Origin of the sequence: Nonomuraea spiralis, assembly GCF_014648435.1 — a bacterium.
In the GTDB taxonomy this organism is placed as follows: domain Bacteria; phylum Actinomycetota; class Actinomycetes; order Streptosporangiales; family Streptosporangiaceae; genus Nonomuraea; species Nonomuraea spiralis.
In genome coordinates, this window is sequence record NZ_BMRC01000013.1 from 114,425 (window position 1) to 172,095 (window position 57,671).

The following is a 57,671-nucleotide window of genomic DNA, read 5'->3' on the forward strand; positions in this document are numbered from 1 at the left end:
TCAACTCGACGATCGAGTACGGCGCCGCCGTCGGCTCGGTCGCGTAGCTGAAGGGCGAAGTGGCGTACGGATTCGTGGTCATGCGATGTCCCCCCGGATCCGGTCGTACCCGCAGGCGTGTCAACCCGCGGCAACGTCACGCATTGAACGCGGAAAGGATGAGCCGCCCCCCCCGCCGCCCCCTCCCGCCGCACCCGCCGGCGCGGTGGGCACGGCGGGTGCGACGGAGGCTGCGGGCGCTGCGGGTACGGCTGGCGTTGCGGGCGGGCTCTCAGCGGGAGCGTCGCCGCGCGGTCGCCGACAGCTCGGCCGGGTCGAAGCCGAACACGTCCGAGGGGTCGTTGCCCAGGTACAGGTCGCGGACCAGTTCCCCGGCGGCCGGGGCGTTGCACAGCCCGTGGCCGGAGAACCCGGTGGCGTACAGGAACGCGGGCGGTCCGGGCAGCCGGCCGATGAAGGCCGACCGGTCGGGGCTGGCGTCCCTGGGGCCGCGCACCGCCGTCTCCAGCCCGGACAGGTCCAGACCCGGGTACGTGGTGGCGAGCTGCGTCCTGGCCTTGGCGAACCAGGCGTCCCGGTCGGTGCCGGGGTTGCCCATGCCGATCAGGATCCGGTCGTCGCGCCGGCGGATCAGCAGCCCGCTGGCGGCGTGCAGAGTGACCGGCATGTCGGGAATCTCGGGCAGCGGGCCGGTGGTCAACAGCTCCTGCACCGCCGGCCCGGTCAGCGGCAGGTCCAGGCCCGCCGCCGACGCGATCCAGCCCGACCAGGCCCCGGCCGCGCACACGATCGCCTCCGCCGTGAGCGTGCCGTCCGCCGTCTCGATCCGCCCGGTGGCCGGGTCCACGGCGGTGACCGGGCAGCCGGTGCGCAGCGACGCCCCCGCCCGCGCGGCCCCCTCCGCGTACGCCTCCACGATCGCGGCCGTGTCGCTCACGAACGCCTGCGGCGACCACGCGGCCGCCAGCAGCGACGGCTCCTCGACCAGCGGGTTGAGCCGCCGGGCCTCCTCGGGCCCGATCAGCGACACGTCCACGCCCACGGCCCGCTGCGCGGGCAGCTCGGCCTCGAACCTGTTCACCTGCTCCCGTTCGGTGAACAGCACGAGGTAGCCCACCTGCCGCAGCGGCAGCTCGGCGCCGGGCCAGCGCGGGAACGACTGGTACGCGGACAGGCTGCGCACCGCCATCGCCGAGCTGACCGGATCACCCGAGAAGTAGGCCCGCAGCACGTCCGCGGTGGCCTTGGAGGCGCCGGATGCCAGGTCGTCGCGTTCCAGGACGACGGTCTCGATCCCCGCCTCGGCCAGGTGGGCCGCGATCGACAGGCCGATCACGCCGCCCCCGATGACCACCACCTCGGCCCGGTCGGGCCGGCTCATGCCGGGGCCACCGTCCCGTCCGGTACGGGAGGCAGCAGCGAGCCCGACACCCGGCCCGGCACCGGACGTGCCACCGGGGCCACCGTGCCGTCCGAGCGCAGGTGTTCGTCCACCTGCCACGGGAAGAGCTGGAGGTTCCAGGCGCCCAGGCAGTTGACGTACAGGGCCATGTGGGCCATCAGCGCGACGAAGTCCTCGCGGTCCTGGAGCTGGTCGGCGACCTCCAGCGCGCGCTCGGTGAACTCGTGCAGCTTGTTCAGGCCGCAGTAGCCGAGGAACTCGGCCGGTGTGGCGGCCATGATGCGCGCCATCTGCTGCAGGAACTCCAGCGGGAGCTGCTGCTGCTGGGCCGCCCGGACCAGGCCGGAGTAGCAGCAGTAGCCCAGCGGGCGGGTCTCGCCGTTGACGAACAGCATCGTGGTCAGCGTGGTGCCGAAGCTGCCCGCGCCGGAGGCGATCCTGCCTTCGTGCAGGTCGACCAGCTCCTGCGGCGGGTCGAGCCAGATGCGCTCGATCTCGTCGTGCAGCTCGGCGAGCAGGCGGTCCGCCTCGGCGTCCTGGGCCGTCGGCCGCCGGAGCTGGTGGCCGCCGCCGTCGCCGGCCCTGCGTACTTCGACGATCACCGGCTGGCCGCCGGAGTACACCGACTGCCACACCGCCTGGCCGGCCTCGGCCAGCGCGTCGAGGTCCTCCTCGCGGACGGTGCCGATGGGCGTGGCGGGCATGGGCTCGCTCAGCGGGCCGTACTTGATGCCGAGGTGCTGCAGGCGGGAGCAGAACACCGAGCCGTCCGGCGCGATGCGCCGGTCGATCTTGTGCACGGCCGGCACGTGCAGCAGCTCGGGCAGCGGGGCCAGGTGGTAGAGGTGGTGGCCCGCCACGAGGGCGTGGCCTTGCAGGCTTCGGTACGGCAGGGTCTGCCACAACGCGTCGGCTAGGTCGCTGTTGCGGCCGTCGAGGTCTGCTGTGACCGATACGCCGATGGTGGGCCAGAGTATTTCTATCTGCCGCTCAGTGGCCGATTTGTTCATAACGCGGACAGTAACACAGTCGTTACGAGGCGTAATTAAGGGGGTCGAGCTCGCCCGGAGGGGGGGTTTCCGAGCGAGGGGCCGCCGGGGGCGGTCGTCGCACGCGCCGGCGGAGAAGATTTGGCGCCCCAGTCGCTGCCGACCGGGGCGATGCCAACATTATGGTGTTTTGTCTGGTTTGTATAGGTTTCTTGACGTAAACGTGCGGGCCGCGTGCGCACGCGGCCCGCACGGTGGAGCCGGTGATCAGAAGACGCTCACCCCGTAGGCGCTCAGCGCCTCGGTGACCGGCTGGAAGAACGTCGTGCCGCCGCTGGTGCAGTTGCCGCTGCCGCCGGAGGTCAGGCCGAGCGCGATGCCGCCGGAGAACAGGGCGCCGCCGCTGTCGCCGCCCTCGGCGCAGACGTTCGTCTTGATCATCTGACGTACGGTGCCCTCGGCGTAGTTGACGGTGGCGTTGAGCGCCGTCACCGAGCCGCTGTGCACGCGGGTCGTGCTGCCGCTGCGCTGCACCGACTGGCCGACGTAGGCGTTGCCCGCGCTGGTGATGTCACGGGAGCCGCCATAGAGGTCAACGCCGCCCGGGTGGGCGATGCTGGTGTTGGTGTAGCGGACGATGGCGTAGTCGTTGCCGGGGAAGCTGGAGCCCGAGGTGTTGCCCAGGGTCGTGGTCTTTCCGGAGTTGGAATACCAGGTGGAGGCGATGTTGCCGCAGTGGCCGGCGGTCAGGAAGTAGTAGGTCGAACCGCTGACCACGTTGAAGCCGAGCGAGCACCGGTACTGGCCACCGTAGATCGCGTCGCCGCCCTGGATGAACAGGCTGAACCTGCCGGGCTCGTTCTCGACGCGTACGGCGGGCGTGGCCGCCGCGCCCTGACCCTGGGCCGCCGCGGCCTGGGTGTTGGCCTGCTGCACCGCGATCTGGACCTTGGTGCGCGCGGTGGTGGCGACGGTGCTGTCCACCCAGACGACGACCTGGTTGGCGGCCGTGTCGACGGCCCAGGCGGTGCCGGGGACGGCGGCCGTACGGTCCAGGAAGGACATGATGGCCTCAAGAGAGGGGCCGCTGCGGGAGACGACGCGCGGTACGGCGCCGGAGGCGGTGATGGCCTCGGCGTCGGCGGCGTCGGTGGTGGTGACGACCATCTTGCCCTGCGCCTGGTCGAAGTAGGAGCCGGCGGTGCGGGCGCCGAGCTGCCCCTCCAACGCGGCCGCGGCGGCGGCCGGGTCGGCGGCGGGCTGGGCCGGCGCGGGCGAAGCCTGGGCGGGTACGCCCGTGAACGCGCCGGTGAGGAGTCCGGCGGTGGCGACGATCAGTGCGCCGCGCCGGATTCGTAAGCCATGGATGCTCACTGGAGCCTCCTGAGGGTGGGGTGACTTGCCCGCAAATATGAACAAAATCCCCAAGGAGGGCAAGAGGCTCTCATACTGATTTTTTGACCGGGAGTAATAGGCGTAGGCAGGATCGTGGCCGTCCCTGATGGGTTGCTGACCTGGACTGATGCTCCTGGGGAAAAAGATCGTAAACAGCTCGATCCGGACTCATGAAAAGTTCGGACCGGCCTTTTCGGTGCTGTCAGGAAACATATTTACGCCCTGTAAGAACCGGACGGCCGGCCCGGCGGGCGGCGCGCCCGTACCGACACCAAGATGCCGATCACCCCGGCCCTGCTCTCCCTCCAGGGCCAGTACGTCTCCTCGTGGAGCGTCATCGCCGCGGTGCCCACGGCGGCGGTTTTCCTGCGTTTCCAGCGGCACTTCGTCGGAGGTCTGGCGCTCGGCGCCGTCAAGTAGACGCACGACCGGCGGCGTGGCCGCGGCCTTCGGGCCGCGGCCACGCCGCTTTTTCGTGTTCACGTCTCTGACCTGCGGTGACATCACCGATCTCGCTCCTCGTGCGGCCCTCGGGGCGGTCGCCGCCGGTCCCGGACAGCGCCCTTGACAGACAGGAACTTTACCTTCAAATTAGGCAAGGCTTACCTAACTAAAACATTCGGGGAGGGCTTGCCGCAATGGACGGGATAGACGGCGGCGTCGCCTTGGTGACCGGCGCGGCCCAAGGCATAGGAGCGGCCGTCTGCGCCGCCCTGGCCGAGGCCGGGGCCAAGGTCGCCGCGGCCGACCTGCGACCGGCGAACGGCGGCGACGGGCTGCCGTACCGCATGGACGTACGCGACGCGGGCGACGTCGAACGGGTCGTCGCCGCGGTCGAACGAGACCTCGGCCCGATCGCGATCCTGGTCAACGTCGCCGGCGTGCTGCTGCCCGGCGAGGTGGACGGGACCGGCGACGACCACTGGCGGCAGAGCTTCGCCGTCAACGCCGACGGCGTCTTCCACGCCTCCCGGGCCGTCGCCCGCCGGATGACGCCACGGCGGCGCGGCGCGATCGTCACCGTCGGCTCCAACGCCGCCGGCGTGCCACGGGCCGGCATGGCCGCCTACGCGGCATCCAAGGCGGCGGCCCGCATGTTCACCCGCTGCCTCGGCCTGGAGGTGGCCCGGCACGGCATCAGGTGCAACGTCGTCTCACCCGGCTCGACCGACACCGCCATGCTGCGCGCGCTGTGGGCCGGCGCCGACCCCGACGAGGCCCTGTCGGCCACCCTGCACGGCGACCCGGCCGCCTTCCGCGTCGGCATCCCGCTCGGCCGGGTGGCCGACCCGGCCGACGTCGCCGACGCCGTGGTGTTCCTCTGCTCGGAGCGGGCCAGGCACATCACCATGCACGACCTCCTCGTGGACGGCGGCGCGACCCTTCGCGCCTGACGAGATTGGACCTACATTGCATCTGCTGACAACCGCGGCGGATCCGCTGGCGGGCTACGACCGCGCGGAGTCGGTGTTGTTCGCCTCCGCCCGCGGCACGCTGCTCACCCGCGGGGTGCGCGGCGTCGCCGCCGGCGACCTGGCCGACCTGGCCGGGCGGGTGGACGGGCCGGCCGCCGGGGCCATCGGCTTCGACGGCACGGCTCACCTGATCCTGCCCGAGTCCGAGACCTGGTCGCCGCCGCTCCCGCCGGGCGCCGCCCCCCTGGTCAGCGGCGGCTGGTGGAGCAGGCGGGTGCCCGAGCCGGCCGCCTACGCCGCCGCGGTGCGCGAGGCGCTGGCCGAGCTGGAACGCGGCGACCTGGCCAAGGTCGTGCTCGCCAGGACCGTGGAGCTGCGTTCCGACGAGCCGATCGACCTGCCGGGGCTGCTGCGGCCGCTGCTCGGCCACGGCTACTCCTTCGCCGCGCCGCTGCCCGGCGGCCGTACGCTCACTGGCGCCAGCCCCGAGCTGCTGGTCTCCCGCCACGGCCGCGCGGTGGTCAGCAACCCGCTGGCCGGCTCGGCGGCCCGCTCCGCCGACCCCGCCGAGGACCGGCGCAGGGCCGCCGCGCTGGCCGCCTCCGCCAAGGACCTGCGCGAGCACCGGCTGGTCGTGGAGGCCGTCGCCGACGCGCTCGCGCCGTACTGCTCGGGCCTTCAGGTGCCCGGCACGCCCGAGCTGACCTCCACCGAGAGCATGTGGCACCTGTCCACCCGCGTCACCGGCACGCTGCGCGACCCCGGCACCCGCGTGCTCACGCTGGCCGCCGCCCTGCACCCGACTCCCGCCGTCTGCGGCACGCCCGAGAGCGGGGCACGCCGGATGATCGAGGAGCTGGAGCCGTTCGACCGCGGCTTCTACGCCGGGCTCGCCGGCTGGACCGACGCCGCCGGCGACGGCGAGTGGGCGGTGGCCATCCGCTGCGCCGAGGTGGCCGAGCACACCCTGCGCCTGTACGCCGGCGCCGGCATCGTCACCGGCTCAGACCCCGAGGCGGAACTGGCCGAGACCTCCGCCAAGTTCCGCACCATGCTGCGCGCTCTGGGGGTCTCCGATGCGCTGGTGTGAGCACCCGCGACGGGCCACGGAGGTGCGGCGTGCACTGGTCTGAGGAGGAGGCCGCGCGCTACCGGGCGGCCGGCTACTGGCGCGGCGAGACGTTCGGCGGCCTGCTGCGCGACCTGGCCGCCGCGTACGGCCCCCGCACCGCCCTGATCTCGCCCGGCGACCGCTGGACCTTCCGCGACCTGGACGAACGCGCCGACCGCCTGGCCGCCGGCCTGCGGGCGAGCGGCGTCGGCCCAGGCGACCGCGTCGTGGTCCAGCTCCCCAACGTGCCCGAGTTCCACCAGGTGTGCTTCGCGCTGTTCAGGATCGGCGCCTGGCCGGTGTTCGCGCTGCCCGCGCACCGCTCGGCCGAGATCTCCTACTTCTGCTCCTTCACCGAGGCCGCCGCCTACATCTGCCCCGACGACGAGCACCGGGCCTTCGCCCCCGGCACGCCCGCGCACGTCCTCGGCGAGCTGCCCGAGGCCGACCCGGCCGACCCGGCCGAGCTGCCCGGCCCGCGCCCCGGCGACGTGGCCTTCCTCCAGCTCTCGGGCGGCAGCACCGGGCTGCCCAAGCTCATCCCGCGCACCCACGACGACTACATCTACAGCTTCCGCGCCAGCGCGGAGATCTGCGCGCTGCGGCCGGACAGCGTCTACCTGTGCGCGCTGCCCGCCGCGCACAACTTCCCGATGAGCTCGCCCGGCGTGTTCGGCGCGCTGAGCGCCGGGGCCGCGTCCGTGCTGGCCCCCGACCCCAGCCCTGGCACCTGCTTCCCGCTCGTCGAGCGCGAGCGCGTCACGATCGCCGCCCTCGTCCCGCCGCTCGCCCTGGTCTGGCTGGAGGCCGCCGCCACCACCGGGCACGACCTGTCCAGCCTGGAGGTGCTCCAGGTCGGCGGCGCCAAGTTCGGCCGGGAGGCGGCCAAGCGGGTGCGGCCCGAGCTGGGCTGCACGCTCCAGCAGGTGTTCGGCATGGCCGAGGGCCTGGTCAACTACACCCGCCTGGACGACGACGAGGAGACGATCGTCGCCACGCAGGGACGTCCCATCTCGCCGGACGACGAGATCCGCGTCCTGGACGACGACGGCCGTGAGAGCGACCAGGGCCACCTGCTGACCCGCGGCCCGTACACCATCCGCGGCTACTGGCGGGCCGAGGAGCACAACCGGACGGCCTTCACCGCCGACGGCTTCTACCGCACCGGCGACATCGTCCGGCGCACCCCGACCGGCCACCTGATCGTCGAGGGACGCGCCAAGGACCAGATCAACCGGGGCGGCGAGAAGATCGCGGGCGAGGAGGTCGAGAACCACCTGCTGGCCCACCCGGCGGTCCACGACGCCAGCGTGGTCGCCGTGCCCGACCCCTACCTGGGCGAACGCGCCTGCGCCTACCTCATCTGCCGCGGCGACCCGCCCAGCCGGGCCGAGCTGCGCGCCTTCCTGCGCGAACGCGGCATCGCCGCCTTCAAGATCCCTGACCGGTTCGAGTTCGTCGACGCCTTCCCGCAGACCGCGGTCGGCAAGGTCAGCAAGCGCCAACTCCGCGAAAGGACATGACATGCCGATCCCCAGGATCGAACCGTACGCCATGCCGTCCGAGCTCCCGGCCAACCGGGTGGAGTGGCGGCCCGACCCGCGCCGGGCCGTGCTGCTCGTGCACGACATGCAGAACTACTTCCTGCGCGCCTTCACCCCCGGCCGCTCGCCGATGGTCGAGCTGATGGCCAACGTGCTGGCGCTGCGCGAACGCTGCGCCGAGCTCGGCGTGCCCGTCGTCTACTCCGCCCAGCCCGGCGCCCAGAGCGCCGAGCAGCGCGGCCTGCTGCTCGACTTCTGGGGCTCCGGCATCGGCGCCGACCCGCGCGAGGCCGCGATCGCCGACGAGCTGACGCCGGGGGAGGGCGAGGTGCTGCTCACCAAGTGGCGCTACAGCGCCTTCCAGCGCACCGGGCTCGCCGAGCTGATGGCCGCCCAGGGCCGTGACCAGCTCGTCGTCTGCGGCGTGTACGCCCACATCGGCGTGCTGATGACCGCCTGCGAGGCGTTCATGCGGGACGTCCAGGCGTTCGTGGTCGCCGACGCCGTCGCCGACTTCTCCCGGCGGCACCACGAGATGGCCCTCACCTACGCCGCCGAGCGGTGCGCCGTCACCACCACGACCACGCGCGTCAGCCGCGACCTGGCGCGGGCGGTGGCCGGTGTCTGACACCGCCGAACGCCTGCGCGCCCAGATCGCCGAACTCCTGTACGTCGAGCCCGCCGAGCTGGGCCTGCACGACGACCTGCTGGACGCCGGGCTCGACTCCATCAGGGTGATGACGCTCATCGAGGCGTGGAAGCGGGAGGGCCGCGAGATCGGCTTCCCCGACCTGGTGGACCGGCCCACCATCGCGGCCTGGGCGGAACTGCTGACATGACCCCCGCCCGTACCCTCACCCCCGCCCCCGACCGCGTCCACGAGGAGCGGCCCGCGTGACCCTCCAGACCATGCCGCTCACGGGCGCCCAGGCCGGGATCTGGCTCGCCCAGCGCCTGGACCCCGCCAACCCCATCTACAACGCCGCGGACCGCATCGACCTGCGCGGCCCGCTCGACGCCGCCGTGTTCGGCCGGGCGCTGGAACGCTGCCTGGCCGAGGCCGAGCCGCTGCGCCTGCGCTTCACCGCCGAACCCGCCCAGTACCTGCCCGACTACGACTCCCTGCGCGGCTGCCTGACCGTGCTCGACCTGCGTGCCGAGCCCGACCCCGAGGCCGCGGCGGACGCCTGGATGCGGGCCGACCTGGCCACCCCCGTGGACGTCGTCACCGGCCCCCTGTCGCGGCACGCGCTGCTGCGCCTGGCCGACGACCACCACGTCTGGTACCTGCGGGCCCACCACATCCTCATCGACGCCTACGCCCTGTCGATGCTGGTCGGCCGGACCGCCGACGTCTACACGGCGCTGGCCGACGGGCTGGCGCCGGGCGCGGGGCCGTTCGGGTCCATGGCGCCGGTGCTGGCCGAGGAGGAGGCGTACCTGGCCTCGGAACGGCGGGAGCGCGACCGGGCGTACTGGCTGGAGCGGCTGGCCGGCGCCCCCGAGCCCCCCGGACTGGCCGGGCCGCCCGCGTTGTCGGCCCGTGAGGTCGTCCGGCGGCGCGCCCCGCTGCCACCCCTTCCCCGATGGGACGACCTGGCCCGCCAGGCCCGCGCCACCTGGGCCGACGTCGCCGCCGCCGGGCTGGCCTGCTACCTGGGACGGCTCACCGGCGACACCGACGTGCTGATCGGCCTGCCGCTGATGAACCGTACGGGGGCCGCCGCGCGGGTGCCGTGCCTGACGGTCAACGTGCTGCCGGTCAGGCTCGACGTACGGCCGGACCACACGGTCGGCGACCTCGTCGGCCAGGCCGCGCGCCGGATCGCCGAGGCCCGCCGCCACGGCCGCTACCGCGTCGAGGACCTGCGCCGCGACCTGGGCCTCGGCGGGACGTCGCGAGCCCTGTTCGGGCCGCTGCTCAACATCAAGCCGTTCCCGGCGGAGACGAAGTTCGGCCGGGCCACCGGCACCGTCACCAACCTGGCCGCCGGCCCGGTGGACGACCTGGCCGCGGCCCTGCTGCCCGACGGCGACCGCCTCACCCTCGAACTCGACGGCAACGCCGCCCTCTACGACCCGGCCACCCTGGCCGCCCACACCCGCCGCCTGGCCCGCTTCCTCACCACCCTGACCACCTCCGCTCCCGACACGCCCCTCGGCCGCCTGCCCCTGCTCACCCCCGAGGACCGTATGTCCCTCCGCCCGGCCACCGCCGGGGCCGTACGGCGGACCCGTACGAGCGGGCGGACCGTGGTGGACGCCTTCCTTGACCAGGTACGGCGCACCCCCGGCGAGACGGCCCTGGTCTGCGACGGCGAACCGGTCACGTTCGGCCGGCTGGGCGAACGGGTGGACCGGCTGGCCCGGCGGCTGGCCGCCAACGGCGCGGGCCCAGAACGGGTCGTGGCCGTCGACCTGCCGCGCTCGGCCGGCCTCGTGGTGGCCCTGCTCGCGGTGTTGCGCAGCGGCGCCGCCTTCCTGCCGATCGACCCCGCCTACCCGGCGGACCGCCGTGCCTTCATGCTGGCCGACGCGGCCCCGTCCGTCGTGCTCACCCCCGGCTGGACCGGGGACGCGCCCGGGACGGAGACGGCGCCGCCGCTCCCGGAGCCGGGCGACGCCGCGTACGTCATCTACACCTCCGGCTCCACCGGCCGCCCCAAGGGCGTGGTCGGCACCCACGGCGGCCTGGCCGCCCTCCTGGACTCCCACCGCGAACGCCTGTTCCCGGACGGGGGCAGGCTGCGCGTCGCGCACACGGCGTCGTTCTCCTTCGACGCCGCCCTCGACCCGCTGCTGTGGATGATCGGCGGCCACGAGCTGCACCTGCTCGGCGACGACCTCTACCGCGACCCCGAGGCCCTGACCGCCTACGTCCGCGAGCACGGCGTCGACTACCTCGACCTGACCCCGTCCCACCTGAAGGAGCTGCCCGGACTGCTGGCCGAGCCGCCCGGTGTCGTCGTGGTCGGCGGCGAGGCCGTGCCCGGCCCGCTGTGGCGGACCCTGCGCGAACGCACCCGCGCCGTCAACCACTACGGCCCCACCGAGGCCACGGTCGACGCCTACACCTGGCTCGGCGACGGCTCGGAAGGGCCGACCGCGGGCTCGTCCGCGCACGTGCTCGACGACGCCCTGCACCCGGCGCCGCCGGGCGCCACGGGGGAGTTGTACCTGGCGGGGGAGGGGCTGGCCCGCGGCTACCTGGGCCGTCCCGGGCTGACCGCCGAACGGTTCGTCGCCGGTCCCGGCGGCTCGCGCCTCTACCGTACGGGCGACCGCGCCCGCTGGGCCGCGCCCGGCCGGCTGGAGCTGCTCGGCCGGGCCGACGACCAGGTGAAGGTACGCGGCGTGCGGATCGAGCCCGCCGAGGTCGAGGCCGTGCTGGAGGAGCACCCGTCGGTGGCCGCCGCCGCGGTCGCCGTGCGTGCCGACCGCCTGATCGCCTACGTCGTCCCCACCCATGGCGGCGAGCCCGGACGGGAGGCCGCGGAGCTCGCGCGGTTCGCCGCCTCCCGGCTGCCCGCCGGGATGACGCCCGCGCGGATCGTCGGCCTGGAGTCGCTGCCCCGCACCCCCAACGGCAAGCTCGACCGCGCCGCGCTCCCCGCGCCCGAGGCCGCCCAGGGCGGGGGAAGACTGCCCGACGGCCCGCGCGAGGAGGCGATGTGCGGCCTGTTCGCCGAGGTCCTGGGCGTCCCGGCGGCCGGTCCCGATGACGGCTTCTTCGACCTCGGCGGCCACTCGCTGCTGGCCGCCCGCCTCACGGTCCGCGTCAGGGAGACCTTCGGCGCCGCCCTCCCGATCAGGGCCGTGTTCGACGCCCCCACCCCCGCCGGGCTGGCCGCCGGACTCGGCGTCACCGCCGTCCCCCGCCCGCCCCTGCGCAGGCGTCCGCGGCCCGATCCCGTGCCGTTGTCGTCCGCGCAGGCCAGGCTCTGGTTCCTGTACCGGATCGAGGGGGCCGACCCGACGTACAACATCCCGCTGGCGGTCCGGCTGACCGGCCCGGTGGACCGCGCCGCGCTGCGGGCCGCGCTCGGCGACCTCGTGGCCCGTCACGAGATCCTGCGCACGGTCTTCCCCGAACGCGACGGCGTCCCCTGCCAGCGGATCCTGGACCGGCACGCCGTCGCGCTGCCCGTCTGGCAGCCCGACGAGCTCCGCCAGGCGATGCGCCGGATCGCCCGGCGCGGCTTCGACCTGGCCACCGAGCCGCCGTTCCGCGCCCATCTGCTGCGCGCCGGCCGGGATGAGCACGTGCTCATGCTCGTCCTGCACCACATCGCGGGCGACGGCTGGTCGGCCGGACCGCTGGTCCGGGACCTGACGACGGCGTACGAGGCCCGCGGGAAGGGCGCAGCCCCGGCGTTCGAGCCGCTGCCCGTCCAGTACGCCGACTACACCCTGTGGCAGCGCGACCTGCCCGCCACCGGCCTGGAGCACTGGCGGGCCGCGCTGGACGGCCTGCCCGACCGGCTGGAACTGCCCTTCGACCGGCCGCGGCCCGCCGTGCTGGGCGGCGAGGGCGGCACGGTCCCCGTGGCGTTCCCGCCCGCGCTCATGGCGGAGATCGGGGCGCTGGCCCGCCGCGCCCGCGCCAGCGTCTTCATGGTGCTGCACGCCGCCCTCGCCGCCCTGCTCACCCGGCTCGGCGCGGGCACCGACATCCCGATCGGCACGCCGGTCGCCGGCCGCGGCGACAGCGCCCTGGACGGCAGCGTCGGCTTCTTCGTCAACACGCTCGTGCTGCGCGCCGATACCTCGGGAGACCCGTCGTTCGCCGAGCTGCTGGACCGGGTCAGGGCCGCCGACCTGGCCGCGTTCGACCACGCCGAGCTGCCCTTCGACCGGCTCGTCGAGGCGCTGAACCCGCCCAGGTCGCGCGAACGGCACCCGCTGTTCCAGGTCATGCTCGTCCACCAGGACGCCCCCGAGCCGCCCGGCGTCGAGGTCGTGCACACCGGGACGGCGAAGTTCGACCTCACCCTGAACGTCGGCCCCGCCGGGACCGGCTTCCTGGAGTACAACCGTGACCTGTTCGACCGGGTCACCGCCGCCGCCCTCGTGCGCCGCCTGACCGGGCTGCTGGAACAGGTCGTCGCCGACCCCGGCAAGCCCGTCGGCGGCCACGAACTGCTCGACGCCGCCGAACGCCGCACCCTGATCGAGGAGTGGAACGGCGACCTGGTCAGCGAGCCCGGCGACACCCTGCCCGGCCTGTTCGAGGCCCAGGCCCGCCGTACCCCGGACGCCGTCGCCGTGGGCACGTGGACGTACGCCGAGCTCAACGCGCGCGCCAACCGGCTGGCGCACAAGCTCATCGCCCACGGCGCCCGCCCCGGCGCCCTCGTCGCCCTGTCGCTGGACCGCTCGCCGGACCTGGTCGCGGCGCTGCTCGCGGTGGTCAAGACGGGCGCGGCCTACCTGCCGCTCGACCCGTCCTACCCGGCCGGCCGGATCGACCACATGATCGCCGACGCCGGGCCGGTGTGCGTCGTGGACGCCGCCTGGCCGGCCGACCTCGGCGACTGGCCGGACCACGACCCGGAGCGCGACCTGCGGCCCGGCGACGCCGCGTACGTCATCTACACCTCCGGCTCGACCGGGCGGCCCAAGGGCGTGGTGGTCACCCACCACAACGTGGTGCGGCTGCTGTCGGCCACCGACGCGTGGTTCGGGTTCGGGCCCGGCGACGTGTGGACGCTGTTCCACTCCTACGCCTTCGACTTCTCGGTGTGGGAGTTGTGGGGCGCGCTGCTGTACGGCGGCCGCCTGGTCGTGGTGCCGTACGAGACCAGCCGGTCCCCGTACGATCTGCTCGACCTGCTGGAACGCGAGCGCGTCACGGTGCTGAACCAGACGCCGTCGGCGTTCTACCAGCTCGCCGCCGCCGACGACGGCCGCGACCTGGCCCTCCGGTACGTGATCTTCGGCGGCGAGGCGCTGGAGCCCGCCCGGACGGCCGCCTGGCGCGCCCGCCGGCCGGACCTGCCGCGCCTGGTCAACATGTACGGCATCACCGAGACGACCGTGCACGTCACCCACCACGTGCTGCCGCCCGACGACCAGCACGGCGAACAGCCCGGCGACCAGTACGGCAGCCCGATCGGGCGCGGCATCCCCGACCTGCGCGTCTACGTCCTGGACGACGCCCTGCGGCCGGTGCCCCCGGGCGTCACCGGCGAGATGTACGTGGCCGGCGACGGGCTGGCGCGCGGCTACCTCGGCCGCCCCGGGCTGACCGCCGAGCGGTTCGTCGCCGACCCGTTCGGGCGGCCCGGGACCCGCATGTACCGCTCCGGCGACCTGGCCCGATGGCGTGCCGACGGGACGCTCGACCACATGGGACGGGCCGACCAGCAGGTCAAGGTGCGCGGCTTCCGCATCGAGCCGGGGGAGATCGAGGCGGCGCTGCTGCGGCACCCGTCCGTCGCCCAGGCCGCCGTGATCGTCCGCGAGGACCGGCCCGGCGACAGACGCCTCACGGCCTACGTCGTCCCCCCGCCCGCCGAACCGTCCCTCCCGCCAGGCCCCGCGCCGGACGTCGCGCCGGTCGGTGAGGGGGACGACGTGCGGGCGTTCGTGGCGCGGACGCTGCCCGGTTACATGGTGCCGGCCGCCGTCGTCCGGATGCCCGCGCTGCCGCTCACCGTCAACGGCAAGCTCGACCGCGCCGCCCTGCCCCCGCCCGAGGCCCCCGAGAGCGGGGGCAGGCTGCCGGACGGCCCGCGCGAGGAGGCGATGTGCGCGCTGTTCGCCGAGGTGCTCGGCCTGCCCCGGGTGGGCGTGGACGACGGCTTCTTCGACCTCGGCGGCCACTCGCTGCTCGCGGTCCGCCTGGTGGCCAGGGTCAAGGAGGTGTTCGGCGCGGAGGTGTCCATCGGGACGCTGTTCGAGGCGCCGACCGCCGCCGCGCTCACCGCCCTGGCCGAGGGCGGCGCGCGTACCGATCCGCTGCGGGTGTTGCTGCCGCTGCGCGAGACCGGCTCCGGCGCGCCGCTGTTCTGCGTGCACCCGGCGGGCGGGCTGAGCTGGTGCTACAGCGGCCTGATCCGGCACGTGCCGGACCGCCCGATCTACGGGCTCCAGGCCCGCCGCGACCGGCTGCCCACCTCGTTGCGCCGGCTGGCCGCCGACTACGTGGCCCAGCTCCGGCTGGTGCGGCCGCGCGGGCCGTACCATCTGCTGGGCTGGTCGACCGGCGGGATCATCGCCCAGGAGATGGCCGTTCAGCTGCGGCTGGCCGGGCAGGAGGTCGCGCTGCTGGCCGTCCTGGACGCCTACCCGGCCGAGGGCATGCGCGACCTGCCGCCCTCCGACGAGGCCGAGGCGCTGGAGGCGCTGCTCACGATGGGCGGCTTCGCCCCCGACGCCGCCCTCACCCTGGAGCGCGTGACGGAGATCCTGCGCCGCGAGTCCAGCCCGCTGGCCGGGCTGCCGGCCGCCACGCTCACCGAGCTGAAGGACCTCTACCTCAACACCAACCACCTGGTACGCGCCCTCGACACCCGCCGGTTCGACGGCGACGTGCTGTTCTTCCGCGCCACCGTCGACACGGTGGACGACACCCTGACCGCCGACACCTGGCGCCCGCACGTCGGCGGCACGATCGAGTCGTACGACGTCGCGTGCAGCCACAAGGACATGACGCGGCCCGGCCCGATCGCCGAGATCGGCGCGGTCGTCGCCGCCCGCCTCGCCTGCCTCGACCCCACCCCCACCCCTGACCCCGCGACCCAGGAGCAGACCCCGTGAACCCCTTCGACGACCCGGACGGCCGCTTCCTCGTCCTGGCCAACGACGAGGACCAGCACTCCCTGTGGCCCTCCTTCGCCGCCGTGCCCGACGGCTGGTCCGTCCGCTTCGGGCCGGACGGCCGGGCCGCCTGCCTGGCCTACGTCGAAGCCTCCTGGACCGACCTGCGCCTCCGCGGCCTGCGAAGGTGAGGGGACGCGTACTCGCCGTCTACGTCACGGCGATGTGCATGAGCGGCCTGGACGCCACGATCGTCAACCCGGCGCTGTTCGCCGTCGCCGCCGACCTGGGCGTGCCGCCCGCCGCGGCCAACGCCGTGGAGTCGGCGTTCCTGGCCAGCCTCGCGGTCGCCATGCCGGTCGCCGGCTGGCTGTGCGACCGGTACGGCGCCCCCCGCGTGTTCCTGGCCGCGCTCGCCGCGTTCACGGCGGCCTCCGGGTTGTGCGCGCTGTCGTGGGACCTGGGCTCGCTGGTGTGCTTCCGGATCCTCCAGGGCGCGGCGGGCGGACTGCTGACGCCCGCCGGGATGGCCATGCTGTTCGCCGCGTACGCCCCCGAGGAGCGTATGCGGCTGTCCCGGTACGTCGTCGTGCCGACCGCGCTCGCGCCCGCGCTCGGCCCGGTGCTCGGCGGCCTGCTGGCCGACACGCTGTCGTGGCGCTGGGCGTTCCTGGTCAACCTGCCGCTCGGCGGCGCGGCCCTGCTCGCCGGGGCCGCCGCGCTGCGGCGCGCCCCCGTGCCGGGCGGCGGCGGCCGGCTGGACGTGCGCGGCCTGCTGCTGGCCGGCGCCGCCTCCGGCCTGCTGATGTACGGGCTGAACGAGGCCGCCTCCGGCGGGTCGCCGCTCGCCTGGGCGGCGCTGCCCGCCGGAATCGCCCTGGTGTGGGCGCTGGCCAGGTCGGCGCGCACCGCCGAGCTGCCGCTGCTGGACCTGGCGCTGCTGGCCGACCGCGGCTTCCTGCGCGGGGCCGCCACCGCCACGCTGTCGGCCGCGGGCCTGCTCGGCATGTTGTTCGCCTTCCCCGTGATGTACCAGGACGTGCTGGAGGCCACGGCCACCGAGGCCGGTCTCGTGGTCTTCCCCGAGGCGCTGGGGCTCATGGCCGCCGGGTTCCTGGTGGACCGCGCCTGCGCCCGCTGGGGCGAGCGGCGGGTGGTGGCGGCGGGGCTGCTCGGCGGCGCGGCGCTGTTCGCGTTCCTCGCCCTGGCCGGGCCGGGGCCGTGGACGTTGCGGGTGGTCATGTTCGCCGTCGGGCTGGTGCTCGGGCAGGCCGTGACGGCGGTGCAGGTGTCGGCGTTCACGACGGTCGGGCCGGAGGTGATGGGCCGGGCCATGACCGTGTTCCAGTCGCTGCGCATGCTCGGCGGCGGGCTCGGAGTGGGCGTGTGCGCGGCGGCGGCGGCCCTTTTCGGGTACCGCGCCGCGCTGCTGGCCGCGGCGGCGTTCCTGCTGGCCGCGTACGGGACCGCGGTGCTGCTGCGGCCCGCCGCGGCCGGCGGGGCGGCCGGCGGGAACGCCGTGCGGGAGGCCGGGACTACCGGCTGAGCGCCAGGTCGGCGGCCGTCCGCGCGAGCAGCACGGCCGCCTCCAGGAGGGCTCGGTCGGCCGCCGGGGCCGCCGCCGCGGCCGCGAACTCGGCGTCGTGCGGCACGGCCCCGCCCGACCCGATGTCCAGCATGGGGTGGATGGCCGGGATGACGTGCGAGACGTTCGCCATGTCGGTCATCGCGAACGGCTCCCGCTCCACCGGCGCCGGACGGCCGAGCGCGGCGGCGTTGGCCGCGTACAGACCGGCCAGGACGGCGTCGTCGCGGAAGTCCAGGTAGTCGGGCTCCGGCCGGGTCAGCCGCAGCTCGCACCCGGTCGCCACCGCCGCGCCGCGGAAGCAGGACTCCACCCGCGCCCGCAGCTCGGCCAGGTCCCGCGCGGCGGCGGCCCTGATCTCGTAGGAGGCCGTGGACCTGGCGGGGATCACGTTGGGCGCCTCGCCCGCCGAGGTGACCACGCCGTGCACGTGCCGGTCGCGCGGGAGTTGCTGGCGCAGCAGGCCGATCGCCACCTGGGCCAGCGTCATGGCGTCGGCCGCGTTGCGCCCCTCGTGCGGGGCGAGCGTGGCGTGCGCGGCGCGCCCGGTGAACCCGGCCTCCAGCGTGCCGAGCGCGAACGAGCGGAACCGGACGGTCTCGAACGACCCCGGATGCACCATCATGGCCGCGTGCGCGCCGTCGAACACGCCGGCCTCCAGCAGCAGCGCCTTGCCGCCGCCGCGTTCCTCGGCCGGGGTGCCGACGACCCGTACGGTCAGGCCCAGCTCGTCGGCGAGCGGCGCCAGCGCCAGGCCCGCGCCGGTCGCCGCGGCGGCGATGACGTTGTGGCCGCAGGCGTGGCCGAGACCGGGCAGCGCGTCGTACTCGGCGCAGAAGGCCACGGTCAGCGGGCCCGTGCCGAGGGAGGCGGAGAAGGCCGTCGGCAGGCCGCCCGCGCCCGCCGTCACCGTGAAGCCGCCCGCCTGAAGGGTCTCGGCGGTCCAGGCGGCCGCCCGGTGCTCCTCGAAGGCGGTCTCGGGATGGGCGTGGATCCGGTGGCTGAGCGCGACCAGTTCGGGGGCGTGGGCGCGCACGTGCCCGGCGATCAGGTCCTTGACGTTCACAGCCGGCCCGCAGCCAGGTCGGTGAGGCCGTCGGCCAGGCCGCCGAGCCAGCAGGCCGGGTCGTGGCCGCCGTTGTACTCGGTGAAGCTCACCTCGTAGCCCTGGGCGGCGAGCGTCTGGGCGAAGCGGCGGTTCTCCTCCAGCAACATCCACTCCAGCCGCCCGGCCTCCAGGTGGAAGCGTACGGGCAACCTCGGGGTGGCGGCGTACCGGCGGGTCAGGCGTTCGGGGTCCTCGTCCGGCCACCAGTACGACCCCGACTGCGACAGGACGTTGCCGAACCGTTCCGGAGCGAGGAAGGCGGCGTAGGAGGCGGTCAGCCCGCCGAGGCTCTGGCCCGCGATCACGGTCAGCCCCGGGTCGCCGGTCGCCCGCCACGTACGCCCGGCCCACGGCAGCAGATCGTCGGCCAGGTAGCGGACGAACGGCTCGTGGCAGGCCAGCTCCCGCAGCCGCGTGGGCCGGTCGACCGAGTCGGGCATCAGCACGACGGACGGCGGGATCCGGCCGTCGTGGACGAGGTTGTCCAGGGTGGCCGCGACGCGCCCGGCCCACACCTCGCCGTCCAACAGCACCACGACCGGATGCGGCCCGGCCGCCGAGCCGGGCGGGGTGTAGACCCACACCCGCCGCCCGCCGGACCGCTCCTCGCTCACCCGCCCGCGCGGCACCCCCGGCCGGTGCTCCCGGTACGGCTGCGGCGGCGCCTGCGGCAGCTCCAGGAGCGAGGAGGGACGCCGGCCGGGCGGGCCGGGCACGGTGAGCGGATTGCCGGGGTCGGGCACGGCCGTGCGCATGACCTGGAGCCAGGAGTCCCGGTCGGTGCCCGGCAGCCGGTCGCAGGGCAGGATCTGGTAGCCGGCGCGCAGGTCGGCGTCGAGCTCGTAGGTGAGCTGCAACAGGTCGCCCCCGGGGCGGGGGGTCATGACGTGCCCGCTGATGTCGCCGGCGTGCCGGTCGCGGTCGGTCACCGTGTTGATCAGCACGACCGCCTGCTCGCCGTGCGTCCTGGGCCGCCAGAGGAACGTCACCTTGCACCGGCCGGGCGTGCCGGACGGTTCGATGATCGGGGTGGGTGCGGGCGTCATGTCATGACCTCCGGTCCGACAGCAGGGTCCACAGCAGGAAGGGGCCGCCCAGGATGCTGGTCACGACGCCCACCGGGATCTCCGCGCCGTCGGCGGCCACGCGCCCGGCGGTGTCGGCGATCACGACGAGCGCCGCGCCGGTGAGCGGCGCGCCGATGAGCGGGAGGCGGGCGGGCCCGGCCAGCCGGGCGGCGATGACGGGCGCGGCCAGGGCCACGAACGCCACCGGCCCGGCCACGCCCGCCGCCAGCCCGGCGAGCACGACGGCCGTGACCAGCAGGAACATCCTGGTCCGGCCGGGATCGACGCCGAGCCCGGCGCTGACGTCCTCGTCGAAGCGCAGGACGGCGAGGCGGCGGGCCAGCGCGAGCGCGGCCGGGACGAGGACGGCCAGCCCCGCCGCCACGGGCAGGGCGACGCCGTAGTCGCGCCCGGCGAGGCTGCCCACGCTCCAGGAGTGCACGGCGGTGGCCGAGCCGAGCCCCTGCCAGGCCAGCAGCGACTGGGTGAGCGCGCCCGCCAGCGTGGTCAGCGCCAGGCCCGTGACGATGAACCGGTAGCCCTGCCTGCCGATGCCGCCCGAGACGGCGAACACGGCCACGGCGGCGGCCAGCGCCCCGACCGGGCCGATCCACCAGTGGGCGAACAGCGTGCCCGAGGCGGACGACATCCCGGCGGCCATGATGGCCATGACCGCGCCCTGGTTGATGCCGAGCATGTCGGGGGTGGCCAGCCGGTTGCGCGCCAGCGCCTGGGTCAGGCAGCCGGACAGCCCGAGCGCCGCCCCGGCCACCAGCCCGGCCACCACGCGCGGCAACCTGATCTCCTGGACGAGCAGCACGTGCCCGCCCTCGCCCGTGCCCGCCAGCGCCCGCAGCGCCTGCTCGGGCGTCATGCCCGACTGCCCGGCCGCGACCGCCGCCACGACGGCCGCCGCGGTGACCGCCAGCAGCAGCGCCGCCGCCGCGGACGACCGTACGGGGACCAGCACCGACCACCGCCGCCCCCGTACGGCCCGCGTGTCCGAGGGCAGCACCCCGGCGCCCCGGCCCCGGCGGGCGGCCGGCCGCGGCGACCGGGCCGGGACGAGGTCGCCCGGCCCGGCGGCGACCGCCCGCGAACGGGCCACGACGATCAGCACCGGCGCCCCCAGCACGGCGACCAGCAGCGAGACCGGCGCCTCGTACGGCCGTACGAGCACCCGGGCCAGCACGTCGGCCCCCAGCAGGACCACCGCCCCGGCCAGCCCGGACAACACGATCCGCGGCCCGACCCGGCCCGCGAGCAGGGTCCTGGAGACGTAACCGGCCAGCAGGCCGAGGAATCCGATCGGCCCCGCCACCGCGACCGCCGCGGCGCTGAGCAGCGTCACGGCCACCGACACCCACAGCCGCGTACGCCCCGGCCGGTGCCCGAGCGCCACGGCGAGGTCGTCGCCGAGCGCCAGCGCCGCCAGCGGCCGGGCCGCGAACGCCGCCATGACCAGCCCCGCCACGACCGCCGGCGCGATCGCCGGCACCCGGTCCATGGGGATCCCGGCCAGCGAGCCGAGGATCCAGTAGCGGTACTGGTCGAACGTCACCGGGTCGGCGACCAGCACGGCCGTGGTGATCCCGGTGAGCGTGGCCGACAGGGCGGCCCCGGCCAGCACCAGCTTCAGGGGCGAGAGCCGGGCCCCGACCGCGAGCACGAGCCCGGTGGCGAGGAGCGCGCCGCCGAGCGCCCACCCCAGGTACGCGCCGCCGGTCTGCGCGCCGGCGGTGACGATCCCGGCCACGACGCCGAGCGCGGCGCCCGCGTTCACGCCGAGCAGCCCGGTCTCGGCCAGCGGGTTGCGGGTGACCGACTGCAGCAGCATGCCCGACACGCCGAGCGCGGCGCCGACGACGAGGGCGGCCAGCGTACGCGGCAGGCGCAGGGTGTCCACCACCATCCGCAGGTGGCCGTCCCCGCCGCCGCCGAGCAGGTAGCCGATCACCTGTCCGGGGGCGACCCGGCCCGCGCCGGTGAGCATGGACGCCGCGCACAGGGCCAGCAGCGCGGCGGCACCCAGTGCGAAGACCCGGGCTTGCGCAAACATAAGGTAAGGCTAACCTAAAAAAGGTAAGGCTTACCTTCTTTCTAGCTCGGGAGCTCGTATGGCCCCTCTCCGCAGGGCCGGCGGCCTGTTCGCCGCCGCCGCCGCCGTTCTGACCGTCGTGGCGTGCGGCGCGTCCTCAACGCCCGCCGTGCCCGCTACGTCCGCCGCGCCGGGCGCGTCCGCCGCCGCGCCGGCCGTCCGGGAGGTCAAGGACGCCACCGGCACCCTGATCAAGGTGCCGGCCGAGCCCAAGCGCGTGGTCACCCTGACCCAGGAGGACCTGGACGCCGTTCTGGCCCTCGGCGTGACCCCGGTCGGCATCACCAACGGGCAGGGCATCGACACGCCGCCCGCGTACCTGGCCGACCGGGTCAAGGGCGTACCGATCGTGGGGAACCTGCTGCAACCGGTCATCGACAAGGTCGTCGAGGCCGCGCCGGACCTGATCCTCGCCGGCGACCTTCAGGACCAGCAGGTCCTCGACCAGCTCCGCAAGATCACCCCGGCCACCGTGGTGACGATGGCGCCCACCGACGACTGGAAGCTGTCGTTCATGGGCGTCGGCAACGCCCTCAACAAGCTGGACGTCGCCAAGAAGGTCATGGCCGACTACGACGCCCGCGTCGCCGAGGCCAAGACCGAGGTCAAGCCGGCCGAGGTGAGCATCGTGCGCTGGAACCCGCAGGGCCCGAGCTGGATGGAGAAGCGGCAGTTCGCCGGCTTCGTCGCCACCGACCTCGGCATGACCCGTCCCGCCGCCCAGGACAAGGACGGCACCGCCCACTCCATGCCGCTCAGCCTGGAGGCGCTGTCGGACATCGACGGCGAATGGCTGTTCGTCTCCACGCTGACCGCCGACGGCGAGAAGACGCTCGCCGAGATCCGGCAGACCCCGGCGTTCAAGGAGCTGAAGGCGGTCAAGGCGGGCCACGTGGTGTCGGTGAACGGCTCCGTCTGGAGCACCCGCGGAGCCCCGCTGGCCGCCGCCGTCGTCATCGACGACCTGGTCAAGGCCCTGACTGCAGGCTGACCGCGCCCGCGGGCCGGCCCGCGTGAGGTACGGGCCGTCACCGCTGTGCCGTCTCCTGGTGTTTCCGGTCGTCCGCATCCGCCCGCGGGGCTCGGCGCCGGACGCGCAGGCTCACCAGCCCGGTCACCGCCAGGCCGATCAGCCCCAGGGTCATGCCGATCCAGGCCGGTGCCGCGTACCCGTGCCCGGCCGACGGTGAGTCCGGCGAGCAGCGAGCCGAGGGCGTTGGCCAGGTTGAAGGCGCCGATGTTGGCCGCCGAGGCCAGGGCGGGCGCCTGTGAGGCGCTGTCCAGAACCCACGTCTGCAGCGGCGGGATCGTCGCGAAGGCGGCCACTCCGAACAGGACGATCGCGGCGATGAAGGCCGGCTGGTCGTCCGCCGCCACGGCGACGATCGCCGACAGGACGGTGAGGGCGCCGACGGAGACGTAGACCGCGGGCAGCGAACCGTAGACGAAGGCGGTCTTCGCCCCGGCGGCGATGAGGCGGCGGCCCAGTGCCTGGCCAATGCCGCCTGACGCCCCGGTGAGCAGGGCCACCCTGCCGGACAGATCGTGATCGCTCATCTCTCGCCCCTTCCGCCGCGCGTCGCGGTCGTACGGATGGCCGGCGGGCGGAATCCCGCCGGCCACGTCGGGATCGTCATGCCCGTGCCAGGGTGAGGCCGATGCTCGCGCCCATCCCCAGGCCGTACGCGAGCTGGATCAGCAGTTCCACGGCCGGCTCCAGGTAACGGGCGTTGGCCAGCGGCCCGGCGTCCACGGCGTCGAAGCCGAGCTGCGCGCCCAGCTCCAGCACGGTCTTCTTGGCGGTCTCGTCGTCGGCGGCCACCGGCAGGAACAGGCCAGGTGTGTCCAGCGTGGCGGCGAACACGGTGTTGAAGGCCTTGACGACTCGGGCGCCGGGCAGTGCGGCGGCCACCTGCTCGCCCGCCGAGGTGGTGTGCCCGATGGTCAGCGACATGAAGTCGGCCGCCAGCGGGTTGGTGACGTCGATCACGACCTTGTCCCGCAGGGCGGTCCTGATCCCGGCGTCGAACTGGGCGACGGCGGAGAACGGCACGGCCAGCACGGTGACGTCGGCCTCGGCGACCTGCGCGGCGACCTGGTCCGGGGCGGTGGAGGAGTTCGCCGTGGTGACCGTGTGCCCGGCCGTGGCGAGACGGCGTGCCAGCGCGGAGCCGACGTTGCCCTTGCCGATGATGCTGATCTTCATGAGTGGCCCTTCCAGGATGTGGGGCGCGTCGATGGCACGACGCGAAATGCGTCGAATTCGACGCATCACGAACGGGATTGATCGTACGGATGCGTCGAATTCGACGCAAGTCCGGTAGGCTCCCGCCATGAGCGAACCGCGGTGGTTGAACGAGACGCAGATGCGCGCCTGGACCGGCTTCCTGGAGACCTCCGGCCTGATCCAGCGCCACGTGGAACGGCAGCTCCGAGAGGACGCCGGGCTCACCATGATCCAGTACGAGATCCTCCACTGGGCCAACGAGGCCGCCCCCCAGCTGCGGTGCATCACCGAGCTCGCCGACCTGATGATCACCTCTCGCAGCGGCCTGAGCTACCAGGTGGCCCAGCTGGAGAAGGCCGGACTGCTACGCCGCGAAACCGACGCCAGCGACGAACGCAGGGCCATGGTCGTCATCACCGAAGACGGCCGGCGACTCCTCGCGAAGACCGCGCCCGGACATGTGGAGGCGGTCCGCGACGGCCTGATCGATCTGTTGACCGGCGAGCAGGTCGCCCAGCTCGCCGACATCATGGACGATGTGCGCACCCGGCTGCGTCCCCGCGTGGTGCCGACCGCCTCCCGCAGGAAGGCCACCTGACCGGCCCGCCTGGCCGCCGTGGGGAGCGAGCTCTCTCGACCGTCATGGTCGCTCCACGGCCCCGGCTCCCGCGCGAGCGGGCGGCGTTCTACCGGTCGCGTGCGCCACGGCTGGAGTAGCCCAGCCCTTCGGCCAGCAGGGTGGCCGCCTTGGCGATCACGCTGTTGTCCATGGTCGCGGTGGGGTCGTTGCGATTGGTGTAGACGGCGATGATCAGCGGCGCGCCGGACGGCGGCCAGGCGACGGCGATGTCGTTGCCCGGCGCGTACGGTCCGGAGCCACCCCCGGTCTTGTCGCCGACGGTCCAGTTCTTCGGCAGCCCGGCGCGGATGCGTTCGGTACCGGTGACGCTGGCCCGCAGCCAGTCGTTCAGCCGCTGCCGGTCCTCGGGGACGAGGGTGCTGCCCAGGGTGAGTTTCTGCAGGTTGCGAGCCATGAACGCGGGCTTGATGGTGTCGCGCTTCTCGCCCGGCTTCCAGTCGTTGAGTTCCGGCTCCCAGCGGTCGAGCCGCCCGATCGGATCCCCGAGCGAACGGTAGTAGCGGGTCAGCCCCGCGGGTCCGCCGACCTGCTTGAGCAGCACGTTCGCCGCGGTGTTGTCGCTGGCGGTGACGGCCGCGTGGCACAGGCGGTCCACGGTCATGCCGTTCTTGAGGTTCTCCGGTAGCTCGGTGATCGGCGAGTTCGTGACCAGCTCCTTGGCTGTCCAGCGCAGCGTACGGTTCAGCAGGCCGGGATCGGTCGTCCGGGCCTTGGCCAAGATGGCGCCGCACAGGACGGCCTTGAAGGTGGAGGCGCTGGGGAACAGCTCGCCGCCCCGGTAGGAGATGGTCTTCCCGGTGCCTGTGTCGATCGCGTAGGCCCCGATGCGCCCCTGGTAGGAGTTCTCGAGCGCGCGCAGTCGCTTCTTGACGTCGGCCGTGCCGCTCGCGAACTGCGCGGCGGCGACGGCGGAGGCCGAACGCGTGTCGGCCCCTGCCGTACCGGCCAGGCCGGCGACGGCTGTCATCGCCGTGGTGGTCGCCAGTACGGCGGCTCCGAGCTTGCTTCGCAGTCCTCCGCGATGAACGTGTCTCATCTCGACTCCCCGCACTCGATCCGGATCTTCGTAAGAGCGACCAGAAGATCAGAGACGGCAGCGAGGCGTCCAATAGCGGTATGGGACCACAGCCGATAAGGATTCCGATATTCACCCAGGTAACCGGTTCCGAGCCCGGCACTCCTCAAGTCCGGGCGCGCGTTCCTTCGAGCACGCCGTAGCCGACGAAGGTGAACATGCGCTCACCCGGGACCAGGGGTTCCGGCCGGCCCGTGAAGCGGTGCACGCCGACGCCGAACCCCGCCTCCGGGTCCGACAACCATCGCCGTTCGAACCCGCGTTCCTCGAACCAGTCGCAGATCAGCGGCACCCGATCGGGAGCCTCGCGGTGCCGGGCCAGATGATCGTGGTGCCGGTGCCGCACAACTGCGATCAGTGGCCGGCGGTGCGCCGGATGTCCTCGTCGGTGATGTCGCCGAACACCCCGCACGCCAGCACGAGGTCGGCGCGGATCTTGCCGCTGAGACGTCTCCATGAACGACGGCGCGCGCGACGGATCACCGGAGTCAGCTGCCGCGAACGATCATGCAAGGGGCGGGCAAAGAGCCGCAAAAGCCATGCTCTAGCGTGACCGTCATGAAGGCGGCTCGGTATTTGTTCTGGCTGGCCTGGGCGCAGAAGGGCCGGGTCGCGCTGGGCGCGATGCTGGGGACCCTTTGGATGGTGGGCCTGACGCTCCCGCCGTACCTGCTGTCCAGGGCGATCGACGACGGCCTGGCGTCCGGCTGGGTGCTGGCGCTGCTCGGCGCGGGCCTGGTCAACGCCTGGCTGGCGATGTTGCGGCACCGTACGATGACCAAGATCCGCATGGACGCCAACTTCCGCACCGTGCGCGCCCTGGTCGAGCAGATCAACAAGCTGGGCGCCGACCTGCCCAAACGCGCCTCGACGGGCGACGTGGTGACGATCGGCATCGGCGACGTCATCACCATCGCCGCCTCGCTGACGGTGACCGGCCCCGGCGTGGGCGCGGTGATCAGCTACGGCGTGGTGGCGGCGCTGCTGCTGCGGGTCTCCGTGGTGCTGGCCGTGGTGGTGCTGCTGGGCGTGCCGCTGCTGGCGCTCGTGCTCGGGCCGCTGCTCGGCCGGCTGATGAAGGTGCAGAACGGCTACCGCGAGAACCAGGGCAGGCTGACCACCCGCCTGGTCGACCTGATCGAGGGGCTGCGGGTGCTCAACGCCTTCGGCGGCAAGGACACCTACGCCGAACGCTACCGCGCCGACTCGGCGAGCCTGCGCGAGCAGGGTTACCGGGTGGCGTCCCTGACGAGCTGGATCGGCGCGCTCGGCGCCGGACTGCCCGCGCTGTTCCTGGCCGCCGTCACCTGGCTGGGCGCCCGCCTGGCCGCCGAGGGGACGATCACGGTGGGCGAGCTGGTCGGCGTGTACGGGTACATCGCCGTGCTGGTGGTGCCCGTCTCCTTCTTCATCGAGGGCAGCTTCCAGATCAGCCACGGCCTGGTCGCCGCCCGCCAGGTCACCCGCTTCCTCGCGCTGCGCCCCGGGGAACGATCCGGTCCCGCCGGGCCGGAGATCGCGCAGGGGAGCCTGGTGGGGCTGGCCGGCGCCCGGCCCGAGGAGAGCGTGGCGCTGCTCGAAAGGCTGGGCGGGTTCGACGGCACCTCCCTGATCGCCGACCACGACGCCGCCCTGTTCGCCGGCACGCTGCGCGAGGTCCTCCAGGGCCGGGGCGAGGCGGACGACGAGGCCGTCCACCGCGCCGTGCACGTCGCCGCGGCGCAGGACGTGGTCGCCGGGCTGCGCCACGGGCTCGACTCGGTGATCGAACCCGGCGGGCGCAACCTGTCGGGCGGCCAGCGGCAGCGCGTGCGCCTGGCCCGGGCCCTGCTGGCCGAGCCCGAGGTGCTGCTGGCCGTGGAGCCCACCTCCGCGCTCGACGCGCATACCGAGTCCCTCCTGGCAGGGCGCCTCCGTACGGCCCGCGCCGGCCGTACGACGGTCGTGGCCACCACCTCGCCGCTGCTGCTCGCCCAGGCCGACCAGGTGCTGTTCATCGAGGACGGGCAGGTGGCCGCCACCGGCACCCACCGAGAGCTGATGGAGTCCACCCCCGCCTACCGATCGCTGCTCGCATGAACCGCGACCTGCCCGTCGCCGACCCCCGGCAGGTACGGCGGGCCGCCCTGCGCCTGGTCGGGCGCGACATGCCGGGCTTCACCGCGACGCTGCTGCTCAACAGCCTCGCGGCGGCCGCGGCGCTGGTCAGCCCGTGGTTGCTGGGCGACATCGTCGACGTCATCAGCGCCGGAGGCGCGGTCGACCTGCTCGCCGCGATCGCCGTGGGCGCGGCGCTGGCCCAGCTGATCCTGTCCAGGTACGCCGAGAAGATCGGCACCCGCTTCAGCGAGCGTGTCCAGGAACACATCCGCTCCGAACTCCTGGACCGCGTACTGGCCCTGCCCGCCGCCACGGTCGAGCACATCCGCACCGGCGACCTGACCGCCCGCGGAACCACCGACGTGGCCCTTGTCGGCCGCACCCTGCGTGACGCCGCACCCGCGATCCTCGTCTCGAGCCTCCAGGCGCTCTTCCTGATCGTCGCCGTGTTCCTGGTCGACCCGGCCCTGGGCGCGGCGGGCCTGCTCGCGCTGGCCGGCATCGTGGCCGCCTCCCGCTGGTACCTTCGCCGCGCCCGTACCGCCTACCTGGAGGAAGGCGCCGCCCGCTCGGAGCTGGCCGAGCACCTGGCCGCCAACGCCGCGGGCGCCCGTACCATCGAGGCCCTGGGCCTCCAGGTCAAGCGCGCGCGGGCGGCGGAACAGGTGATCGAGCGCAGCCGGGTCGCTCAGCTGCGGACCCTGTTCCTGCGCAGTGTGCTGTGGCCCTCGGTGGAGGTCTCCTCGCTCCTGCCGCCCGTGCTGGTCCTGCTGCTCGGCGGGATGCTCCTGGACCGCGGCCAGGTCACGCTGGGCGCGGTCGTCACCTGCGTGCTCTACCTGCGCCAGCTCGGCCAGCCGATCGAGACGGTCCTGATCTGGCTGGAGCAGCTGCAGAGCAGCGGCGCCTCCTTCGCCAGGATCGAGGGTCTCGCGACCCCGGCGCGGGAGGAGGTCGCCGCCGCGGCGCCGCAGGGCGACCGCATCGAGGCGCGCGGCGTGCACTTCGCCTACGAAGGCGGCGACGACGTGGTCACCGGCGTCGATCTGACCGTACGGCCCGGCGAGCGCCTGGCCGTCGTCGGCCCCTCGGGAGCCGGGAAGTCCACCCTGGGCAAGCTGCTGGCCGGCATCGACCGGCCCCGCCTGGGCACGGTCACCGTCGGCTCGGTGCCCGTCGCCGACCTCTCTCCCACACGGCTGCGCGAGCACGTCGTCCTGGTCACCCAGGAACAGCACCTGTTCCTCGGCACCGTACGCGACAACCTGCTGCTGGCGGATCCGGCGGCCGACGACGACCGCCTGGGCAAGGCGCTGGCGGCGGTCGGCGCCGACTGGGTCGCCTCGCTCGACGACGAGCTGGGGACCCAGTCGTCCGGCGCCGCCCTCGGCCCCGACCGGGCCCAGCAGCTCGCCCTGGCCAGGGTCATCCTGGCCGACCCGCACACCGTCATCCTCGACGAGGCCACCGCCATGCTCGACCCCCGTACGGCCAGGCGCGCCGAACGCTCGCTCGCCGCCGTCCTGGAAGGGCGGACCGTCATCGCGATCGCCCACCGCCTGCACACGGCCCGGGACGCCGACCGGGTGGCGGTCATGGACAACGGCCGGGTGGTGGAGGTCGGAGCCCACGACGAGCTGATCGCGGCGGGTGGCGTGTACGAGGCGCTGTGGAGATCGTGGCACGGCTCACGGGGCGTCGACGCCGAGTTGTGATCTTCCTCGTCCGCGGCCGGAATTTCCCGGCTCCGGCGCTGGTTGGCCGGGGTGATCGTCCGTTTTCGATGAGGAGAATCCCATGAACGACCACCCCGACGCCCCGGCCGTACGTCAGCTCCGGCTGGTCGTCGAGGCGGAGGACTACGAGGCGGCCCTGGCCTTCTACCGGGACGTGCTCGGCCTGACCGAGGAGGCCGCCTATTCCTCCGGCGACGGCGCCCGCGTGACGATCCTCGACGCGGGCCGGGCCACGCTGGAGATCGCGAACCCGGCGCAGAAGAAGATGATCGACGACGTCGAGGTGGGGCGGCAGGTCGCGCCGAAGATGCGGGTCGCGTTCGAGGTGGACGACTCCCGCGCGACCACCGACCGCCTGGTGTCGGCGGGCGCGACCGAGGTGGCCCCGCCCACCCTCACGCCCTGGCAGTCGCTCAACTCCCGTCTCGACGCGCCCGCCGGGCTGCACATCACCGTCTTCCAGGAGCTCGCCCCGCTGGAGGAACGCGAGAAGATGGAGGGCTTCGGCACCTCCTGACGGCCTCAGGCAGCTTCCGGCCGGCGGCTCACCGGCCCGAGGGGCGGGCGCGTACGTGCAGGCGCTCGCCCTGGGGGCCGAACAGCGCGAGCACCTCGGTCGGCTCCGAGGTGGGATTGGCGAAGGCGTGCGGCACCCGCGTGTCGAACTCGGCCACCTCGCCCGCCGTCAGCAGCACGTCGTGCTCGCCGAGCAGCAGGCGCAGCCGTCCCGACAACACGTACAGCCATTCGTAGCCCTCGTGGACCTGCTGCTCGTACTCGCCGTGAGGCCAGCCCGGCGGGTAGATCTGCTTGTACGCCTGCATCCCGCCCGGACGCCGGCTCAACGGGATGTACGTCATCCCGTGCCGCGACAACGGCCGCAGATGCACCCTCGGATCGCCGGTCGGCGGCGCGTCGATCAGCTCGTCCAGCGGCACCTGGTGGGCCCGCGCCAGCGACAGCAGCAACTCCAGCGTGGGCCTGCGCCCGCCGGACTCCAGCCGCGACAGCGTGCTGACCGAGATCCCGGTGGCCTCGGCGAGTTGGGCCAGCGTCACCCCCCGCCGCTGCCGCAACGCCCGCAGCCGCGGCCCGACCGCCCGCAGGACCTCCTCCAGCTCCGGTGTGTCCTCCATGGGCCCAGCTTGCCATTTCGGCAACGACATTTGTCAAACCGTCCGCGCGGCCCGCACAGTGTGCCATCGGCGCATCTCTGGAGGAACTGATGGACGACACGTACGACGTGGTGGTGATCGGCGGCGGCGCGGCCGGGCTGAGCGGGGCCCTGACCCTGAGCCGGGCCCGCCGCCGGGTGCTGGTGATCGACGAGGGCCGGCCGCGCAACGCCCCGGCCGAGGGTGTGCACGTCTACCTGGGCCGCGAGGGCACTCCGCCCCTGGAGCTGCTGGCCGCCGGCCGCGACGAGGTGACCGGTTACGGCGGCGAGATCGTCACCGGCACCGCCGTCGAGGCCGAACGCCTGGACGACGGCGGCTTCCGCGTGCGGCTCGCCGACGGGTCCGCGGTCGCGGCGGACCGGCTGCTGGTCACCACGGGCCTGGTGGACGAGCTGCCCGACCTGCCCGGTGTGGCAGAGAGGTGGGGCCGCGAGGTGCTGCACTGCCCGTACTGCCACGGGTGGGAGGTACGCGACCAGCCGATCGGCGTACTGGCCGCCGGGTCGCTCGCCACGCACCAGGCGCTGCTGTGGCGGCAGTGGAGCGCGGAGGTGACCCTCTTCACCCACACCGCCCCGCCGCCCGGTGCGGACGACCTCGCCAAGCTGGCCGCCCGCGGCGTCACGGTCGTCGAGGGGCGCGTCACCGGCCTGTCGCCGGACTCCGGCCCGCTCACCGGCGTCACCCTGGAGAACGGCGACGTCGTCCCCTGCCGCGCCTTCGTCGTCGCACCCCGCTTCGCCGCCCGTTCGGCCCTGCTGGAGGATCTCGGCGTCGAGACGGCCGAGCAGCTCATGCACGGGCACGTGATGGGCACCCACGTGGTCGCCGGCCCGGCCGGAGCGACGAACGTGCCCGGCGTGTGGGTCGCCGGGAACGTGGCCGACCTGGGCGAGAACGCCATCGGCGCGGCCGCGTCGGGCGTCAGGGCGGCGGCGGCCGTCAACGCCGACCTGATCGAGGAGGAGGCCCGCCGGGCCGTGGCCGCCCATGCCGCGCCGGTCTCCGGCGAGCGGTTCTGGGACGAGCGCTACAGCGGGTCCGAACGCGTCTGGAGCGGCAACCCCAACGCCCGCCTGGTCGAGGAGGTCGCGGACCTGGCCCCCGGCACCGCGCTGGAACTGGGCTGCGGCGAGGGCGCCGACGCCGTGTGGCTCGCCCGCCGCGGCTGGCGGGTCACCGCCGCCGACGTCTCCGGCGTGGCCCTGGCCCGCGCCGCCGCGCACGCCGCGGACGAGGGCCTGGCCGCGCGCATCGACTGGCAGCGCCACGACCTGGCCGAGTCCTTCCCCGACGGCGCGTACGACCTGGTCACCGCGAGCTACCTGCACTCGCCCGCCGAGCTGTCGCGCGAGAAGGTCCTGCGGGCCGCCGCCGCGGCCGTCGCGCCCGGTGGCCAGCTCCTGGTGATCGGGCACGCCGGCATGCCGCCGTGGGAGCCCGAGGCCCACCCCGGCCTGCGCCTGCCCACCCCGGGGGAGGTGCTCGACGCGCTGGAGCTCGCCGAGGGCGAGTGGGAAGTGGTGCGGGCCGAGGAGTTCGAACGTACCCAGACCGGTCCCGACGGGCGACCGGCCACCCGCACCGACAACGTGCTGAGGGTACGGCGGCTCCCCTGACCGGCGCGGTCAGCGGCGGCGGTCGCTCGTCCCGGCGCGCGCTGTCCGGAGGCCGGGACTCACCGGAGCGGGGCGGGGGTGGCGTCCTCAAGGCGGGTGACGGCGCCGGCCAGGTCGTGGAAGGCGTCGATGAAGGCGTCGACCGGGTGGGGGGCGAAGTCGGCGGGCTCGCGCAGCCCGCTCTGCATGCAGGCCACGAAACGCAGGCCGGCGCCCGTGGCCGCCTGGGCGTCGGTGGGGGAGTCGCCGACGTACAGGCACTCGCGGGGGTCGCGGCCGGTCTCGGCCAGCAGCTCGTCGAAGGCGCGCGGGTCGGGCTTGCCGAAGCGGGTGTTGCCCGCGTGGTAGACGGCCGCGAGCCGGCCGTCGAGCACGTGACCCGGCGCCGTCAGGTGCTCCATCTCGGCCTCGGTGCGCGAGGTCAGCAGCATGACCTCGCGCCCGGCGGCGTTCAGCTCGTCGATCGTACGCAGGTTCGCCTGGGGCACGACGTCGACCCGCCCGGCCGCCGCGTACTCGCGCAGCAGCGTGTGGTGCACGGCGAGGTAGGCGGCCAGGTCGAGGCCGGGCGAGCGCATCGGCATCGCCTCGTGCAGCGGCCGGCCCCACGTGGCCACGTGCGCGGCCCTGGACATGGGGTCGCGGCCGATGCGCGCCAGGGCCTCGTTCTCCAGCTCGAAGCACGCGGCCTCGGTGAGGCACAACGTGTCGTCCACATCAACCACCACGGTACGGATCACAGGCCACACGATAACCGTGCCCGCGACGGTGCCCGTGAGGTGGAGCCGGAGAACGGAGGGCGCGCACCGGCCGCCGCCGGTCAGTTGACCGTGACGATCGTCCCGGCGCCGTTGGGGTACTCGACGTAGCCGGTGTTGACGCGCGGCGTCGCGCCCGTCCACGAGGCGGTCAGCGTGAACGGCCTGCCGGTCTCCGTCTTCGGCCTGGCCGGCGTCACGGTGAGCGCGCCGCGCGCGTGCCGCGCCTCCACCACGTCGGTCTGGGTCGTGAACGCCGTGGACGTCGTCCCGGGCAGGTCGCCGAGCGTGACCACGACCAGGACGTGCCTGCCGGGCCGGGGACGGGACAACATCGCGCGGTGGTCCCCGTCCAGGCTGTACACCCACGACTCGAACTCGCGTACGCCGTTGCCCTCGTAGAAGAGCAGGCCGCCCACCTGGGCCTCCGGGTCGACCGCCCTGACCCGGAACGCGGCCGCCTTCGCGCCCTCGGGCACCGTGACGGGGAACTCGCGTCCCCACACCTCGTCCTGGCTGACCGTGCCGGGCACTTCCTCGGCCGACACCGGCCCGTACGGCGTGACCTGGAACTTCTTCAGCCCCGGCGTCACCTCGAAGGACAACGAGCCCGCCGTGCCCGTGCCGCGCACCTCGGCGGGCGCCCTGGCGCTCAGCGGCGTGACCACGATCGCGCTGCGCACGTCGGCGCCCGCGCCGGTCCAGGTGAGCCGCCCGGTGACGGTGTCCGCGCCGGTCCCGGGCGACATCTCCATGGTGACGGTGAACTCCTTGGTCTGGCCCGCCTCCTTGAAGACCAGCGTGGACGGCTTGACCTTCGCCCTGAACCCGGGCAGCTCGATCGAGGAGTGGTAGACACCCGGCGTGAGCGCCGTCACCTTACGGGTGACCGTACGGCTGCCGAACAGCTCGCCCACCGAGATCGTCGGGTAGTTCAGGTCGGGGGCGGCCAGCGGCTTGACGCCGGTGCCGGTCGCGACGCCGAGCCCTTCGAGGTAGCCGTACCAGTCCTGCGCCTCGGCGTCGTAGACCAGGCCGGGGGCGAGCATGCGGGACGGGTCCACGTGGCCCGCGCCCTGGGCGAAGACGTCCGGGGTCCTGGTGTCGTACGCGGTGGTCATCATGGCCGACTTGATCGCCATCGGCGACATCAGCGGGTTCCGGCCGAGATGGAGGGCGGCCAGGCCGGCGATGTGCGGGGTGGCCATCGAGGTGCCGGAGTAGAAGTCGAAGTCCTTGCCGTCGTTGCCGGGGGGCGCGACGGCGGCCAGGATCGCCGCGCCGGGCGCGGTGATGTCCGGCTTGAGCAGGTCGCCCCGGGCGGACAGCGCCGGACCGCGCGAGGAGAAGCTCGTGACCTCGGGGTAGGCCACGCCGTCGGCGGGGGCCGGGAGCAGGGTGGCCGTGGCGCCCGGCGTGGCCGCGTACGCCGCGATCCGGGCCGCGTCGGGCGCGTCCACGTGCACGGTCGGGACGGCGTGCAGGTCGGCGTCGGTGGAGGCGGCGGCCGGGTTGCCCAGCACCATGCCGGCGCCGCCGGCCCGCCGGACCTCGGCCGACTTGTCCACGCGGGCGGTCGTCCCGCGCGCGCAGTAGACGATCTTCCCGGCCGTCGCGGCCGGGTCGAGCGAGCCGGCCGCGCACACCTCGGCGTCGGCGTCGGCGGCCTGAGCGGCCTTCACCGACACGGCGGTGACCAGCGGCTTCGGGCCGAGCGGCGCGACGACCGAGGTGCTGGTGCCCCGGTAGGCGGCGCCGTCGCCGAGCCGGACCTCGCCCCGGTACGGCGCGATCGTGCCGGCGGCGACCGTCGTCGTCCAGGGCGCGGTGTTGTCCAGCGTGGAGGCGTCGGGGCCGGAGTTGCCGCCCGCCGTCGCGACGAAGACGCCGGCCTGGGCGGCGGCGAGGAAGGCGAGCTGGATCGGGTCGTCGGCGGCCGACTCCGACGCGGCGCTGCCGATCGAGTAGTTGATCACATCGACGCCGTCGGCCACCGCCTGGTCGATGGCCGCGATGAGGTCGGAGCTGAAGCCGCCGGTCGTGCCGCCGTCCTTGCCCTGCCAGAGCGCCTTGTAGACGGCGACGGCCGCGCCGGGCGCGACGCCCGAGATCGCGCCGAAGTCGATGCCGTTCGCGGCGGCGGGGACGCCGTGGTCGCCCGCCGCGGTGCCGGCGGTGTGCGAGCCGTGGCCCTGCGCGTCGCGCGGGGACAGGAAGTCGTCGCGCTTGTCCGGCGGGTTGGCCCGGAGCCACTGCTCGCCGAAGTAGCGGGCGCCGATCAGCTTCCCGTTGCACAGGTCGGAGGTGAAGCGCTCGCCGGTCTGGCACACGCCCGTGAACGTGGAGCCGTCGCCCTTGTGCATGACCGTGGCCCCGTCCTTGAGGTAGGGCCGGTACGGGTCGGCGTCCGTGGGCGGCTCGGTCCCGAGGGCCGGACCGGCGAAGGACGGGTTCTCCGGCCAGATGCCGGTGTCCACGACGCCGACGACCACGCCCTTGCCCGCCTTGTCCACGCCGCCGAGCCCGGCCCACAGGCCGCGGTCGCCGGACAGGCGGAGGAAGTCGGTGGAGTTGCGGTCGTCCAGCGCCTTGTGCAGGACGTCCGGGGTGACGGACAACACGCCCCGGGTGGCGTGCAGCCGCAGCGCCTGGGCGGGGGTGAGGTCGGCGGTGAAGCTGTTGGAGGCGACCACGTGGTGGGCGTTGGCGGCGGCGCCGACGCTGCGGGCCACCTCGTCCTGCCGCTTGGTCAGGCGGTCGCGGTAGCGCTTGGCGTGGGCGCTGGAGGTGTCGACCTTCCTGCCCTTGCCGCCCTTGGTGGGCGCGATGCCGGTCACGCCGCCGTCGTAGGTGGCGAGGGGCGACTCGGTCAGGGTGACGACGTAGGGGGAGGGGGCGGCGGCGGGCGGGGTGGAGGCCGCCGCGGGCCGGGCCACTGCCGGTACGGCGGCGGTGACCGCCAGGGCGGCGGCCAGCGCCAGTGCGCGGTGAACGCGGGTGTTGCGGGACATTGCTCCTCAAGGGGGGATGAGCCTGGTCACCCGTCCGGGGAGGATCACCGGAGGGCCGTCATGGAGTCAAGCGCCCAGTGGAGATCAGTGTCGAGATATAGTGCTGACATTTTCGGCCACGTGACCAAAAATGACATTTTCGGATGGTGCTTCTTGGGGGACCGGTCTGTGCTCGGCGCGGTGGGCGTCCCGGACTTCGACGAACGGCTCTACCGGCTGCTGCTGCGCCGGCCCGGCCTGCGTACGGCGGAGTCCGCGGCCGCGCTGGGCGTCGGCCCCGCCCGGGTGCGCCCCGCGCTGGCCCGCCTGGCCGAGGCCGGGCTGCTGCGCCGCACCGCGCCCGGCCGGTACGAGGCCGTGCCGCCGGAGGTGGCGATCGAGTGGCTGGTGGACCGCCGCCGCCTGGAGGCCGAGGCCCGGCTCGCCGCGGTCAGGACGGTCGTGTCGGACTTCGCCCAGCTCTACCACTCCGGCCGGATGGGGTCCGGGCCCGCGGGCGTCGTGGAGGTCCTGGCCGGGGAGGAGGCCGTCAAGCGGGTGATCACCGAGCTCCAGCGGACGGTCAGCGTGGAACTGCTCGGCTTCGACCGCCCGCCGTACGTGGGCCGCCCCGACGACTCCCAGGACACCAACGAGTCGGAGCTGGCCGGCACCCGGCAGTTGCTGGCGCGCGGCGTGGACATCCGCGTGGTCTACTGCGCCGAGTCCCTGGACCGCCCCGGCCGCCTGGAGACCCTGATCCGGCTGGCCGAGGAGGGCGAGCGGTCCAGGTTCGTCGGCCGCCTGCCGTTCAAGCTGCGCATCGCCGACCGCCGGATCGGCCTGTTCCCGCTGGTGGACGGCGTCTACGACAACATCGCGCTGCTGCACCCCTCCCGCCTGCTGGACGCGCTGGTGGAGCTGTTCGACGTCTACTGGGAACGCGGCCGGCCGCTGGCGGGGCTGCCCCGGGCGGCCCAGGAACGCCCGGCGGAGGCGGACCTGCTCGTCCTGCGCCTGCTCAACGCCGGGCTCAAGGACGAGGCCATCGGCCGGCACCTGGGCGTCAGCGCCAGGACGGCGACCCGCAAGATCGCCGCCGTGGTGGAGAGCCTCGGCGTGACCTCCCGCTTCCAGGCGGGCGCGGAGGCCGCCGCCCGCGGCTGGCTCTAGAACGCCCGGCCCGGCGCACATCGGCCGATCTTCGCTTACTGTGCAAATCGGGGGTTGCGCTGCGGGAGAATGTCCTCGCCGGGGCGCACCGGTGCACGGCGTACGGGGGAATCACGGAGGATGACGTCGAGGATGAGTGCTCAGACGCAGGAGCATCTCGGCCCTTATCGGGTGATCAGGAAGATCGGCGAGGGCGGCATGGGAGTCGCCCACCTCGGTGTCGACGGGGCGGGGCGCCAGGTCGCGATCAAGGTGCTGCATCCGCACGTCGCCGCCGACCTCAAGGCGCGCGACCGGCTCGTCCGCGAGGTGGAGACCATGCGCCGGGTGCGCAGCCGGTACGTCGCCGAGGTCATCGACGCCGAACTGGTGGCCGACCGCCCGTACGTCGTGACCCGCTTCGCCGACGGCCGCACGCTGGAGCAGACCGTCCTGACCGACGGCCCGCTGCCGGCCCATGAGGTCGTCAGGCTCGCGCGGGGCCTGTGCCAGGCGCTGGTCGACATCCACGCGGCGGGCGTGATCCACCGCGACCTCAAGCCGGCCAACGTCATGATGGTCGGCGGCGAGCCGCTGGTCATCGACTTCGGCATCGCCCACGTGATCGACGCGGCCCGGCTGACGCAGTCGGGCATGTTCGTCGGCACCCCGGGCTACCTGGCCCCGGAGATCATCCGGGCCTCGCAGATCACCCCGGCGGCCGACGTGCACGCGCTGGCCTCCACCGTGTTCTTCGCCGCCACGGGGACGCCGCCGTTCGGCACGGGGTCGTTCGAGGCCGTCTGCTTCAACACCATGGAGGGCCGGGCGCGGATCGACGAGGCGCCCGTCTGGCTGCGCGACTGGCTGAGCCGGGCGCTGCGGGTCGATCCCGCGGCCCGCCCCGTCGCGCGGGAGCTGCTGCGGCTGGCCATGGCGCTCGACCCGGGCGGCCGCCCCCCGGCCTTCGAGCACCCCGCCGCCAGCACGCTGACCATGGACGTCGTCTCCGACCTGCTCCCGCCGGTCCAGTACGCGCCGCGCGGCCTCCAGGAGCACCAGCCGCCCCCCGGGCCCACGGTGTACGCCGGTCACCCGGAGGAGCGGCCGCGGCCTCCCGTCGAGCCCGCGGAGCCCGCCGAGCCGTTCGACCTGCGGCGGTTCGTGACCAGCAGCGGATTCGTCGGGGTGCTGGCGCTGGTCACGCTGTCGGCCTCGACCGTCGTCACGCCGGTCGTCGGCGGCCTGCTGGCGGTGGTGATCTCCCTGGCCCTGCGCGCCGGAGAGTACTTCCTCGCCGAGGACCGGCCGGAGATCTCCCGCACCGCGCTCGTCACCGTGGGCAACCTGCTCCTGGCGCTGGCGTGCGGCCTGGGCGCCGCCGGTCTGCTGGAGGCCGCCGGCCTGCGTACCAGCCACGCGGAGTCGCTGGCCGCGGGCGTGTTCACGCTGGGGCTGTTCGTGTTGCCGGGCTCGGGGCCGGTACGGCGCAGGGCCTCGCGGCTGCTGGCCCGCCTGCTGCCCGGCCGCAGCGCGACCGTGGTGACGGTGGCCGTCATGGGGCCGATCGCGTTGCTGGCCACGATCGCGGCCCTCCTCCAGGGCTGACCGCTCGGCCCCGGAGCGGGGCCGGGTCGCGCACTGGACACCCTGCCGGTCGACGTGACCACAATGGGCCTCGTGATCCCTTCGACCGGGCACGTCGTCAGGAATCCGCTCACCGGGCGGATCGAGCGGCCGCTCGCGCCCGTCGGCCCCGACCGGCTGGCGGAGCTCGCGGCCGGACTGCGCGCGATGGCCCCCGCCTGGCGGGCCGCCGACCGGGGAAAGGCGCTGGCCGCGTTCGGCGGGGCGCTGGCCGCCGACGACGAGTTGCTGGCCGCGCTGGTGGCCGACACCGGCCGCGAGGCCGAGTCCAGGCTTGAGCGGCAGTTCACCGCGGCGCTCGTCGACCGATGGGTACGCCAGGCCCCCGCGCTGCTCGCGCCCCCGCCCGAACGCCCGGCCGCGCTGCCGGGGATCGCGGTGGGCGGCGACGCGGTGCCGTACGAGCTGGCCGGGGTGATCAGCCCGTGGAACTTCCCGCTGCTGCTCGGCCTGATCGACGCGGTGCCCGCGCTGGCGGCCGGCTGCGCGGTGCTGGTCAAGCCGAGCGAGGTGACGCCGCGCTTCATCGAGCCGCTGATGCGGCTGGTCCCCGACGAGCTGCCGCTGCGGCTGGTCGAGGGCGCGGCGGAGACCGGGGAACGGCTCGTGGGCCTGGTCGACACCGTCGTGTTCACCGGCAGCGTCCCGACCGGCCGCCGGGTGGCCGAGGCGGCCGCGCGCGCGTTCGTCCCCGCCCATCTGGAGCTGGGCGGCAAGGACCCGGCGATCGTCCTCGCGGGCGCCGACCTGGAACGCGCGGCCGAGGCCGTCCTGTGGGGCGCCACCGCCAACGCCGGGCAGTCCTGCCAGTCCGTCGAACGCGTCTACGTCGAGCACGGCGTGTACGACGCCTTCCTCGGCCTGCTGGCCGACCGGGCCGGACGCACCCGGCTGACCTGCGAGGGCGGCCCGATCGGGCCGATCATCGACGCCGCGCAGGCCGACGTGGTCGCGGCCCACCTGGCCGACGCCGCCGCCAAGGGCGCGGTGACCCACACGGGCGGGGCGATCGAGCGGCACGGCGGCGGGCTCTGGTGCCGTCCCACGGTGTTGTCGCGGGTGGGGCACGACATGCTGGTCATGACGGAGGAGACGTTCGGGCCGGTGTTGCCGGTCATGGCCGTCTCCGGCGCGGAGGAGGCGGTCGCGCTGGCCAACGACAGCGCGTACGGGTTGTCGGCCGCCGTGTTCGCCGCCACCGAGCGGCAGGCGCTGGACGTCGCCGCCCGGCTGCGCGCCGGCGCGGTCAGCGTCAACGACGCCGCGCTGACCGCGCTCGTCCACGAGGGCGAGAAGAACTCCTTCGGCCTGTCGGGGCTGGGCGGCTCGCGCATGGGCGACGCCTCGATCGGCCGTTTCCTGCGCCGCAGGGCGTTCCTGATCAACCGGTCCGGGGCCGCCGACCCGTGGTGGCACCCGAAGGAGGGATAGAGCATGGGACTGCGCGCCGAGATGCCGCTGCTGGCCCGCCACGAGGGCGAATGGGCCGGCCGGTACGTGCACGTCGACAAGGACGGCGCGGTGATCGACCGCCACCACGTCGAGATGACCTGCGCGATCCTCGACGACGCGGTCTACCACCAGACCAACCGTTACCGCTGGGACGACGGCCGGACCGAGGTGCACGAGTTCCCCGGCACGTACCTGGGCGGCGGCCGGTGCGGGTTCGACACCGAGCGGCTGACCGGCCAGTTCTGGGAGCTCGACGCCGACACCATCTACCTGACCTGGCGCTTCAAGGCCGAGGGCGACGACCTGCGGCTGTTCGAGCTGATCGTGCTGAGCGAGGACGGCGGCTCGCGCAGCCGTACCTGGCAGTGGATCAGGAACGGCGAGTGCGTCCGGCGCACCCTGATCGACGAGCGCCGGACGGCCTGACATGACCGCCTACACCGCCCTGGCCCTCCAGATCGAGGCCAGGGCCGTCACGGACCGGGCCGACCTGGCCGCGGCCGTCGGCCGCGTCGGCGCGCGCGTCGGCGGCAGCAAGGCGTGGCTCGGCCCCGCCCTGCGGCTGGTGGTGCTGCCGGAGTACGTCCTGACCGGCTTCCCCACCCGCGAGAGCCCCGCCGAGTGGCGCGAGAAGGCCGCCCTCGACGTGGACGGGCCCGAGTACCGGGCGCTGGGCGAGATCGCCGCGGCGAACGACGTGTTCCTGTGCGTGAACGCCTACGAGCGCGACGAGCACTTCCCCGGGCTGTACTTCCAGGCGTGCGTGATCCTCTCCCCGGCGGGCGGGGCGGTGCTGCGCTACCGGCGGCTGCACTCGATGTTCACGCCCACGCCGTACGACGTGTGGGAACGCTACCTCGACCGCTACGGCCTCGACGGCGTGCTGCCGGTCGCGCGTACCGAGATCGGCAACCTGGCGGTGCTCGCCTCGGAGGAGATCCTGGTGCCCGAACTGGCCAGGGCGCTGGCCCTGCGGGGCGCGGAGGTGTTGTGCAACCCGACCTCCGAGGCGTACTCGCCGGCCCTGACCCCCAAGGCGGTCGCCCGGCGCGCCCGCGCCCTGGAGAACCTGGCCTTCGTCGTCTCGGCCAACACCGCGGGGCTGTCCGGCATCGCGATCCCGGGCGACTCGGTCAACGGCGGCTCGGAGCTGATCGACCACGAGGGCCGCGCGCTGGCCCAGGCGGGGCCGGGGGAGTCGCTGGTCGCCGCGGCCGAGCTGGACCTGGCCGCCCTGCGCCGCGCCCGCCGCAGGCCCGGCATGGCGAACCTGCCCAGCCGGGTCAAGACGCGACTATGGGCGCAGGTCTACGCCGGCCACGACGTCGAACGGCCCGGCGCGCTCACCGAGGCCCCGGACCGCGCCTTCTACACCGCCCGGCAACACGAGATCATCGAACGCCTGCACGATCAGGGCTGAGCCGTCAGGCGCGCGCGACGGCGTGCCGGCGCAGCAGCCCCCGCTCGGCCGCCAGGAAGATCGAGTTGAGCGCCACGCCCAGCACGCCCAGCAGCACGATGCCCGCCCACATGGCCGGGATGTCGAACTCGCTCTGCGCCTCCAGCAGGCGGTGGCCGATGCCCTCGCTGCTGCCGTAGAGCTCGGAGATGACCATCATGATCAGCGCCAGCGAGACGCTGAGCCGCAGGCCCGCCAGGATCTTCGGCGCGGCGGCGGGCAGGATGACGTGGAACAGGCGGGTGGGCGCGGACAGCCGGAAGACCCGGCCGGTGTCGAGGTAGCCGCGGTCGACGTGACGGCCGCCGTCCATGGAGTTGATCAGTACGGGCCACACCACCCCGTACACGATGGAGGCGAGCTGCATCGGGGTGCCGATCTTGAACAGCAGCAGGAACACCGGCAGCAGCGCCGAGGGCGGGACCGAGCGGCCGAAGTGCAGCAGCGGCTCGGCCAGCGCCGCCAGCCACTCCAGGCGGCCCAGGGCCAGGCCGAACGCGACCCCGGCCAGCGCCGCCAGCGCCCAGCCCGCCATCAGCCGCCCCAGGCTGGGCAGCAGGTCGGCGACCGCCTCGTCGGTGAGGAACAGCTGGCCGGGCGGCCCGGAGAACCACATCTCGCGCAGCCGGACCAGGATCGTGCTGGGCGGCGGGAAGTAGACGGCCCCCGCCTGCCGGGCGGCCAGCTCCCACACCACGGCCACCACGGGCAGCAGCCAGTGGCGCCACAGCCGGCCCGTCCTGGACGCGGTCACGCCGCCACCTCCGTACGGGCGTGGTGCCAGCGGAACAGGCGCCGCTCGGCCGAGGTGACCAGCATGTTCGCGGCCAGCCCGAGCAGGCCCGCCCACAGCGTGCCGGCCAGCACCCGGTCGACGCGGTTGGCGCCGCCCGCCTGGAGCAGGAACGTGCCGATGCCGTGGCCGCCCGCGATGAGCTCCACGCTGACGGCGACGATGAGCGTGACCCCGACCGAGATGCGCACGCCGGTCGCGACGAACGGCGCGGCGCTCGGCAGGCTGACCCGCAGCACGACCGCCAGCGGGCCGAAGCCGAAGCTGCGCAGCGTCTCCTTGGCCAGCGGATCGACCTCGGTCAGGCCGTACATGGTGTTGATGAGCAGCGGCCAGCAGCAGGTGTAGACGATCAGTGAGGTCTTGGCGTCGGCGCTGTCCGGGAACACGAACATGGCCAGCGGGATCAGCGACACCGACGGGATCGGCCGCAGGAACTCCACCACCGGCCGCACCGAGCGTTCCACCACCGGCACCGTGCCGAGCAGCAGCCCGGCCGGCACCGCCACCGCGATCGCGATCAGCAGGCCGGCCGCGCACGCGCCGAGCGTGGCCAGCACCTGCGCCTGGAACCCGCCGTCGGCCGCCAGCCCGGCCGCGGCGGCCAGGACGGCCGAGGTGTACGGCAACACGCCCGGGTCGATGAGCCCGGCCTGCCCCGCCGCCTCGGCCGCGAGGAGCACCCCGGCGACCCCCGCCGCCCCGAGGAGCAGCCGCCCGCCCCGCGTGATCATCCCAGTCCGGTCGCGATCTGCTGCTCGACGACCGGCTTGCTCTTGAGGTAGCCGTAGCCGACGAGCAGGTCGGCCAGCTTCTGGAAGCCCTGCCTGGGCGGCTCCATCGAGAAGACGCCCAGCTTCATGGCGGCCGCGCCCGCCGCGTCGATCTGCGTGTACGTGGGGATGACCTCGTTGATCGCGCCACGGTCGGTGGCGGCGATCTGCTGGGCCTTGGCCAGGGCGCGGTGGAAGGCGGCGGCGGTGCGCGGGTTCTTGGCCAGCCAGTCCTCCGACACGCCCCAGCCGTCGATCGGGATGCCCGCGGTCGGGCCCGACATGGTGTCGATCACCTCGGTGCCGCCCGCCCTCTTGGCCGCGGTCAGGAACGGCTCGACCAGCCAGGCGGCGTCGACCTTGCCCGAGGACAACGCGCCGACCTGCTCGTTGAACGGCATCGCCACGTACTTGACGTCGTCGGGCGCGAGCCCGGCCTGCTGGAGGTGGGCGTTGGTGACCGTCTGGCCCAGCGCCTTGAGCACGTTGACCGCGACCGTCCTGCCCTTGAGGTCGGCGGCCGTCTTGACCGGCGATCCCTTGGGGACGACGACGCCCGCGATGCCGGGGGCCGCCTCCTGGCTGTGCTGGAACAACTTGAGCTTGGCCGCGCCGGAATCGTTGATGGACAACAATGAGACATATGAGGTGAGGAAGACGTCCATGCTGCCGTTGAGTATTTTCGGCATGACCGCCTGAGGGGCCTGGATGATCTCGGTCTTGACCGTCAGGCCCTCGGCCTTGAGGAATCCGCGTTTCTGCGCGATGAACAGCGGCGCCGCCGAGGGCACCGGCACCACGCCGACCAGCAGCTCGGTCTTCTCCAGGCCGCCGGAGCCGCCCGTCGCGGTGGGGGCCGCGCCGCCGCCGCAGGCCGCGAGCCCCGTGACGAGGGCGAGCGCGGCGGCGGCGTGTGCGATCTTCACGATGCTCTCTCCTGACTGCCGGCGCATTTCCTGACCGGACAATGGGGAGAATCGCGGCGCGCCCCGGAAACGAGGCCCGAATTGCACGAGCCCTCCGAAGCATTCGGCACCACCGGAACCCCCGCTGCCACGAACGGCGATCTTACAGCAGGGAATGCGACCGCCGCCATGAAGCAAACAAGGCATTTCTCTGAATACCCTTTACGGTCAGTATATGTCTCCGTAAATCGGTGATATGCGCATATTTATGGTCATTGTGGGATCAATGGCCGGAGCGTGTCGCCCGGGACCTCCACGGAGTCATTGCCGGTCCTTGGACGTCCGATGAGACCCCGGTTGAGAGCATGTGGGCGGGAAGGACCCGGGCGAGACCGGTGAGGGGGTGGGGTCCCTGCGGCCGCTTCCGCTCTCGGTCCAGGCGCGGCTCACCCTGGCCACCGCCGTGTTGTCGCTCATCGTCTGCACGGCGATCGGCATCGCCCTCGACCTGCTGATCCGCGACAGGCTGCGGCAGGACGTCTTCGCGGACACGCAGCGCGCCACCACCGAATGGATCGGCTCGATGACCGCGACCCCGAGCCCCCCGGTGACCACCTCGGAGGTCGACCTCCTCCAGCTCGTGGACGCCCACGGCCACGTGGTCGTGGCCAGCCGCGCCGCCTCCGGGCGACCGCCCATCAGCACGCTCCGGCCCGCCTCCGACGACCGCATCCAGCACGGCGTCGCCTGCGCGGACGGCGAGTGCGTGATGTTCACCGCCACCAGGCCCTCCCCGCAGGAGGAGCGGTTGTTGTGGGGCGGCGCGGCCCACGTCGTCTACGCCGGGCTGGTGGAGCCGCCCCTGCTCGGCACCCGCCGCCTGGAGCTGCTGCTCGCCTCCGGGGTGCTGGCCGTCAGCGCGTTGCTGACCTGGATCGCCGCGTTCCTGATCGGGCGTACGCTGCGGCCGGTCGAGGCGATGCGGGCCAGGATGGCCGAGATCACGGTCACCGACCTGAGCAAACGGGTGCCGGAGCCGCCCGGCGACGACGCGGTCGCGCAGCTCGCCCGTACCGCCAACAAGACCCTGGGCCGCCTGGAGGAGGCCGTCGAGCAGCAGCGCAACTTCTCCTCCATGGTCTCCCACGAGCTGCGTACGCCGCTGACCGGCCTGCGGGCCCGGCTGGAGGAGGCGCTGACCTACCCCGACGTCGACCCCCGCGCCGCCCTGCGCGACGCGCTGTCCACCGCCGACCGGTTCCAGGCGATCATCGAGGAGATGTTGTCGCTGGCCCGTGTCCGTACGGCCGCCCCGGGACATCGGGAACCGGTGCGGCTGGGCACGCTGGTCGGCGAGGAGGTCGCGAGCCGCCGGGCCGGGCTGCTGATCCGCGTGGACGCCGAGGAGGATGTCGAGGTGCTCGGCAATCGCGTCCAGCTCGGGGAGGTGCTGACGAACCTGCTGGTCAACGCGCAGCGGCACGCCCGTACCGTCGTCGAGGTGCGGGTGGAGCGGCGCGACGGCCAGGCGGTGGTCTCGGTCCGCGACGACGGTGCCGGCGTCGCGCCCGCGGACCGCGAGCGGGTGTTCGAGCCCTTCGTACGCCTGGCCGAGGGACGGCGGCGCGACCCCGAGGGCAGCGGCCTCGGCCTGGCCATCTCCCGTGCCATCGCCCGCGCCCACCAGGGGGACCTGGGCATCGAGGACTCCCCGCAGGGCCCCCGCTTCGTGCTCCGCCTCCCCCTGCCACCCCGCCCGCCCACCTGACCGGCCCGCCGGTCCGGTCAGGGTGCGGGCCGAGGGCGCACGCGTCGTCAGGAGCCGGCTACTGGCACTTGCCCTTCAGCCAGGCGCTGAACTCCGGCGTGTAGTCGCTGGCCACCCGCTTGGCGCCGCTCTGGAGCGCCGACTTCCACGCGTTCTCGTTCAGCCGCCAGGAGGGCGGCGGCTCCTCCCACTTGGTCACCTCCGGCCAGATGGGCCCGCCACTCAGCACCTGCGTCAGGCCCGCGGCGGTCACCCGCTGCTTCAGCTCGGCGGCGATCGCGCTGTCGTGGGAGTACAGGATGATCTCCTGCGACCGGATGTTCTCCTTGACCGGGTCGAGCACCTCGCGCCACCCCTGGGCCTTGACGGTGGCGTTGGAGCTGAGCAGCGACTGGCGGGCCTCGGGCTTGATCTCGACCAGCCCGACCATGCCGGCGGACCTCATCGCGCCCAGCCACTCGCGGAAGGTGTAGACGGTCTCGCCCTTGAACAGGCCGCGGTTGATGGTCCGGCCCTTGAGCGCGGTGTCGCCCGCCGCCCACCAGATCTCGGTGATGTTCTTCTTCGTGCCCGTGAGACCCCAGGTCGAGGTGTTGTGCCACATGACGGCCTTGGTGCCGTCCTTGGTGAGCTGGAGGTCGGCCTCGACGCCGGAGGCGCCCCAGCCCTTGTAGCGGTTCACGGCCGTGGGGTTGTTGGGCTGGCGCACCTGGTCCCGTTCCCAGGCGTTCGCCCCGGTGGGATAACCGCCGTGCCCGAAGATCTGCGGGCAGGCCGGCAGCGCGGCGGACGGAGAGGTGAGTAATGAGGCCAGCATCAACGCGGCGACGGAGACTGCCAAGACACGCACCTTTCGATCTTGTGGTTCATGGCACTTTGCCACATCCGGGGGACTTCCGTGCGGGCCGCGTGGGCGGAAGGACGACCGGGAGGACGGAAGGAAGGCAGGTCGCCGGTACAGTGACGGCTTGTGGCAGGGTGCCACGGGAACCGGCGCTCGAACCCTGTGGCGGGGGCACTTTTTGTGGGAATCGCACAAAGCAGGGGCCCTGGCATGCACTAGACCGACATTGGTGCATCAGGCGTTGATCGAGCACGGTAGAGACAGTGACGTGCGAGGCTCCGGGAACCGTCCCGGACTTCGCCTTCTGTACGGGGTACGTGGGAGGCTCAACCGGTGTTCAATCGTGTCGCCATCGTCAACCGCGGAGAGGCCGCGATGCGGCTCATCCACGCCGTCCGGGATCTCTCGGCGGAGACCGGCAAGCGGATCGAGACGATCGCGCTCTACACCGACGCCGACCGCGAGGCGACCTTCGTCCGCGAGGCCGACGTCGCCTACCCGCTGGGCCCCGCGTCGGCCCGGCCGTACCTCGACCACGCCGTGCTGGAGCGGGCGCTGATCGAGACCGGGGCCGACGCCGCGTGGGTCGGGTGGGGCTTCGTCGCCGAAGACCCGTCCTTCGCCGAGCTGTGCGAGAAGATCGGCGTCACCTTCGTCGGGCCGAGCGCGGAGGCGATGCGCCGGCTCGGTGACAAGATCGGCGCCAAGCTCATCGCCGAGGAGGTCGGCGTCCCGGTCGCGCCGTGGAGCCGCGGCGAGGTGGCCACGCTGGAGGACGCGCTGCGCGCCGGCGGCGAGATCGGCTACCCCCTGATGCTCAAGGCCACCGCGGGCGGCGGCGGGCGCGGCATCCGCATGGTCGCCTCGGCCGAGGATCTGACCGACGCCTACGAGCGCACCAGCCAGGAGGCCGAGCGCGCGTTCGGCTCGGGCGTGGTCTTCCTGGAGCGCCTGGTCACCGGCGCCCGCCACGTCGAGGTGCAGGTCATCGCCGACGGGCAGGGCACGGCGTGGGCGCTGGGCGTGCGCGACTGCTCGGTGCAGCGGCGCAACCAGAAGATCATCGAGGAGTCCGCCTCCCCGGTCCTGGCCGACGACCAGGCCCAGCAGCTGAAGGCGTCGGCCGAGCGGCTCGCCGTGGCCGTCGGCTACCGCGGCGCCTGCACCGTCGAGTTCCTCTACCACCCCGGCGACAAGATGTTCGCCTTCCTGGAGGTCAACACCCGGCTCCAGGTCGAGCACCCGATCACCGAGCTGACCACCGACACCGACCTGGTCCGGCTCCAGCTCCACGTCGCCGCCGGCGGGCGCCTGGAGGGCCCCCAGCCGCGCGAGAGCGGCCACGCGGTCGAGGCCCGGCTCAACGCCGAGGACCCCGACCGCGACTTCGCGCCCGCGCCCGGCCGCATCGCGCGCCTGGTGCTGCCCACCGGGCCCGGCATCCGCGTCGACACCGGCGTCAGCGAGGGCGACACCATCCCGGCCGACTTCGACTCGATGATCGCCAAGATCATCGCCTACGGCCGCGACCGCGAGCAGGCCCTTGCCCGGCTGCGCCGCGCGATGGCCGCGACCACCGTGATCGTCGAGGGCGGCGCGACCAACAAGAGCTTCGTGCTCGACCTGCTCGACCAGCCCGAGGTCATCGACGCCAGCGCCGACACCGGCTGGATCGACCGCGTACGCGCCGAAGGCCGCCTGGTCAGCCACCGCCATTCCGCGGTCGCCCTGGCCGCCGCCGCGATCGAGGCGTACCAGGACGAGGAGGAGGTCAGCCGCGGCCGGCTGCTGACCACCGCCCACGGCGGGCGTCCGCAGGTGCAGCACGAGAGCGGCCGGCCGCTGACGCTCAAGCTGCGCGGCGCCGCCTACCGGCTGCGGGTGGCCAGGGCCGGGCAGAGGCGCTTCCGCGTCGTCATCTCCGACGGCGAGCGTTCCCAGCCGGTCGACGTCGAGATCGACCGGTTCGACGAGCACAGCGGCCGGATCATGGTGAACGGCCGCCGCTTCCGCCTGATGTCGGCCACCCACGGGCCGATCCACCTGGTCGAGGTCGACGGCGTCACCCACCGCATCAGCCGCGACGAGGGCGGCGTCGTCCGTTCGCCCGCGCCCGCGCTGGTCGTGGCGACGCCCCTGTCGGCCGGTGACGAGGTCGAGGCCGGCGCGCCGCTCCTGGTGCTCGAAAGCATGAAGATGGAGACGGTGCTGCGGGCGCCGTTCCGCGCCCGGGTCCGCGAGTGCGCCGTCTCGGTCGGCAGCCAGGTCGAGGCCGGCGCGCCGCTGATGCGCCTGGAGCCCCTGGCCGGCGCCGAGGCCGAGCAGGCCGCCGCCGCCACGGCCGCCGCCGAGATCGACCTGCCCGCCGCCCCGCCGCGGGCCTCGGCCGCCGAACGGGCCGAGCGCGGCCTGGCGGACCTGCGCGGCGTGCTGCTCGGCTTCGACGCCGACCCCCACGACCGCGCGCGGATGTTGTCGGACTACCTGGCCGCGCGGGCCGAGCTCGACGACCGGGTGATCGAGGGCGAGCTCGACCTGCTCACCGTCTTCGCCGACCTGTCCGAGCTGAGCCGCAACAAGCCCGGCGGCGAGCTCGACGTCGAGCCCGGCAGCCCGGTGCACAGCCCGCGCGAGTACTTCCACAGCTATCTCCAGAGCCTCGACGTCGAACGCGCCGGCCTGCCCGAGGCGTTCCAGGCCAAGCTGACGCGCATGCTGCGCCACTACGGCGTCGACGACCTCGACCGCACCCCCGAGCTGGAGGCGGCGCTCTTCCGGATCTTCCTGGCCCAGCAGCAGATGACGACCGGCGTCTCCGTCACGTCGGAGCTGCTGCGCGCCTGGCTGGCCGGCTCGTCCCCGCGCGAGTCGCTCGGCGAGCGCGCCGGCCTGGCCCTGGAGCACCTGGTCGAGGCCACGCAGGTGCGCTTCCCCGTGGTCTCCGACCTGGCCCGCGGCGTGGTGTTCCGCTGGTTCGCCCAGCCGCTGCTGCGCCGCAACCGCGCCAAGGTCTACGCCGCCGTCCGCGACGAGTTGCGCCACCTCGACCGCGACCCGGACGCGCCGGACCGCGCCGAGCGCATCCAGGCCATGGTGGCCAGCTCCGAGCCGCTCGTCCGGCTGCTCGGCCAGCGCATCGGCCGTCCCGAACGCGACCTCGCGCCGCTGCTGGAGGTCCTGACCCGCCGCTACTACGGCAACCGCGGGCTGTCGCAGGTCACCACCCGCGACGGCGCCGGCTGCCGGTTCGTCACCGCCGAGCACACCGGCGCGCGCGGCGTGACCCGCCTGGTCACCACCGCCGTCGACATCGCCGCCCTGCCCGACGCCCTCGACGCCGTCGGCGCGCTGGCCGAGGGTGTGGGCGAGCGCGGGCTCGTCGCCGACCTCTACCTCACCTGGGACGGCCAGCCTGACGCCGAGGCGATGGCCGTACGGCTCGGAGGGCTGCTGGCCGCCCGCCCGCAGCCCGGCGTACGGCGGATCACCACCACCGTCGTGGGCACCAGCGGCGCGGTGATGCACCACCACTTCACCTTCCGCCCCGACGGCGCGGGCTTCGCCGAGGACCGGCTGATCCGCGGCCTGCACCCGCAGATCGCCCAGCGCCTGCAGCTGCACCGGCTCCAGGAGTTCGACCTCACCCGGCTGCCCTCCTCCGACGAGGAGATCTACCTGTTCAGGGCCGTCGCCAAGAGCAACCCGGCCGACGAACGGCTCATCGCCATGGGCCAGGTCCGCGACCTGACGCCGCTGCGCGAGGCCGACGGCCGTCTGGTCGCGCTGCCCGCCGTCGAGGACGCCCTCACCGCCGGCCTCGACGCGATCCGCAACATGCAGGCCCAGCGCCCCCAGAACAAGCGCCTCGACACCAACCGCATCATGATGTACGTCTGGCCCTCGACCGAGCTGACCACCGACGAGCTCAACATGCTGGTCCAGCGCATCCTGCCGACGACCGCGGGCGCCGGGCTGGAGGAGGTCCAGTTCGTGGCCCGCCAGCGCACCCCCTCGGGCGAGCTGAGCGAGGTCGCCGTCCGCATCACCCTCGACTCGGGCCACGGCGCGAGCCTGCACGTCGGCAAGCCGTCCGACGAGCCGGTGCAGCCGCTGGACGACTACCGCCAGAAGGTGCTGCGCGCCGCCCGGCGCGGCAACGCCTACCCGTACGAGCTGACCGGCCTGCTCGCCGGCCCCCGGGGCCGCTTCGTCGAGCACGACCTCGACGGCGACGGCACGCTCGTCCCGGTCGACCGGCCCAAGGGCGGCAACTCCGCGGCGATCGTGGCGGGCGTCGTCACCACGCCGACCGAGCGCCACCCCGAAGGCGTCACCCGGGTGGTCCTGCTCGGCGACCCGACCAAGGCGCTGGGCGCGCTGTCGGAGCCGGAGTGCGCGCGGGTGATCGCGGCGCTCGACCTGGCCGAGCGCATGCGCGTGCCGCTGGAGTGGTTCGCGTTGTCGGCCGGCGCGCGGATCTCGATGACCTCGGGCACCGAGAACATGGACTGGGTGGCCGCCGCGCTCAAGCGCATCGTCACCTTCACCCAGGCCGGCGGCGAGATCAACATCGTGGTCGCCGGGATCACCGTGGGCGCGCAGCCGTACTGGAACGCCGAGGCCACGATGCTCATGCACACCAAGGGCATCCTGGTCATGACGCCCGACTCGGCGATGGTGCTCACCGGCAAGCAGTCGCTCGACTTCTCCGGCGGCGTCTCGGCCGAGGACAACTTCGGCATCGGCGGCTACGACCGCGTCATGGGCCCCAACGGCCAGGCCCAGTACTGGGCGCCCAACCTGCCGGCCGCCCGCGACGTGCTGATGGCCCACTACGACCACACCTACGTCGTGCCCGGCGAGAACGGCCCCCGGCAGGCCCCCACCGCCGACCCGGCCGACCGCGACGTCCGCGACTACCCGCACTCCGTCGCGGGCAGCGACTTCGCCACCGTCGGCGAGATCTTCTCCGCCGAGCACAACCCCGACCGCAAGAAGCCGTTCGACATCCGCACGGTGATGCGCGCCCTGTCCGACCAGGACCACCCGGTGCTGGAACGCTGGGCGGGCATGGCCGACGCCGACACCTCGGCCGTCCAGGACGTGCACATCGGCGGCCGGCCGGTCTGCCTGATCGGCATCGAGTCGCGGCCGGTGCCGCGGCGCGGTTTCCCGCCCGCCGACGGGCCGGACTCGTACACGGCCGGCACGTTGTTCCCGCGTTCGTCGAAGAAGACCGCGCGGGCGATCAACGCGGCCTCCGGCAACCGGCCGCTGGTCGTGCTGGCGAACCTGTCCGGGTTCGACGGCTCGCCGGAGTCGATGCGCAAGCTCCAGCTCGAGTACGGCGCCGAGATCGGCCGGGCCATCGTCAACTTCGACGGGCCGATCGTGTTCTGCGTCATCTCCCGCTACCACGGCGGCGCGTTCGTGGTGTTCTCCAAGGCGCTCAACCCGAACATGACCGTGCTGGCGCTGGAGGGCTCGTTCGCCTCGGTGCTCGGCGGCGCCCCGGCGGCGGCCGTGGTGTTCTCCGGCGAGGTGAACAACCGCACCGCGACCGACCCGCGCGTGAGCGAGCTGCAGACGCGGGTCGCGGCGGCCAGCGGTGCCGAACGCGCGGCGCTGAACGCCCAGCTCGCCGAGGTGCAGTCGGCCGTCCGGGCGGAGAAGCTCGGCGAGGTCGCCGCGGAGTTCGACCGGGTGCACAACATCCAGCGCGCGGTCGAGGTCGGCTCGGTCGACGCGATCATCAGCGCCGCCGAGCTGCGCCCGCGCGTCATCGAGGCCATCGAACACGGCGTGGCCAGGCTGACCCAGGGCTCCTGAGCCCGTCCGTCCGTCCCGCCCGGCCCCTCCCGGGGCCGGGCGTGTTTCCGGGCGGCTCGTCGTACGATCGGCGTGGCGTCCCCGGCCGCCGGGGCGATGTGACCACAATGGGAACCGTCCGGTCACGTACGGTGAGGGGAAAGATGCGGTCGATCACTTTGATGGCGGCGGCCACCCTCGCCTCCGCCCCCGCCGGCCCGGCCGCCTTCGCGGAGGTGGCCTCCGGCCAGGACGATGACACCTCCTGGCAGAAGCTCACGTCGTTCCGGGTCTCGCCGGACGCGCCGCACCAGAACGACGTCATCCGGATCCTCATCCACTGCCCCACCCAGGCCAACCATGCCGTCGTCGGCTCCACCGCGTTCCCCATCAAGGGGTCGTGGCGGATGTTCCGCGAGGTGGGGGTCGGGCTGGGGGGCCTGGGCTTCGGCAAGCGGGGCGTCGTCATCTCCCGCTTCGCGCCTCCGGGGGAGCACGAGGTGCGCATGAAGTGCGTCCAGGTGAGGGCGGACATGCTGACCGGCCTCAGAACGGTCAAGGTGCTCAGCCGTTCCGCGGTCTCTCTGGTGGTGCGCCCGTTGCGGGTCGGCCAGTTCTTCTGACGGGGTGGCCGCCGGCCCACTGAGGGCGGGTACGGCCCTATTTCCGCAGCAGGTCGCGGACCTTTCCCGCGACCTCGAACGACGTCACCGCGCCGGGATCCAGCCACGTCGCGATCTGGACCAGGGTGAAGATGATCGCGCCCAGCAGCAGCAGGCCGTGCGCCTCCGCCGGAACCACGTCCGTGCAGGTGATGACGACCCACGCCGCGGGAACGGGCAGCAGCGTCGTGAGCACCCGCGACAGGGCGCTTCGTACGAGACCGACCCCCGTAGGGGCCTCCGTCGCGGCGGCGTCGCCGAGGATCTGCCGCCATTCCCCCGACACGGCGCAGATCGCCGCCTGGACGAAGAAGTCCCGCATCTCCAGGAGGTTCCTGTCGCCGCCGAGCACGGCCCGGGACCTGTACTGCCGGATCCGGAAGGCCAGCCGAGCCCCGAGCCGCCGGGCCTCGGAGTCGATCGCCCGGACGCCGGTCCGCTGCGACCTGACCCACAGGGTTTCGATGGTCCTGGCCACGGACTCCAGCGCGTCGCCCAGCCCTCTCAAGCGGCTGCGGGGGACGTACGCGCCTTCGTCCGTCGCGTCGTCCAGCAGCTTGGCGACGTGCACCACCTGGTAGATCGACAGCGCCATCGCCGACTCCGCCGGGGTGTAGGTCGGTGACGTCTGCCCGGAGATGAGATGCCCGAGTCTGCCGAGAAGGGACAACAGGATCGAGAGCAGCAGAACGCCGAAGACCACCCGGAGCGAGCCGGTGATGACCGCCGCCCAATCGATCGCCCGCAATTGCGGCACCTGCGTGCCCAGGCCGAATCCGGTGGAAAGGGCTTTCAGCTGGACGGCGATGCCGGTGGTGAATTCCCTGCCGAATTCCGGCCGTATCTGAATGAGCAGCAGAACCGCGAAGACGCTCAGGCGTACGACCGTCATGAGGCGGCCGCGAAGCAGTCGCCGCGCATTCGTGTGAATCACGTCGTACAAGAAGTAGAGCATCAGGTACGCGGCCATCGTCCACACGTTCGGCGGGGTGAGCGAGCCGAAGAAGGGGATCACCACGAAGATCACGGCGACGATCCCCAGCAGGGTCGCCTGGACGCCGAAGACGACGCGGTTACGCTCGAAGAATGGGTCGTTGAGCGGGTGGACGCGCCATCTCGTGGCGAGCAGGCACCGGGTGCAGTCCTCGATCGCCGCGTACGTCTTCTCCCGCTGGCCGGGGTCGAGGGCCGAGATGGCCGACAGGCGTTCGGCGTATGATTTCGCCCGTTCTTCGTTCTCCGCCTGTTTTCCCGGGGCCAGGCCGACCCATTCCGCTTTGACCGCGCCCGCGCTCTTCTCCACGCGTGCCACTATCTCGGCGGCGCCCGCGCTCATGACCGGGCGGACGTCTTCGGCGAGCCAAATGACGAACAGTTCGAGCGCCGTCCGCGCCGCCTGCCGCAACTGATGTCCGGCCACCTGTTTTGTTCGAGGTGACTGTTCCTGGCCCTCGGGGTCCATGGCCAACATTGTGCACGGCTTCACGGCGTCCGCCGGGGCACTTGTCGCCATCCGCCCTTCGGGGTTCTCGGCCGGAGGCGCCCGTCCCCCGACCCCCTCCGTCCCCGTCGCGGGCGGCGGCGGAGGTTGGTTTGGGGGGAAGGGTTGCGGATGGGGGTGTTCTTGTTTAGCGTCCGCTGTGAGGGTTAGGAAAGTTTCCTAACGCCTGTCAGCGATCACGGTCCACGTGCGGATGGCCCCATGGCACCCCCTATCCGAAGGATCAACGCATGATCAGACATCCTGAGCGGCGCGCCCGGCGCGTGCCGCTTCTCGTCACGACTCTCCTCGCGGCCCTGGTGGCGGCCGCCCCCCTGGCACCCCCGGCCAGTGCCACGAGCGGTTCGGCCGCCGCCGACACACTGCTGTCGCGGGGCAGGCCGGCGACCTCGTCCTCGACCGAGGGCAGCGGCTTCGAGGCGGCCAAGGCGGTGGACGGCAGCGCCTCCACCCGCTGGGCCAGCGTCGAAGGCCACGATCCCGAGTGGATCAGGGTCGACCTCGGCGACACGTACACGATCTCCCGCGTCAAGCTGACCTGGGAGGCGGCCTACGGCAAGTCGTACCGGATCCAGACCTCTCCCGACGGCTCCACCTGGGCCGACGTCTACTCCACCACCTCCGGCAACGGCGCGACCGACGACCTGACGGTCAGCGGCAGCGGCCGGTACGTGCGCATGTACGGCACCGCCCGCGGCACCTCGTACGGCTACTCGCTCTACGAGCTGGAGGTCTACGGCAGCGGCGGCGGCGGCACCGACACCACCCCGCCCTCCACCCCGGCCGGCCTGCGCGTCACCGGCACCACCTCCACCAGCGTGTCCCTGGCCTGGGACGCCGCCACCGACGACGTGGGCGTCACCGGCTACCCCGTCTACCGGGGCTCGACCCTGGTGGCCACCGCGACGGGCACCACGTACACCGACACCGGCCTGACCCCCGCCACCGCCTACGGCTACACGGTCAGGGCGCGCGACGCCGCGGGCAACCAGTCGCCGGCCGGCGGCGGCGTCACGGCCACCACCCAGCCCGGCGGCGGCGGCGGTCCGGCCGTGCCCTTCGGCAGCCACACCATCCCGTACGCCGCGGGCATGCTCCGCCCGTCCGGCGACCAGGCCACCCTGGACGCGCGGGTGGTCGACTACTACAAGCGCTGGAAGGCCGCCTTCGTCCGGCAGAACTGCGGGAACGGCTGGTACGAGGTCATCTCGCCGGACGCCGACCATCCGTACGTGGCCGAGGCCCAGGGCTACGGCATGGCCATCGTCGCGACCATGGCCGGCGCCGACCCCGACGCCAAGAAGATCTTCGACGGCCTGGTCAAGTGGATGATCGACCACCCGTCCTCGATCAACCCCGACCTGCTGGCCGCCGAGCAGGACACTGCCTGCAAGAGCGTCGACGGCGGCGACGGCGCCACCGACGGCGACATGGACGTCGCCTACGGCCTGCTCCTGGCCCACCGGCAGTGGGGCAGCTCGGGCACGTACAACTACCTCGACCTGGCGATCAAGCACATCAACGCCATCAAGAAGGACGAGATCAACCCGTCCACGAACCTGCTGAAGCTGGGCGACTGGAGCAGTTCGGGCGACCAGTACTACTACATCACCCGTACCTCCGACTGGATGGTCGACCACTTCAGGGCCTTCAGGAAGGCGACCGGCAACAGCGCCTGGGACACGATCAGGACCGCGCACCAGAACCTGATCACCACCCTCCAGGCCAACTACGCCTCCGCCACCGGTCTGCTGCCCGACTTCGTGGTCAACACCAACACCACCGCCAAGCCCGCCCCCGGCCAGGTCCTGGAGGACCCGAACGACGGCCAGTTCTGGTGGAACGCCTGCCGCACCCCGTGGCGCATCGGCGACGACGCCGTGACCAGCGGGGACGCCAAGTCGCTCGCCTCGGCCAGGAAGCTCAACTCCTGGATCAGGAGCAAGACCGGCGGCGACCCCGGCAAGATCGCGATCGGCTACAAGCTGAACGGCACACAGATCTCCAGCGGCAGCGAGGCCGCCTTCTTCGCCCCGTTCGCGGTGGCGGCGATGACGGACTCCGGCAGCCAGGCCTGGCTGGACGCGCTGTGGACCAAGATGCTCGGCACGCCGATCGACGCGAGCAGCTACTACTCGGCCAGCATCCAGCTCCAGGTCATGATCACGGTGACCGGCAACCACTGGGTGCCCTGACCGTCCGGCGGAATCCGTGGCCGTGCCCGCGGTTCCCGTCCGCGGGCACGGCCGCCCCGAAGGGAGGACATCTCATGAGACGGGCTCTCGTGGCCGGACTGCTGCCCCTCCTGCTCTCCTGGCCCGCCCCCGCCGGTGCGTCGTCCGCGACGGCGGAGGTGGACGTCTCCACCGCGGCCGAGCTGGCCGGGGCGCTGGCCGGGGCGGTCGCGGGGCAGACCATCAGGCTCGCGCCCGGCGAGTACCACGGCGCCTTCGTCACTCAGCGCCCAGGCACGGCCGCCGCGCCCATCACGCTGACCGGGCCGGCGAACGCCGTCCTGGTCAACGACGGGCCCTCCGGCAGCGCGCCGCCCTGTCCCGCGCCCGGCGGCGGGTGGGATCCGGGCTACGGGCTCTGGTTGTTCGGGGCGCCGTACTGGCGGCTCACCGGGTTCACCGTCAAGGACTCCAAGAAGGGCATCGTCCTGGACGACTCCGCCCACGTGGTGATCGACGGCGTGTACGTGCACCACGTCGAGGACGAGGGCGTGCACTTCCGGCGCAGCTCGTCCGACGGCGTCATCAGGAACTCCCGCGTCACCCACACCGGCCTCCTCCAGCCCGGGTACGGCGAAGGCGTCTACCTCGGCTCGGCCGGCTCCAACTGGTCCTGCCACGGCAACAGCGGCGGCGTGGACCGGTCGGACCGCGTCCAGGTCGTCGGCAACACGATCGGCCCGTACGTCGCCGCCGAGCACATCGACGTCAAGGAGGGCACGAGCGGCGGCCTGATCCGCGGCAACACCTTCGACGGCACCGGCCTCAGCGGCCAGAACTCGGCCGACTCGTGGGTGGACGTCAAGGGAAGCGGCTACACGATCGACGGCAACACGGGCACGTTCGCCGCGCCCGGCACGTTCGCCAACGGGTAC

45 protein-coding genes (2 of these 45 running past the window's edge) are annotated in these 57,671 nt (G+C 73.5%); 26 read left to right on the forward strand and 19 right to left on the reverse strand.

The window, feature by feature from the left end:
• From IEZ27_RS30035 to IEZ27_RS30050, 4 genes are all read right to left on the reverse strand, one after another.
• Positions 1–82, reverse strand: partial view of a M29 family metallopeptidase gene (locus IEZ27_RS30035; RefSeq protein WP_189650328.1) — the 5' end (the start) only. Its footprint begins 1,055 nt before the window's first position; 82 of the gene's 1,137 nt are visible here — the first part of the coding sequence; it begins with the start codon at positions 80–82; its stop codon lies off the left edge, out of view.
• 189 nt (positions 83–271) lie between these two features.
• Positions 272–1,381 (reverse strand): NAD(P)/FAD-dependent oxidoreductase, encoded by a 1,110-nt coding sequence (locus IEZ27_RS30040; protein WP_189650329.1) that lies wholly within the window; start codon positions 1,379–1,381, stop codon positions 272–274.
• On the reverse strand, positions 1,378–2,412 hold the full coding sequence (locus tag IEZ27_RS30045) for a cucumopine synthase-related protein (protein WP_189650330.1): 1,035 nt from the start codon (positions 2,410–2,412) through the stop codon (positions 1,378–1,380). Before IEZ27_RS30045 ends, IEZ27_RS30040 begins: the two co-directional genes overlap by 4 nt.
• A 246-nt stretch (positions 2,413–2,658) precedes the next feature.
• The gene (locus IEZ27_RS30050) at positions 2,659–3,765 is read right to left on the reverse strand and encodes a S1 family peptidase (RefSeq protein ID WP_229824473.1); all 1,107 of its coding nucleotides are present in this window, start codon (positions 3,763–3,765) and stop codon (positions 2,659–2,661) included.
• A 297-nt stretch (positions 3,766–4,062) separates the two neighbouring features.
• Here IEZ27_RS30050 and IEZ27_RS30055 point away from each other — a divergent pair, with 297 nt between their 5' ends.
• The 9 genes from IEZ27_RS30055 (at position 4,063) to IEZ27_RS30095 (ending at position 17,163) form a co-directional block, all read left to right on the forward strand.
• A complete protein-coding gene (locus IEZ27_RS30055) occupies positions 4,063–4,206 on the forward strand; it encodes a hypothetical protein (protein WP_229824474.1) in 144 nt (47 codons plus the stop codon).
• Between the two features lie 218 nt (positions 4,207–4,424).
• The gene (gene dhbA, locus IEZ27_RS30060; RefSeq protein ID WP_189650331.1) at positions 4,425–5,180 is read left to right on the forward strand and encodes a 2,3-dihydro-2,3-dihydroxybenzoate dehydrogenase; all 756 of its coding nucleotides are present in this window, start codon (positions 4,425–4,427) and stop codon (positions 5,178–5,180) included.
• Positions 5,181–5,196: 16 nt separating this feature from the next.
• Positions 5,197–6,291 (forward strand): isochorismate synthase, encoded by a 1,095-nt coding sequence (locus IEZ27_RS30065; protein ID WP_229824475.1) that lies wholly within the window; start codon positions 5,197–5,199, stop codon positions 6,289–6,291.
• 29 nt (positions 6,292–6,320) lie between these two features.
• The gene (locus tag IEZ27_RS30070) at positions 6,321–7,835 is read left to right on the forward strand and encodes a (2,3-dihydroxybenzoyl)adenylate synthase (RefSeq protein WP_229824476.1); all 1,515 of its coding nucleotides are present in this window, start codon (positions 6,321–6,323) and stop codon (positions 7,833–7,835) included.
• A 1-nt stretch (position 7,836) separates the two neighbouring features.
• On the forward strand, positions 7,837–8,484 hold the full coding sequence (locus IEZ27_RS30075; RefSeq protein ID WP_189650333.1) for an isochorismatase family protein: 648 nt from the start codon (positions 7,837–7,839) through the stop codon (positions 8,482–8,484).
• Positions 8,477–8,695 carry a phosphopantetheine-binding protein gene (locus IEZ27_RS30080; protein WP_189650334.1) on the forward strand — a complete coding sequence of 73 codons (219 nt, stop codon included), beginning with the start codon at positions 8,477–8,479 and terminating at the stop codon, positions 8,693–8,695. The genes IEZ27_RS30075 and IEZ27_RS30080 overlap by 8 nt, the downstream gene beginning before the upstream one ends.
• Before the next feature lie 55 nt (positions 8,696–8,750).
• Positions 8,751–15,617, forward strand: coding sequence for an amino acid adenylation domain-containing protein (locus tag IEZ27_RS30085; RefSeq protein ID WP_229824477.1), 6,867 nt, complete (start codon positions 8,751–8,753; stop codon positions 15,615–15,617).
• Positions 15,614–15,808, forward strand: a complete 195-nt coding sequence (locus tag IEZ27_RS30090) for an MbtH family protein (protein WP_189650335.1) — start codon at positions 15,614–15,616, stop codon at positions 15,806–15,808. The genes IEZ27_RS30085 and IEZ27_RS30090 overlap by 4 nt, the downstream gene beginning before the upstream one ends.
• Positions 15,805–17,163, forward strand: a complete 1,359-nt coding sequence (locus tag IEZ27_RS30095) for an MFS transporter (protein ID WP_189650336.1) — start codon at positions 15,805–15,807, stop codon at positions 17,161–17,163. Before IEZ27_RS30090 ends, IEZ27_RS30095 begins: the two co-directional genes overlap by 4 nt.
• Here the strand turns inward: IEZ27_RS30095 and IEZ27_RS30100 are convergent.
• The 3 genes from IEZ27_RS30100 to IEZ27_RS30110 are packed head-to-tail and all read right to left on the reverse strand — an operon-like array spanning position 17,153 to position 21,436.
• On the reverse strand, positions 17,153–18,268 hold the full coding sequence (locus IEZ27_RS30100; RefSeq protein ID WP_229824478.1) for an amidohydrolase: 1,116 nt from the start codon (positions 18,266–18,268) through the stop codon (positions 17,153–17,155). The two genes, IEZ27_RS30095 and IEZ27_RS30100, sit on opposite strands and share 11 nt — an antisense overlap.
• Positions 18,265–19,356, reverse strand: a complete 1,092-nt coding sequence (fes, locus tag IEZ27_RS30105) for an enterochelin esterase (RefSeq protein WP_189650337.1) — start codon at positions 19,354–19,356, stop codon at positions 18,265–18,267. The genes IEZ27_RS30100 and fes overlap by 4 nt, the downstream gene beginning before the upstream one ends.
• A gap of 1 nt (position 19,357) precedes the next feature.
• A complete protein-coding gene (locus IEZ27_RS30110; RefSeq protein ID WP_189650338.1) occupies positions 19,358–21,436 on the reverse strand; it encodes an iron chelate uptake ABC transporter family permease subunit in 2,079 nt (692 codons plus the stop codon).
• Between the two features lie 58 nt (positions 21,437–21,494).
• On the opposite strand from IEZ27_RS30110, the gene IEZ27_RS30115 reads away from it, so the two are divergent.
• Positions 21,495–22,466, forward strand: coding sequence for an ABC transporter substrate-binding protein (locus tag IEZ27_RS30115; RefSeq protein WP_189650339.1), 972 nt, complete (start codon positions 21,495–21,497; stop codon positions 22,464–22,466).
• Between the two features lie 225 nt (positions 22,467–22,691).
• Complete coding sequence (locus IEZ27_RS30120; RefSeq protein ID WP_194521974.1) at positions 22,692–22,898, forward strand: hypothetical protein; 207 nt, start codon at positions 22,692–22,694, stop codon at positions 22,896–22,898.
• Positions 22,899–23,108: 210 nt separating this feature from the next.
• Here the strand turns inward: IEZ27_RS30120 and IEZ27_RS30125 are convergent, their stop codons facing one another.
• The gene (locus IEZ27_RS30125) at positions 23,109–23,681 is read right to left on the reverse strand and encodes an NADPH-dependent F420 reductase (protein WP_189650341.1); all 573 of its coding nucleotides are present in this window, start codon (positions 23,679–23,681) and stop codon (positions 23,109–23,111) included.
• Positions 23,682–23,808: 127 nt separating this feature from the next.
• On the opposite strand from IEZ27_RS30125, the gene IEZ27_RS30130 reads away from it, so the two are divergent.
• A complete protein-coding gene (locus IEZ27_RS30130) occupies positions 23,809–24,300 on the forward strand; it encodes a MarR family winged helix-turn-helix transcriptional regulator (protein ID WP_189650342.1) in 492 nt (163 codons plus the stop codon).
• Positions 24,301–24,388: 88 nt separating this feature from the next.
• On the opposite strand, the gene bla is transcribed toward IEZ27_RS30130, so the two are convergent.
• From bla to IEZ27_RS55065, 3 genes are all read right to left on the reverse strand, one after another.
• Positions 24,389–25,378, reverse strand: a complete 990-nt coding sequence (gene bla, locus IEZ27_RS30135) for a class A beta-lactamase (RefSeq protein WP_189650343.1) — start codon at positions 25,376–25,378, stop codon at positions 24,389–24,391.
• A gap of 145 nt (positions 25,379–25,523) precedes the next feature.
• Positions 25,524–25,763: a hypothetical protein gene (locus tag IEZ27_RS30140; protein ID WP_189650344.1), complete on the reverse strand. Its 240-nt coding sequence runs from the start codon at positions 25,761–25,763 to the stop codon at positions 25,524–25,526.
• An 8-nt stretch (positions 25,764–25,771) separates the two neighbouring features.
• Entirely contained in the window at positions 25,772–25,900 is a 129-nt protein-coding gene (locus tag IEZ27_RS55065; RefSeq protein ID WP_268246095.1) for a hypothetical protein, read from the reverse strand.
• A 75-nt stretch (positions 25,901–25,975) separates the two neighbouring features.
• On the opposite strand from IEZ27_RS55065, the gene IEZ27_RS30145 reads away from it, so the two are divergent.
• The 3 genes from IEZ27_RS30145 to IEZ27_RS30155 all read left to right on the forward strand — a co-directional run bounded on the left by IEZ27_RS30145 (position 25,976) and on the right by IEZ27_RS30155 (position 29,770).
• Positions 25,976–27,496, forward strand: coding sequence for an ABC transporter transmembrane domain-containing protein (locus tag IEZ27_RS30145; protein WP_229824479.1), 1,521 nt, complete (start codon positions 25,976–25,978; stop codon positions 27,494–27,496).
• A complete protein-coding gene (locus IEZ27_RS30150; RefSeq protein ID WP_189650346.1) occupies positions 27,493–29,232 on the forward strand; it encodes an ABC transporter ATP-binding protein in 1,740 nt (579 codons plus the stop codon). Before IEZ27_RS30145 ends, IEZ27_RS30150 begins: the two co-directional genes overlap by 4 nt.
• A gap of 82 nt (positions 29,233–29,314) precedes the next feature.
• Complete coding sequence (locus tag IEZ27_RS30155) at positions 29,315–29,770, forward strand: VOC family protein (RefSeq protein ID WP_125638004.1); 456 nt, start codon at positions 29,315–29,317, stop codon at positions 29,768–29,770.
• 28 nt (positions 29,771–29,798) lie between these two features.
• Here the strand turns inward: IEZ27_RS30155 and IEZ27_RS30160 are convergent, their stop codons facing one another.
• Complete coding sequence (locus IEZ27_RS30160; RefSeq protein WP_125638005.1) at positions 29,799–30,389, reverse strand: helix-turn-helix domain-containing protein; 591 nt, start codon at positions 30,387–30,389, stop codon at positions 29,799–29,801.
• Between the two features lie 89 nt (positions 30,390–30,478).
• On the opposite strand from IEZ27_RS30160, the gene IEZ27_RS30165 reads away from it, so the two are divergent.
• Positions 30,479–32,050: an FAD-dependent oxidoreductase gene (locus tag IEZ27_RS30165; RefSeq protein WP_189650347.1), complete on the forward strand. Its 1,572-nt coding sequence runs from the start codon at positions 30,479–30,481 to the stop codon at positions 32,048–32,050.
• Between the two features lie 59 nt (positions 32,051–32,109).
• On the opposite strand, the gene IEZ27_RS30170 is transcribed toward IEZ27_RS30165, so the two are convergent.
• Both IEZ27_RS30170 and IEZ27_RS30175 read right to left on the reverse strand, forming a co-directional pair.
• Complete coding sequence (locus tag IEZ27_RS30170; RefSeq protein ID WP_229824480.1) at positions 32,110–32,790, reverse strand: HAD family hydrolase; 681 nt, start codon at positions 32,788–32,790, stop codon at positions 32,110–32,112.
• Positions 32,791–32,870: 80 nt separating this feature from the next.
• Entirely contained in the window at positions 32,871–35,819 is a 2,949-nt protein-coding gene (locus IEZ27_RS30175; RefSeq protein WP_189650348.1) for a S8 family serine peptidase, read from the reverse strand.
• Positions 35,820–35,972: 153 nt separating this feature from the next.
• On the opposite strand from IEZ27_RS30175, the gene IEZ27_RS30180 reads away from it, so the two are divergent.
• The 5 genes from IEZ27_RS30180 to IEZ27_RS30200 all read left to right on the forward strand — a co-directional run bounded on the left by IEZ27_RS30180 (position 35,973) and on the right by IEZ27_RS30200 (position 41,469).
• Positions 35,973–36,971, forward strand: a complete 999-nt coding sequence (locus IEZ27_RS30180) for a helix-turn-helix domain-containing protein (protein ID WP_221762371.1) — start codon at positions 35,973–35,975, stop codon at positions 36,969–36,971.
• Between the two features lie 132 nt (positions 36,972–37,103).
• Positions 37,104–38,558 (forward strand): serine/threonine-protein kinase, encoded by a 1,455-nt coding sequence (locus IEZ27_RS30185; RefSeq protein WP_189650349.1) that lies wholly within the window; start codon positions 37,104–37,106, stop codon positions 38,556–38,558.
• Positions 38,559–38,630: 72 nt separating this feature from the next.
• Entirely contained in the window at positions 38,631–40,028 is a 1,398-nt protein-coding gene (locus IEZ27_RS30190; protein WP_229824481.1) for an aldehyde dehydrogenase family protein, read from the forward strand.
• A 3-nt stretch (positions 40,029–40,031) separates the two neighbouring features.
• Positions 40,032–40,475: a DUF3598 domain-containing protein gene (locus tag IEZ27_RS30195; RefSeq protein ID WP_189650351.1), complete on the forward strand. Its 444-nt coding sequence runs from the start codon at positions 40,032–40,034 to the stop codon at positions 40,473–40,475.
• 1 nt (position 40,476) lies between these two features.
• On the forward strand, positions 40,477–41,469 hold the full coding sequence (locus tag IEZ27_RS30200; protein ID WP_189650352.1) for a nitrilase-related carbon-nitrogen hydrolase: 993 nt from the start codon (positions 40,477–40,479) through the stop codon (positions 41,467–41,469).
• 4 nt (positions 41,470–41,473) lie between these two features.
• On the opposite strand, the gene IEZ27_RS30205 is transcribed toward IEZ27_RS30200, so the two are convergent.
• Genes IEZ27_RS30205 through IEZ27_RS30215 form a run of 3 tightly spaced genes read right to left on the reverse strand, consistent with a single transcriptional unit; the run spans position 41,474 to position 44,000 of the window.
• Positions 41,474–42,262 carry an ABC transporter permease gene (locus IEZ27_RS30205; RefSeq protein WP_229824482.1) on the reverse strand — a complete coding sequence of 263 codons (789 nt, stop codon included), beginning with the start codon at positions 42,260–42,262 and terminating at the stop codon, positions 41,474–41,476.
• Entirely contained in the window at positions 42,259–43,035 is a 777-nt protein-coding gene (locus IEZ27_RS30210; RefSeq protein WP_189650353.1) for an ABC transporter permease, read from the reverse strand. The genes IEZ27_RS30205 and IEZ27_RS30210 overlap by 4 nt, the downstream gene beginning before the upstream one ends.
• Positions 43,032–44,000, reverse strand: a complete 969-nt coding sequence (locus IEZ27_RS30215; RefSeq protein WP_189650354.1) for an ABC transporter substrate-binding protein — start codon at positions 43,998–44,000, stop codon at positions 43,032–43,034. The genes IEZ27_RS30210 and IEZ27_RS30215 overlap by 4 nt, the downstream gene beginning before the upstream one ends.
• A 346-nt stretch (positions 44,001–44,346) precedes the next feature.
• On the opposite strand from IEZ27_RS30215, the gene IEZ27_RS30220 reads away from it, so the two are divergent.
• Positions 44,347–45,747: a sensor histidine kinase gene (locus tag IEZ27_RS30220; protein ID WP_189650355.1), complete on the forward strand. Its 1,401-nt coding sequence runs from the start codon at positions 44,347–44,349 to the stop codon at positions 45,745–45,747.
• Between the two features lie 58 nt (positions 45,748–45,805).
• Here IEZ27_RS30220 and IEZ27_RS30225 read toward each other — a convergent pair whose 3' ends face one another.
• On the reverse strand, positions 45,806–46,588 hold the full coding sequence (locus tag IEZ27_RS30225) for a glycerophosphodiester phosphodiesterase family protein (RefSeq protein ID WP_229824483.1): 783 nt from the start codon (positions 46,586–46,588) through the stop codon (positions 45,806–45,808).
• A 336-nt stretch (positions 46,589–46,924) separates the two neighbouring features.
• Here IEZ27_RS30225 and IEZ27_RS30230 point away from each other — a divergent pair, with 336 nt between their 5' ends.
• A complete protein-coding gene (locus tag IEZ27_RS30230) occupies positions 46,925–52,420 on the forward strand; it encodes an ATP-binding protein (protein ID WP_189650356.1) in 5,496 nt (1,831 codons plus the stop codon).
• A 143-nt stretch (positions 52,421–52,563) separates the two neighbouring features.
• Entirely contained in the window at positions 52,564–53,022 is a 459-nt protein-coding gene (locus IEZ27_RS30235; protein ID WP_189650357.1) for a hypothetical protein, read from the forward strand.
• Between the two features lie 37 nt (positions 53,023–53,059).
• Here the strand turns inward: IEZ27_RS30235 and IEZ27_RS30240 are convergent, their stop codons facing one another.
• A complete protein-coding gene (locus tag IEZ27_RS30240; RefSeq protein ID WP_189650358.1) occupies positions 53,060–54,523 on the reverse strand; it encodes a hypothetical protein in 1,464 nt (487 codons plus the stop codon).
• A gap of 269 nt (positions 54,524–54,792) precedes the next feature.
• Here IEZ27_RS30240 and IEZ27_RS30245 point away from each other — a divergent pair, with 269 nt between their 5' ends.
• Both IEZ27_RS30245 and IEZ27_RS30250 read left to right on the forward strand, forming a co-directional pair.
• The gene (locus IEZ27_RS30245) at positions 54,793–56,757 is read left to right on the forward strand and encodes a glycosyl hydrolase family 8 (RefSeq protein WP_189650359.1); all 1,965 of its coding nucleotides are present in this window, start codon (positions 54,793–54,795) and stop codon (positions 56,755–56,757) included.
• Positions 56,758–56,831: 74 nt separating this feature from the next.
• Positions 56,832–57,671, forward strand: partial view of a right-handed parallel beta-helix repeat-containing protein gene (locus tag IEZ27_RS30250; RefSeq protein WP_189650360.1) — the 5' portion only. It continues 213 nt past the right edge of the window; the window shows 840 of its 1,053 coding nt (coding positions 1–840); the start codon lies at positions 56,832–56,834; its stop codon lies off the right edge, out of view.

Bases quoted from the DNA above. Each gene is read 5' to 3' on its own strand.
- IEZ27_RS30040 (WP_189650329.1), bottom strand. From the start codon at position 1,381: ATGAGCCGGCCCGACCGGGCCGAGGTGGTGGTCATCGGGGGCGGCGTG.
- IEZ27_RS30185 (WP_189650349.1), top strand. From the start codon at position 37,104: ATGAGTGCTCAGACGCAGGAGCATCTCGGCCCTTATCGGGTGATCAGG.
- IEZ27_RS30075 (WP_189650333.1), top strand. From the start codon at position 7,837: ATGCCGATCCCCAGGATCGAACCGTACGCCATGCCGTCCGAGCTCCCG.
- IEZ27_RS30210 (WP_189650353.1), bottom strand. From the start codon at position 43,035: ATGATCACGCGGGGCGGGCGGCTGCTCCTCGGGGCGGCGGGGGTCGCC.
- IEZ27_RS30055 (WP_229824474.1), top strand. From the start codon at position 4,063: ATGCCGATCACCCCGGCCCTGCTCTCCCTCCAGGGCCAGTACGTCTCC.
- IEZ27_RS30160 (WP_125638005.1), bottom strand. From the start codon at position 30,389: ATGGAGGACACACCGGAGCTGGAGGAGGTCCTGCGGGCGGTCGGGCCG.
- IEZ27_RS30045 (WP_189650330.1), bottom strand. From the start codon at position 2,412: ATGAACAAATCGGCCACTGAGCGGCAGATAGAAATACTCTGGCCCACC.
- bla (WP_189650343.1), bottom strand. From the start codon at position 25,378: ATGAGACACGTTCATCGCGGAGGACTGCGAAGCAAGCTCGGAGCCGCC.
- IEZ27_RS30145 (WP_229824479.1), top strand. From the start codon at position 25,976: ATGAAGGCGGCTCGGTATTTGTTCTGGCTGGCCTGGGCGCAGAAGGGC.
- IEZ27_RS30195 (WP_189650351.1), top strand. From the start codon at position 40,032: ATGGGACTGCGCGCCGAGATGCCGCTGCTGGCCCGCCACGAGGGCGAA.
- dhbA (WP_189650331.1), top strand. From the start codon at position 4,425: ATGGACGGGATAGACGGCGGCGTCGCCTTGGTGACCGGCGCGGCCCAA.
- IEZ27_RS30115 (WP_189650339.1), top strand. From the start codon at position 21,495: ATGGCCCCTCTCCGCAGGGCCGGCGGCCTGTTCGCCGCCGCCGCCGCC.
- IEZ27_RS30175 (WP_189650348.1), bottom strand. From the start codon at position 35,819: ATGTCCCGCAACACCCGCGTTCACCGCGCACTGGCGCTGGCCGCCGCC.
- IEZ27_RS30130 (WP_189650342.1), top strand. From the start codon at position 23,809: ATGAGCGAACCGCGGTGGTTGAACGAGACGCAGATGCGCGCCTGGACC.
- IEZ27_RS30125 (WP_189650341.1), bottom strand. From the start codon at position 23,681: ATGAAGATCAGCATCATCGGCAAGGGCAACGTCGGCTCCGCGCTGGCA.
- IEZ27_RS30155 (WP_125638004.1), top strand. From the start codon at position 29,315: ATGAACGACCACCCCGACGCCCCGGCCGTACGTCAGCTCCGGCTGGTC.
- IEZ27_RS30240 (WP_189650358.1), bottom strand. From the start codon at position 54,523: ATGGACCCCGAGGGCCAGGAACAGTCACCTCGAACAAAACAGGTGGCC.
- fes (WP_189650337.1), bottom strand. From the start codon at position 19,356: ATGACGCCCGCACCCACCCCGATCATCGAACCGTCCGGCACGCCCGGC.
- IEZ27_RS30245 (WP_189650359.1), top strand. From the start codon at position 54,793: ATGATCAGACATCCTGAGCGGCGCGCCCGGCGCGTGCCGCTTCTCGTC.
- IEZ27_RS30235 (WP_189650357.1), top strand. From the start codon at position 52,564: ATGCGGTCGATCACTTTGATGGCGGCGGCCACCCTCGCCTCCGCCCCC.
- IEZ27_RS30150 (WP_189650346.1), top strand. From the start codon at position 27,493: ATGAACCGCGACCTGCCCGTCGCCGACCCCCGGCAGGTACGGCGGGCC.
- IEZ27_RS30165 (WP_189650347.1), top strand. From the start codon at position 30,479: ATGGACGACACGTACGACGTGGTGGTGATCGGCGGCGGCGCGGCCGGG.
- IEZ27_RS30110 (WP_189650338.1), bottom strand. From the start codon at position 21,436: ATGTTTGCGCAAGCCCGGGTCTTCGCACTGGGTGCCGCCGCGCTGCTG.
- IEZ27_RS30200 (WP_189650352.1), top strand. From the start codon at position 40,477: ATGACCGCCTACACCGCCCTGGCCCTCCAGATCGAGGCCAGGGCCGTC.